At 71.9% G+C, this 45,006-nt stretch carries 43 protein-coding genes and 3 riboswitches; of the genes, 26 read left to right on the top strand and 17 right to left on the bottom strand.

Annotated elements, in window-relative coordinates; genetic code table 11:
* Positions 1-352: TonB family protein (locus CCR97_RS17955; protein WP_201159723.1), on the top strand; the 352-nt coding region annotated here is incomplete at its 5' end.
* 33 nt (positions 353-385) lie between these two features.
* Here the strand turns inward: CCR97_RS17955 and CCR97_RS17950 are convergent.
* Complete coding sequence (locus CCR97_RS17950; RefSeq protein WP_111360761.1) at positions 386-802, bottom strand: DUF3830 family protein; 417 nt, start codon at positions 800-802, stop codon at positions 386-388.
* A gap of 160 nt (positions 803-962) precedes the next feature.
* On the opposite strand from CCR97_RS17950, the gene CCR97_RS17945 reads away from it, so the two are divergent.
* Both CCR97_RS17945 and CCR97_RS17940 read left to right on the top strand, forming a co-directional pair.
* Complete coding sequence (locus CCR97_RS17945) at positions 963-1,670, top strand: Crp/Fnr family transcriptional regulator (RefSeq protein WP_111360641.1); 708 nt, start codon at positions 963-965, stop codon at positions 1,668-1,670.
* A 227-nt stretch (positions 1,671-1,897) separates the two neighbouring features.
* Positions 1,898-2,101: a YgaP family membrane protein gene (locus CCR97_RS17940; protein ID WP_111360640.1), complete on the top strand. Its 204-nt coding sequence runs from the start codon at positions 1,898-1,900 to the stop codon at positions 2,099-2,101.
* A 273-nt stretch (positions 2,102-2,374) separates the two neighbouring features.
* Here the strand turns inward: CCR97_RS17940 and CCR97_RS17935 are convergent, their stop codons facing one another.
* Positions 2,375-2,776, bottom strand: a complete 402-nt coding sequence (locus CCR97_RS17935; RefSeq protein ID WP_201159722.1) for a NifB/NifX family molybdenum-iron cluster-binding protein — start codon at positions 2,774-2,776, stop codon at positions 2,375-2,377.
* Between the two features lies 1 nt (position 2,777).
* Entirely contained in the window at positions 2,778-3,314 is a 537-nt protein-coding gene (gene petA / locus CCR97_RS17930) for a ubiquinol-cytochrome c reductase iron-sulfur subunit (protein WP_201159721.1), read from the bottom strand.
* Positions 3,315-3,416: 102 nt separating this feature from the next.
* On the opposite strand from petA, the gene CCR97_RS17925 reads away from it, so the two are divergent.
* Together CCR97_RS17925 and CCR97_RS17920 are read left to right on the top strand one after the other, a co-directional pair.
* Positions 3,417-4,508, top strand: a complete 1,092-nt coding sequence (locus CCR97_RS17925) for a sulfurtransferase (RefSeq protein WP_111357511.1) — start codon at positions 3,417-3,419, stop codon at positions 4,506-4,508.
* Between the two features lie 72 nt (positions 4,509-4,580).
* On the top strand, positions 4,581-5,771 hold the full coding sequence (locus CCR97_RS17920) for a YbfB/YjiJ family MFS transporter (protein WP_111357510.1): 1,191 nt from the start codon (positions 4,581-4,583) through the stop codon (positions 5,769-5,771).
* 133 nt (positions 5,772-5,904) lie between these two features.
* Here CCR97_RS17920 and CCR97_RS17915 read toward each other — a convergent pair whose 3' ends face one another.
* Positions 5,905-6,255, bottom strand: a complete 351-nt coding sequence (locus CCR97_RS17915; protein ID WP_111357509.1) for a carboxymuconolactone decarboxylase family protein — start codon at positions 6,253-6,255, stop codon at positions 5,905-5,907.
* Positions 6,256-6,319: 64 nt separating this feature from the next.
* Positions 6,320-6,523, bottom strand: a complete 204-nt coding sequence (locus CCR97_RS17910; protein ID WP_111357508.1) for a YgaP family membrane protein — start codon at positions 6,521-6,523, stop codon at positions 6,320-6,322.
* Positions 6,524-6,606: 83 nt separating this feature from the next.
* Between CCR97_RS17910 and CCR97_RS17905 the strand changes: the two genes are divergently transcribed.
* Genes CCR97_RS17905 through CCR97_RS17895 form a run of 3 tightly spaced genes read left to right on the top strand, consistent with a single transcriptional unit; the run spans position 6,607 to position 11,389 of the window.
* A complete protein-coding gene (locus CCR97_RS17905) occupies positions 6,607-6,987 on the top strand; it encodes an ArsR/SmtB family transcription factor (RefSeq protein WP_170145852.1) in 381 nt (126 codons plus the stop codon).
* Positions 6,984-8,117: an efflux RND transporter periplasmic adaptor subunit gene (locus CCR97_RS17900; RefSeq protein ID WP_111357507.1), complete on the top strand. Its 1,134-nt coding sequence runs from the start codon at positions 6,984-6,986 to the stop codon at positions 8,115-8,117. Before CCR97_RS17905 ends, CCR97_RS17900 begins: the two co-directional genes overlap by 4 nt.
* Before the next feature lie 32 nt (positions 8,118-8,149).
* Positions 8,150-11,389, top strand: coding sequence for an efflux RND transporter permease subunit (locus tag CCR97_RS17895; RefSeq protein WP_111357512.1), 3,240 nt, complete (start codon positions 8,150-8,152; stop codon positions 11,387-11,389).
* A gap of 149 nt (positions 11,390-11,538) precedes the next feature.
* Here CCR97_RS17895 and CCR97_RS17890 read toward each other — a convergent pair whose 3' ends face one another.
* From CCR97_RS17890 to cbiE, 4 genes are read right to left on the bottom strand one after another with little or no spacing between them, the layout of a single operon-like run.
* On the bottom strand, positions 11,539-12,858 hold the full coding sequence (locus CCR97_RS17890; RefSeq protein ID WP_111357505.1) for a cobyrinic acid a,c-diamide synthase CobB: 1,320 nt from the start codon (positions 12,856-12,858) through the stop codon (positions 11,539-11,541).
* Complete coding sequence (gene cobM / locus CCR97_RS17885; protein ID WP_111357504.1) at positions 12,855-13,616, bottom strand: precorrin-4 C(11)-methyltransferase; 762 nt, start codon at positions 13,614-13,616, stop codon at positions 12,855-12,857. Before cobM ends, CCR97_RS17890 begins: the two co-directional genes overlap by 4 nt.
* Positions 13,613-14,014 (bottom strand): cobalamin biosynthesis protein, encoded by a 402-nt coding sequence (locus tag CCR97_RS17880; protein WP_244670532.1) that lies wholly within the window; start codon positions 14,012-14,014, stop codon positions 13,613-13,615. Before CCR97_RS17880 ends, cobM begins: the two co-directional genes overlap by 4 nt.
* Positions 13,993-15,240, bottom strand: a complete 1,248-nt coding sequence (gene cbiE / locus CCR97_RS17875) for a precorrin-6y C5,15-methyltransferase (decarboxylating) subunit CbiE (protein ID WP_111357502.1) — start codon at positions 15,238-15,240, stop codon at positions 13,993-13,995. The genes CCR97_RS17880 and cbiE overlap by 22 nt, the downstream gene beginning before the upstream one ends.
* Positions 15,241-15,407: 167 nt before the next feature.
* A riboswitch (cobalamin riboswitch) is annotated at positions 15,408-15,604 on the top strand.
* A 515-nt stretch (positions 15,605-16,119) separates the two neighbouring features.
* On the opposite strand from cbiE, the gene CCR97_RS17870 reads away from it, so the two are divergent.
* Genes CCR97_RS17870 through CCR97_RS17850 form a run of 5 tightly spaced genes read left to right on the top strand, consistent with a single transcriptional unit; the run spans position 16,120 to position 21,692 of the window.
* Positions 16,120-16,842, top strand: a complete 723-nt coding sequence (locus tag CCR97_RS17870; protein WP_201159720.1) for a class I SAM-dependent methyltransferase — start codon at positions 16,120-16,122, stop codon at positions 16,840-16,842.
* Positions 16,839-19,004: a TonB-dependent receptor gene (locus CCR97_RS17865; RefSeq protein WP_111357364.1), complete on the top strand. Its 2,166-nt coding sequence runs from the start codon at positions 16,839-16,841 to the stop codon at positions 19,002-19,004. Before CCR97_RS17870 ends, CCR97_RS17865 begins: the two co-directional genes overlap by 4 nt.
* Positions 19,004-19,954 (top strand): ABC transporter substrate-binding protein, encoded by a 951-nt coding sequence (locus CCR97_RS17860; protein WP_111357365.1) that lies wholly within the window; start codon positions 19,004-19,006, stop codon positions 19,952-19,954. The genes CCR97_RS17865 and CCR97_RS17860 overlap by 1 nt, the downstream gene beginning before the upstream one ends.
* The gene (locus tag CCR97_RS17855; RefSeq protein ID WP_111357366.1) at positions 19,951-20,943 is read left to right on the top strand and encodes a FecCD family ABC transporter permease; all 993 of its coding nucleotides are present in this window, start codon (positions 19,951-19,953) and stop codon (positions 20,941-20,943) included. Before CCR97_RS17860 ends, CCR97_RS17855 begins: the two co-directional genes overlap by 4 nt.
* Positions 20,940-21,692, top strand: a complete 753-nt coding sequence (locus tag CCR97_RS17850) for an ABC transporter ATP-binding protein (RefSeq protein ID WP_111357367.1) — start codon at positions 20,940-20,942, stop codon at positions 21,690-21,692. Before CCR97_RS17855 ends, CCR97_RS17850 begins: the two co-directional genes overlap by 4 nt.
* Positions 21,693-21,694: 2 nt before the next feature.
* On the opposite strand, the gene CCR97_RS17845 is transcribed toward CCR97_RS17850, so the two are convergent.
* The gene (locus tag CCR97_RS17845; RefSeq protein ID WP_111357368.1) at positions 21,695-22,210 is read right to left on the bottom strand and encodes a bifunctional adenosylcobinamide kinase/adenosylcobinamide-phosphate guanylyltransferase; all 516 of its coding nucleotides are present in this window, start codon (positions 22,208-22,210) and stop codon (positions 21,695-21,697) included.
* A 171-nt stretch (positions 22,211-22,381) separates the two neighbouring features.
* Here CCR97_RS17845 and tcuA point away from each other — a divergent pair, with 171 nt between their 5' ends.
* Complete coding sequence (gene tcuA / locus CCR97_RS17840) at positions 22,382-23,719, top strand: FAD-dependent tricarballylate dehydrogenase TcuA (RefSeq protein WP_111357369.1); 1,338 nt, start codon at positions 22,382-22,384, stop codon at positions 23,717-23,719.
* Positions 23,706-24,827 (top strand): tricarballylate utilization 4Fe-4S protein TcuB, encoded by a 1,122-nt coding sequence (gene tcuB / locus CCR97_RS17835; protein WP_245428846.1) that lies wholly within the window; start codon positions 23,706-23,708, stop codon positions 24,825-24,827. Before tcuA ends, tcuB begins: the two co-directional genes overlap by 14 nt.
* On the opposite strand, the gene CCR97_RS17830 is transcribed toward tcuB, so the two are convergent.
* Entirely contained in the window at positions 24,798-25,841 is a 1,044-nt protein-coding gene (locus CCR97_RS17830; protein ID WP_111357370.1) for an aminotransferase class I/II-fold pyridoxal phosphate-dependent enzyme, read from the bottom strand. The two genes, tcuB and CCR97_RS17830, sit on opposite strands and share 30 nt — an antisense overlap.
* A 185-nt stretch (positions 25,842-26,026) precedes the next feature.
* A riboswitch (cobalamin riboswitch) is annotated at positions 26,027-26,270 on the top strand.
* Positions 26,271-26,343: 73 nt separating this feature from the next.
* Between CCR97_RS17830 and CCR97_RS17825 the strand changes: the two genes are divergently transcribed.
* The 4 genes from CCR97_RS17825 to CCR97_RS17810 are packed head-to-tail and all read left to right on the top strand — an operon-like array spanning position 26,344 to position 28,883.
* A complete protein-coding gene (locus CCR97_RS17825; RefSeq protein WP_207199508.1) occupies positions 26,344-27,018 on the top strand; it encodes an energy-coupling factor ABC transporter permease in 675 nt (224 codons plus the stop codon).
* Positions 27,015-27,317, top strand: a complete 303-nt coding sequence (locus CCR97_RS17820) for an energy-coupling factor ABC transporter substrate-binding protein (RefSeq protein ID WP_111357372.1) — start codon at positions 27,015-27,017, stop codon at positions 27,315-27,317. The genes CCR97_RS17825 and CCR97_RS17820 overlap by 4 nt, the downstream gene beginning before the upstream one ends.
* Positions 27,301-28,032: a cobalt ECF transporter T component CbiQ gene (cbiQ, locus tag CCR97_RS17815; protein WP_111357373.1), complete on the top strand. Its 732-nt coding sequence runs from the start codon at positions 27,301-27,303 to the stop codon at positions 28,030-28,032. The genes CCR97_RS17820 and cbiQ overlap by 17 nt, the downstream gene beginning before the upstream one ends.
* Complete coding sequence (locus tag CCR97_RS17810; protein WP_201159719.1) at positions 28,029-28,883, top strand: energy-coupling factor ABC transporter ATP-binding protein; 855 nt, start codon at positions 28,029-28,031, stop codon at positions 28,881-28,883. Before cbiQ ends, CCR97_RS17810 begins: the two co-directional genes overlap by 4 nt.
* A gap of 234 nt (positions 28,884-29,117) precedes the next feature.
* On the opposite strand, the gene CCR97_RS17805 is transcribed toward CCR97_RS17810, so the two are convergent.
* Together CCR97_RS17805 and cobO are read right to left on the bottom strand one after the other, a co-directional pair.
* Positions 29,118-30,623: a cobyric acid synthase gene (locus CCR97_RS17805; RefSeq protein WP_111357637.1), complete on the bottom strand. Its 1,506-nt coding sequence runs from the start codon at positions 30,621-30,623 to the stop codon at positions 29,118-29,120.
* A gap of 160 nt (positions 30,624-30,783) precedes the next feature.
* Positions 30,784-31,401 carry a cob(I)yrinic acid a,c-diamide adenosyltransferase gene (gene cobO / locus CCR97_RS17800; protein ID WP_111357638.1) on the bottom strand — a complete coding sequence of 206 codons (618 nt, stop codon included), beginning with the start codon at positions 31,399-31,401 and terminating at the stop codon, positions 30,784-30,786.
* 120 nt (positions 31,402-31,521) lie between these two features.
* Positions 31,522-31,748, top strand: a riboswitch (cobalamin riboswitch).
* 107 nt (positions 31,749-31,855) lie between these two features.
* Here cobO and CCR97_RS17795 point away from each other — a divergent pair.
* From CCR97_RS17795 to cobJ, 6 genes are all read left to right on the top strand, one after another.
* Entirely contained in the window at positions 31,856-32,269 is a 414-nt protein-coding gene (locus tag CCR97_RS17795; protein WP_111357646.1) for a DUF1636 family protein, read from the top strand.
* A gap of 4 nt (positions 32,270-32,273) precedes the next feature.
* A complete protein-coding gene (cobW, locus tag CCR97_RS17790) occupies positions 32,274-33,314 on the top strand; it encodes a cobalamin biosynthesis protein CobW (RefSeq protein WP_111357639.1) in 1,041 nt (346 codons plus the stop codon).
* Between the two features lie 3 nt (positions 33,315-33,317).
* On the top strand, positions 33,318-36,626 hold the full coding sequence (gene cobN, locus CCR97_RS17785) for a cobaltochelatase subunit CobN (RefSeq protein ID WP_111357640.1): 3,309 nt from the start codon (positions 33,318-33,320) through the stop codon (positions 36,624-36,626).
* Between the two features lie 144 nt (positions 36,627-36,770).
* Positions 36,771-37,397: a precorrin-8X methylmutase gene (locus CCR97_RS17780; RefSeq protein WP_111357641.1), complete on the top strand. Its 627-nt coding sequence runs from the start codon at positions 36,771-36,773 to the stop codon at positions 37,395-37,397.
* Between the two features lie 271 nt (positions 37,398-37,668).
* Positions 37,669-38,394 carry a precorrin-2 C(20)-methyltransferase gene (locus CCR97_RS17775; RefSeq protein WP_111357642.1) on the top strand — a complete coding sequence of 242 codons (726 nt, stop codon included), beginning with the start codon at positions 37,669-37,671 and terminating at the stop codon, positions 38,392-38,394.
* Positions 38,391-39,173, top strand: a complete 783-nt coding sequence (gene cobJ, locus CCR97_RS17770; protein WP_111357643.1) for a precorrin-3B C(17)-methyltransferase — start codon at positions 38,391-38,393, stop codon at positions 39,171-39,173. The genes CCR97_RS17775 and cobJ overlap by 4 nt, the downstream gene beginning before the upstream one ends.
* Here cobJ and CCR97_RS17765 read toward each other — a convergent pair.
* Positions 39,134-39,922: a cobalt-precorrin-6A reductase gene (locus CCR97_RS17765; protein ID WP_201159718.1), complete on the bottom strand. Its 789-nt coding sequence runs from the start codon at positions 39,920-39,922 to the stop codon at positions 39,134-39,136. The two genes, cobJ and CCR97_RS17765, sit on opposite strands and share 40 nt — an antisense overlap.
* On the bottom strand, positions 39,923-41,014 hold the full coding sequence (locus CCR97_RS17760; RefSeq protein WP_111357644.1) for a cobalt-precorrin-5B (C(1))-methyltransferase: 1,092 nt from the start codon (positions 41,012-41,014) through the stop codon (positions 39,923-39,925).
* A gap of 70 nt (positions 41,015-41,084) precedes the next feature.
* Here CCR97_RS17760 and cobA point away from each other — a divergent pair, with 70 nt between their 5' ends.
* Positions 41,085-41,861 carry a uroporphyrinogen-III C-methyltransferase gene (gene cobA, locus CCR97_RS17755; protein WP_111357645.1) on the top strand — a complete coding sequence of 259 codons (777 nt, stop codon included), beginning with the start codon at positions 41,085-41,087 and terminating at the stop codon, positions 41,859-41,861.
* Positions 41,862-42,071: 210 nt separating this feature from the next.
* On the opposite strand, the gene CCR97_RS17750 is transcribed toward cobA, so the two are convergent.
* Together CCR97_RS17750 and CCR97_RS17745 are read right to left on the bottom strand one after the other, a co-directional pair.
* Positions 42,072-43,334, bottom strand: coding sequence for an NAD(P)/FAD-dependent oxidoreductase (locus tag CCR97_RS17750; RefSeq protein ID WP_245429230.1), 1,263 nt, complete (start codon positions 43,332-43,334; stop codon positions 42,072-42,074).
* Positions 43,335-43,565: 231 nt separating this feature from the next.
* The gene (locus tag CCR97_RS17745) at positions 43,566-44,834 is read right to left on the bottom strand and encodes an NAD(P)/FAD-dependent oxidoreductase (protein ID WP_111360184.1); all 1,269 of its coding nucleotides are present in this window, start codon (positions 44,832-44,834) and stop codon (positions 43,566-43,568) included.
* Positions 44,835-45,006: the final 172 nt, after the last annotated feature.

Here is a 45,006-nt window from a genome sequence, read left to right as displayed (position 1 = left end):
CCCGGCGCCGAAGCCGGCGACGGCGGCGCCGGGCGCGGCCGCCCAGGTGCCGCCCGCCGTGGTGGCGCGCTGGCAGACGCTGCTGCTCGCCGAGCTTCACCGCAAGAAGCGCTATCCGGGCGCGGCGCGCGGCCGGATCGGCACGGCCCGCGTCGCCTTCACGATCGACCGTGCAGGCCACGTGCTGAAGCGATCGATCGCCACGACGTCCGGCTCGGCCGTCCTCGACGAGGAGGCCCTCGCGCTGCTCGACCGCGTGTCGCCGCTGCCGGCACCGCCGCCCGAGCTGGCCGAGGCGGCGCTGTCCTTCGTGGTGCCGGTGCGCTTCACCAAGGGCGCCGACACGCGCTGAGCCGCCGCCGTGACGACGCCCGGCGCGGTGGCGTCAGGCCTTCTCGAAGCGGATCGCCTGGGCGCCTTCCCACAGGGCGAGGCGGCCGAGCTCGGGCAGCTTGTCCAGGTTCGACGTGATGGTGATGAAGTGGCTGCCGGCGAGCTGGCCGACCTTGCTGGCGAAGCGCACGCCGCCATAGGCGAGCAGGATCTCGGTCTCGCTGAGGCCGCCCGGATAGAGAATGAACTGCCCCGGCGCCGGGTAGCTCGTGTGGTTCTCGTAGTCGACCCCGAAGGAGTAGTCGCCGAGCGGGATCCACACGCCCTCGCCGCTCCAGCGCACATGCACGACCTTGCTGACATAGGGCATGCGGCTCTCGAAGGCCGCGCAGGTCTTCGGCGCGGCGGCGCGCTCGAAGCGGGCGTCGAACGTGAACGGGCCGGCGGTGATCTTCAGGAGGTCGCTCATCGTTGCTGAATCCGTGGAGGTTCTTTTTGCGGGGCGGGGCCGCGGGCGGCGCCGCGGCCCCGCTTGGTAGCGGACCTTTCGCCCGGTTTCCAGCCCGGCCGGCCGGGCCGGCCGCGGCCGCGCTTGAGGGGGCCCGGGCCACACTGCTAGACCTCGAACCATGACGAACGGAGCCAAGACCGACCGCGCCTCGCGCCGGGACGACGCCGGCTGGATCACCCTGTTTCCGCCGCTCGCCGCTCTGCCGGAGGCGGAGCGCGGCCTCGTCGTCGGCCGCGCCGCCCCGGCGGCGCTGCCGGCCGGCACCACGGTGTTCGAGCCGCATCAGGCCTGCGGCGCCTTCCTGTTCGTCACCGGCGGCAGCGTGCGGGTCTTCCAGCTCGACCAGGACGGCAACGAGATCGTGCTCTATCGGCTCGGCCCGGGCAGCATCTGCATCCTCACCACGATGGCGCTGCTCGCCGCCGAGCGCTACAGCGCCTTCGCCGTCACCGAGACGCCGGTGACCGCGGTGGCGCTGCCCGGCGGCCTCTTCGACGAGCTGATGGGGCGCTCCGGCGGCTTCCGCAGCTTCGTCTTCCTGGCGCATGCCGAGCGGATGGCCGACCTGATGCGGGTCATCCAGAACGTCACCTTCGAGTCGATCCCGTCGCGTCTCGCCGCCCGCCTGCTGGCCCTCGCCGCCGACCGCAAGGCGCTGTCGATCACGCACCAGCAGCTCGCCGCCGAGATCGGCAGCGCCCGCGAGGTGGTGAGCCGGCATCTCAAGAGCTTCGAGAAGCGCGGCTGGGTGTCGCTCGCCCGCAACCGCATCGAGGTGCGCAACGCCGCCTCGCTGCGGTCGGCGGCCGGCAGCGCGAAGGCCTGACCGGCCCGGTCAAGGCCCCGGCCCACCGCGCGGGCGATTTCGTCGCAGGGCCAGAAAAAGCCGCGCCCCTGCGTCGTTCTGCGCTATAATACCATGGTCGGAGAGATCGCCGTCACGGTGCCTCGCAGGGATCCCGACGTCACCGTGACTTCGTCACAGACGACAGGCGTGTTGCACGCCTATGTCTCGGTCATCGAATTGCGTCGAACCGAGCGAGGGACAAGAGCATGACGAAAAACATCGGAATGATGGACCGCGCCGTTCGCGCGATCGTCGGCATCGCCCTGATCTACTGGGCCTGGAAGGGTGGCGGCCCGACCTGGGCGTGGATCGGCGTGCTGCCGCTCGCGACCGCGCTGATCGCCTACTGCCCGGCCTACCCGCTCTTCGGGATCAACACCTGCGATACCAAGGAGCCGGCCAAGCGCTGAGCCATGCGCTGCGACACGGGCTGCCACGACAGCCGCGCCGCAGACAAACGATCGCCGGGCGGGACCATCCCCCGCCCGGCGATTGTCGTTTTGGAGCGAGGCTGGACGGTCGTCCCGGGGCGGCGCAAAGCGCCGAGCCCGGGACCTATAACCCCTGCCTATCTCGAGCCGCCTGCACAGGGCGTATGGATTCCGGGTTCGCGGACCTGACGGTCCGCGCCCCGGAATGACCGGTGTTCAAAGCACACCTCGCACGCGCGCTGCCCGGCCGGTTCACCCGCAGCTGCAGCCGCAGCCGCCGTGACCATCGCCGTGATCGTGATCATGCGCCCCGGCCGGCGCCAGCGCGCCGGATGCCCAGCGCGCGACCGCCGTGGTGGGGTCGCGCTCGGCGGTGAGCACCGCGGCGACGCCGTGCTCGGCGAGCCGCCGCACGAAGCCGGCGCCGGCGCTGCCGGCGATCACGGCCTTGACTTGGAACAACGGATGCGGCCCGTCGCACTGGAACTCGTGCACGGTCAGCTCGGCCGGCAAGTCGAGCCGCGCCACCTCGCGCGGCGGCGCGTCGCCCTGCGTCTCGAACACCAGGAAACGGCGCGCCTTCCCGGCATGGCCCGTCACGGTCGCGTAGTCGTCGCTCGCCACCGCGACACGCGTCGTCGTCACTGCCGTCATCTCACGCCACCTCGCCGATCCGGATCGTCGTGTCGTCCACGAACGCGTAGGGCGGCACCGGGAGATTGAGCTGCGCCGGTCCGTGGCGGACGCGGCCGGAGGCGTCGTATTGCGAGCCGTGGCACGGACAGAACCAGCCGCCCCACTCGCCCTGCTTGCCGAGCGGGATGCAGCCGAGATGCGTGCAGCTCGCGAACACGACGAGCCACTGCTCGCGTCCCGCCTTCACGCGGTCGCCATCGGCCTGCGGATCCATCAGCTCGGAGAGCTTGGTCGCCTGCTCCTTGGCGATCTCGTCGGGGGTGCGGTGGCGGATGAAGATCGGCTTGCCGCGCCAGAAGATGCTGATGATCTGCCCCGGTGCGATGGCGGCGAGGCTGATCTCGATCGGCACGCCGGCCGCGATGGTCGACCGATCCGGATTCATTTGGTCGACGAGCGGCCACACGGCAGCGCCGACGCCGACGGCGGCGACGCCCCCGGTGGCGAGATAGAGGAAATCACGACGACTGGGGTTCGGTGCGGCAATGCTGGTCATGAGGACATCCTCGTCGACGCGCGTTCTTGCGCGCGCGGCAATATGTATTCGATGATAGTTATGTAATAACGTGCATATGTTCCGTCAACCGCAACGATCCTTATGGCCGATAGCGGAGCGTCACAGGCCGGGCTGATCTCGATCAACGACGACGCGCGACGACCGCGCGACAAGCGCGCCGCATCTCCTGTCGCACGGGGGCTCGTCGTGCACGCCGTCATCCGCTCCGCTCTCCTGCTCGCATCGCTCCTCCTCTCCGCGCTGGTCACCGGCGGGGTCGGCGCGACTGCGGTCGCCGGCCCCGTGGTCGTCGACGCGACCGAGGTGGCCGCCGCGATGGCGCGCGGCGCGATCGTGTGGGATGCGCGAGATCTGAGCGCGTTCCGACAGGCCCACCTGCCCGGCGCCGTCCACGTGTCCGAGGCGGAGCGCGCGCTGCGGCTGCCGACCGTGCAGGAGTTTTCCGAGCTCGTGCGGGTCGAGCGCAACTTCTCCGACGCCGGGCTCGACCTGACGCGCGAGATCGTCGTCTACGCGCATCGCGGCAGCCCCCTCGCCTATGCGGGCTTCGCGGCCGCGCAGTATTTCGGCGCCCGCCGCGTCGTCGTCTTCCACGACGGCATCGACGGTTGGCACGAGGCCGGTCGCCCGCTCGAAGCAGGCGACACGCGGCGCCCGCCGGTCACGGTTCGGATCGCGCCCGACCCGCGGCTGTCGGTGACCACCGACGAGCTGAAGGCGCGGCTCGGCCGGGCCGACGTGCAGATCGTCGACGCCCGTACGCCGGCGGAGTTCTCCGGTCGCGATGTTCGCGCGCCGCGCGGCGGCCACGTGCCGGGGGCGGTCAGCATCCCCTACGAATGGAACTGGGTCGATCCCGACACTGCCGTGAAGCTCGCGCGCCGCCAGGCGACGGACACGCGCGGCATGGCGCTCAAGCCGGTCGACGACTTGAAGCGCCTCTATGCCGGGCTCGATCCGACCAAGGAGACGATCGTCTACTGCCAGACCGGCGGCCGCGCCTCGGAGACCTTCGGCGTGCTGAAGGAGCTCGGCTTCGAGAAGGTGCGGCTGTACAAGCTGTCGTGGTCGGCCTGGGCGGCGCGGCCCGACACGCCGGTCGAGACCGGCGCGGGACCGCAGGTCTGCTGCGCCACCGGCCCGGCGACGGCGGACCAGCGCCCGGTGCCCTGAGCCTCGCCGACATTCGGGTTCCCGGCTAGCCGAGTCTCCCCTAAAGTCCCGGCCCCGCCGGCCGGAGACCGCATGACCGAGACGACCCCCGCACCGCCGCCGCGCACCGCGCCGGCGATCCTCGCCGCGCTCGCGGCCCTGTTCGTCGGGGTGGGGCTGGCGCGCTTCGCCTACACGCCGCTCCTGCCCGCCGTGGTGGCCGCCGGCTGGTTCGGGCCCGACCAGGCGGCTTATCTCGGCGCCGCCAATCTCGGCGGCTATCTTCTGGGCGCGATCGCGGGTCGCTATCTGACGCACGCCTCGCGCGCCGCCCCGCTCCTGATGCTCGTCACCGGCGTGACCTTCGTGGCCTGCGCCGCACCCCTGCCCTTCTGGTGGTTCGTCCTGTGGCGGTTCGTGTCGGGCCTCACCGGCGGGGCCCTGATGGTGATCGCCGCGCCCGCGGCGCTGCGCGTCGTTCCGCCGGCCCGGCGCGGGCTCGCCGGCGGGCTGATCTTCGCGGGCGTCGGAATCGGCATCGCCGGCTCCGGATTTCTGGTGCCGCAGCTCCTCAAATTTGGACTCGGCGCGGCCTGGGCGACGATCGGCGGCGTCGCCGTCGCCGTGACGCTCGCCACCTGGCGCGGCTGGCCAGCCGATCTCACGACGTCGCGCGAGGATGGCGCCGCGGCGGCGACCGGGCGTCCGTGGCCGCTCTCGGCGACGGTGCTGATCATCGTCTACGGCGTGGTCGCCGTCGGCCTCGTACCCCACATGGTGTTCCTGGTCGACTTCATCGCCCGCGGGCTCGGTGCCGGCATCACGGTGGGCGCCTCCTGGTGGGTGGTGTTCGGGGCGAGTGCCACGGTCGGCCCGGCGATCTTCGGCGCGCTCGCCGACCGGGTCGGCTTCGGCAACGCGCTCGCCTGCGCGCTGACGCTGCAGATCGGCGCCATCGGGGTACTGCTGGTCTGGTCCGGGCCGCTGGCCCTCGCCGTGACGAGCGTGGTGGTCGGCGCCTATGTGCCGGCCTCGGGGCCGCTGGTGCTCGGGCGGCTGCGCGAGATCTTCCACGATCCGGTGCGCCAGCAGATCGCCTGGAGCCGCGGCACCATCGTGTTCTCGCTCGGCCAGGCGGGCTCCGCCTGGCTCCTGTCGGTCGTGTTCGCCTACTCGGGCGACCATCGCGTGCTGTTCGGCTTCGGCGCCGGCGCCTTCGTGCTGGCGCTGCTGCTCGACCGGGCCGCGGCGGTGATCGAGGCGCGGCGGCGACGGGCGGGTTGAGAAAGGCCCCGGCCGGTCATTCCGGGGCGCTGCGAAGCAGCGAACCCGGAATCCAGCCACACGCACCGAGATCGTCGCTGGAGTCCGGGTTCGCGCGCCTTCGGCCCGCGCCCCGGAATGACACCGACCGCCCTCAATCCTTCTTCGGCGCGATCTGGCCCCAGGCCTCGACGGCGTGCGAGGCGTACATGACGCTCGGGCCGGCGCCCATGTAGACGGCCATGCCGAGCGTCTCCATCAGCTCCTCCTTGGTGGCGCCCTGCTCGATCGCCGCCTTGACGTGGAAGGCGATGCAGTCGTCGCAGCGGATCGCGACCCCGATGGCGAGCGCGATCAGCTCCTTGGTCTTGGTGTCGAGCGCCTTCGGCGCCAGCGCCGCCTGCGCCATCGCGGAAAAGCCCTTCATGACGTCGGGGGCGCCGCCGCGCAGGTCCTTCAGGCTGACGCCCAGCTCCTTCATCAGTTCGGGCCAGTTGGTCTTCACGACTGTTCTCCTCGAGTCTTCTTCGAACGAAATGCGAGCCGGCGCGGGGGCCGACCCGTGGTCCTCACTGGAACGCGCAGCCGGTCCGGATTCCGACCTTCTTGAACAAGATAGCGGCCGGGCAGAAGCCCGTGAACGCCGCCTGCAGCATGTTGGCCCCGACGAAAACGGTGAGCAGCAGCCACCACGGGCTGACCCAGTGCGCCAGCGCGACGCTGACGAGGACCATGAGTCCGGCAAAGGCCAGAACGGCGCGATCGACCGTCATGAGGGAAACTCCTGATCTTGTCCGGCGCCGCGGGTCGCGATCGCCTGTTGCCTTCATATCGTCATTTGCATATATTCGCAACCATGAAACAACACGGCATCGAGTCCCCGACCGATCCCCTGTTCGCCGCGGCCGAGGCGTGCACGCTCCTGCGTGCGCTGGCGAGCCCGCACCGGCTGATGATGGTGTGCGCCATGCTGGAGCGCGAGCGCTCGGTCGGCGAGCTCGCCGAGACGCTCGGCATGCGCATCGCCAACGTCTCGCAGCACCTCACGCTGCTGCGCAAGGATGGGCTCGTGACGGCGCGCCGCGACGGCCAGACCGTCTGGTACGCGATCGCCAGCGAACCGGCCCGCGAGCTCATCGCCGCCCTGCACGGCATCTACTGCACCACGGCCGTCGCCGGCCCCTCGCCGGCCACCGCCGGAAAAACCGTTCGCCCGACCAAGAGGATGCTTCCATGACCGTGTCCGGGACCGCCCCCGACGCCCCCCGCGCCTGCCGGTTCCGTCCGCGTCCGGCCGCGGAGCACGCGACGCCTGACACCGACCGGGCGCCGCTGCGCCTCGCCGACCCCGGCGTCTCCCGCCTCGGCGACAAGGAGCGCGCCGTGGTGCGCGCCTTCGTGCTGGCGTTGCTGCTCGGGGGCGCGGCGACCTCGTCCGAGGCGGGGACGCTCACGGTCGCGTCGGCCGCCGTGGCGGACGAGAAGGCCGTGTTCGCGACCGTCGAGAGCGCCAACGTGGTGCCGGCCCGCGCCCGCATCGGCGGCACCGTCGTGCGGCTCGCGGTGAGGTACGGCGACGAGGTGAAGCAGGGCCAGACCGTCGCGGTGGTCGGCGACGACAAGCTGATGTTGCAGACCCGCTCGCTCGATGCGCAGATCGCCGGGCTCGAAGCCCAGGTGTCGCAGGCGACCATCGATCTCGAGCGCACCCAGAGCCTGTTCGACAAGGGCACGGTGGCGCGCTCGCGGCTCGACGAGGTGCGCACCGCCTTCAACGTCGCCGACAATGCCCTGAAGGCGCGCCGGGCCGAGCGCGCCGTGATCGAGCAGCAGCTCGCCGAGGGCACCGTGCTGGCGCCCACGGCCGGCCGGGTGCTGAAGGTGCCGGTGACGCCCGGCACCGTGATCCTGCCGGGCGAGCCTGTCGCCCAGATCGCCGAGGCCAATTTCGTGCTGCGCCTGCGCGTGCCGGAGCGACACGCCAAGTTCCTCAAGGCCGGCGACCCGGTGCGCATCGACGGCGAGGCGCTCGGCCGCGGCGAGGCGACGTTCGGCAAGGTGCGGCTGGTCTATCCGCAGATCGAGGACGGCCGCGTCGTCGCCGACGCCGCCGTCGACGGGCTCGGCGACTACTTCGTCGGCGAGCGCATCCGGGTCTGGGTGTCGGCCGGCGAGCGCACCGCCGTCACGGTGCCGGCCGCCGCCGTGACAACGCGGTTCGGCATCGACTATGTGAGGCTTTCGCGCAACGGCGGCACCATCGACGTTCCGGTGCAGCGCGGCCGCACCGTCCGGCGCCCCGGCGAGCCGGACGCGGTGGAGATCCTCTCCGGCCTCGTACCCGGCGACCGGCTGGTGACGCCGTGACCGATCGCGTGCCCGCCTCCGAGACCAGCTCCGTGAATCTCGGCATCTCCGGCCGGCTCACCAAGGCGACGATCCGGTCGCCGCTGACGCCCTTGTTCCTGATCGCCTCGCTGGTCGCGGGCCTGATGGCCTTGATCGCGATTCCGCGCGAAGAAGAGCCGCAGATCAGCGTCCCGATGGTCGACATCCGCATCAATGCGGACGGCCTCAAGGCGCCGGACGCGGTCGAGCTGGTGACCAAGCCGCTGGAGACGATCGTCAAGAGCATCGACGGGGTCGAGCACGTCTACAGCCAGACCCAGGACGACCGGGTGATGGTGACGGCGCGTTTCCTGGTCGGCACCAAGTCCGAGGACGCGATTCTGCGCGTCCACGAAAAGATCCGGGCGAACTACGATCGCATGCCGGCCGGCATCCCCGAGCCCTTGATCGTCGGCCGCGGCATCAACGACGTCGCCATCTTGGTGCTGACGCTGGCGCCCAAGCCCGCGGCCGCCGATCGCTTCACCGACAAGGACCTCTACGAGCTCGCCGACAAGCTGCGCGCCGAGCTGGTGAAGGTCGACAATGTCGGGCTCACTTACATCGCCGGCGGCAATCCTCAGCAGATCCGGGTCGAGCCCGATCCCGAAAAGCTCGCGCTCTACGGCGTGACGCTCGCGCAGCTGGTCGGCAAGGTGAAGAACGCCAACCGCTCGTTCCTGGCCGGCAGCGTGCGCGAGGCCGGCGGCATGCGCACCGTCGCGGCCGGGCAGACGCTCGCCGGTGTGCCCGACATCGGCCTGCTGCTGGTGACGACCCGCGACAATCGCCCCGTCTATGTGCGCGACCTCGCCTCCGTCGTCGTCGGTCCGAGCCCGCGCGAGGCGCGGGTGTGGATGGACACCGAGGATCCGACCGTCTCGCACCAGACCCCCGCCGATCGCGGCTTCGTGCGCACGCCGGCCGTCAGCGTCGCCTTCGCCAAGCGGGCCGGCGCCAATGCCGTCACGGTCTCGGCCGAACTCCTCGCGCGGCTCGATGGCGCCAAGGCGCGGCTGATTCCGGAGGACGTGGCCGTCACGGTGACGCGCGACTACGGCGAGACGGCGAGCGACAAGGCCGACGAGCTGTTCTTCCATCTCGGCCTCGCGACCGTGTCGATCGTCGTTCTGATCGCGCTCGCCATCGGCTGGCGCGAGGCGCTGGTGACGGCGGTCGTCATCCCGACCACCATCCTGCTCACGCTCTTCGCCGCCAACCTGATGGGCTACACGATCAACCGCGTGAGCCTGTTCGCCCTCATCTTCGCGATCGGCATCCTGGTCGACGACGCCATCGTGATGGTGGAGAACATCGCCCGCCACTGGGGCATGGGCGACGGACGGCCGCGCGAGCGCGCCGCCGTCGAGGCGGTCGCCGAGGTCGGCAACCCGACCGTGATCGCCACGCTGACCGTGGTCGCGGCCCTCCTGCCCATGCTGTTCGTGTCGGGCCTGATGGGCCCCTACATGGCGCCGATCCCGATCAACGCCTCGGCCGCCATGCTGTTCTCGTTCTTCGTCGCGGTCGTGGTGGCGCCCTGGCTGATGCTGAAGCTGGCGCCGCGCGGGCCCGTGACGGCGCATGCCCACGGCCACGACGGCGGCCGGCTCGGCCGGGTCTACCGGGCCTTCGCGGCGCCGGTGGTGAAGAACCGCAAGACCGCGTGGATCTTTCTCGTCGGCGTCGGGCTCGCGACCGTCGCGGTGTGCGGGCTGTTCGCGACCCGCAGCGTCACCGTGAAGCTGCTGCCGTTCGACGACAAGTCGGAGCTCGCCGTGCAGGTCGACCTGATCGAGGGGGCGAGCCTGGAGGACACCGAGCGCACCCTGTTCGACATCGCTGCGGTCGCCCGCACCATTCCCGAGCTGCGCGACCTGCAGGTCTATGCCGGCACGGCGGCGCCGTTCAACTTCAACGGGCTCGTGCGCCACTCGTATCTTCGCGAGTCTCCCGAGCTCGGCGAGGTGCAGATCAACCTCGCCCCCCGGCACGACCGCAAGCGGCCGAGCCACGCCATCGCGCTCGATCTGCGTGAGAAGCTGAAGGCCGTGACGCTGCCGAAGGGCGCCGTCATGAAGGTCACCGAGGTGCCGCCCGGCCCGCCCGTGCTGGCGACGCTGTTGGCCGAAATCTACGGCCCGGACTCGGCGACGCGGCGCGCCGTCGCGCAGGAGATGAAGCGCCTGTTCGCCGAGGTGCCCTACGTGGTCGACATCGACGACTCGATCGGCATGCCGCGTCCGCGTCTGCGCATCGCGCTCGACCAGGATCGCCTGGAGTTCTTCGGCGTCGAGCAGGGCGACGTCTACGACGCGCTCCAGACGCTGCTCGGCGGCACCACGGTCGGCTACTCGCATCGCGGCGAGGACCGCAACCCGATCGAGATCGCGGTGCGGCTGCCGAAGACCAAGCTCGCCTGGAGCGAGGCCTTGGCGTCGACGCCGATCCCGGCCAACACGGTGCCGGGCAACAAGGCCTGGGTCGAGCTCGGCGACGTCGTGCGCGTCACCGAAGAAGCCGGCTCGCCGCTGATCTTCCGCCGCGACGGCCGCTTCGCCGACATGGTGCAGGCCGAGCTGGCCGGCGCCTTCGAGGCGCCTATCTACGGCATGCTGGACGTCGGCAAGCGCATCGACGCGCACGACTGGAAGGGCCTGCCGAAGCCCGTCGTGCTCCTGCACGGCCAGCCGGCCGACGAGAGCAGGCCGTCGCTCCTGTGGGACGGCGAGTGGGAGATCACCTATGTCACGTTCCGCGACATGGGGGCGGCGTTCGGGGCCGCGCTGGTCGGCATCTACATTCTCGTCGTCGTGCAGTTCGGCAGCTTCCGCCTGCCGCTCGTGATCCTCACGCCGATCCCGCTCACCCTGATCGGCATCGTGATCGGCCATTGGCTCTTGGGCGCGGCCTTCACGGCGACCTCGATGATCGGCTTCATCGCGCTCGCCGGCATCATCGTGCGCAACTCGATTCTTCTCGTCGACTTCATCCGGCACGGCGCCGGTGCGGGTAAGACACTGCGCGAGGTGCTGCTGGAGGCCGGCGCCGTACGGTTCAAGCCGATCCTGCTCACCGCCCTTGCCGCCATGATCGGCGCCGGCACCATCCTGCTCGACCCGATCTTTCAGGGGCTCGCGATCTCGCTCTTGTTCGGCCTCGCCTCCTCGACGCTGCTCACCGTGCTGGTGATCCCGGCCATCTACGTGGTGCTGCGCGACGCGGATGGGGTGCTCGAGCCGGCGGCGTGAGGCATTACACCGTCATTCGCAAACTCAGCACCGTCATGCCCGGCCTTGTGCCGGGCATCCACGTCCTTTCAGCGTGCCGACAAAAAGATCGTGGATGGCCGGGACAAGCCCGGCCATGACGAGCCGGGGATTCGGCCCGCACCGCGATCTCACCCGCGGTCGATGACGTGAAAGAACGTGCCAGTCACGTTGCCACGGCGTGCTCCGCTCTCGGCCACGGCGGCGCCTGTCGCATCGAAGCAGTCGGCGAGCGCCTCGTCCGGGCAGGCGAGCGTCGTAGCATAATGGAACTCGTGGCCGTGGAGCGTTGCGCCGGTGGCGCCGAGGACGCTGTCGCTTTTCAGGATCGCGCGGCGGTAACCGAGGTGGAGTTTTCTCCGCGCGAACGACGTCTCCAGCCCGAGCAGGCCGAGCATCGCGTGGCGGGTGCCGTCGGCGTCGACGAGGCCCTGCCCCAGCATCATGAAGCCCCCGCACTCGCCGTGGATTTTTGCGCCGCGCTCGGCCGCCGCCAACGTGCCGGAGTTGAACCGCGCCGCCGACGCGAGCTTCCCGGCATGCAGCTCGGGATAGCCGCCGGGCAGCCAGACGGAATCCGCGTCGTGATCAGGAGCCTCGTCGGCGAGCGGCGAGAACGGAACGATCTCGGCGCCGGCCTTTCGCCAAGCGCGAATCAGATGCGGGTACATGAACGAGAAGGCCGCATCGCGAGCCAGCGCGACTTTTTGGCCGGGCGGCGGGAGCGACGCCGCGTCGGCGTCGTCCGACGTGATCACGCCGGGCCGCGCCGCCGCGATGATCTTCTCCAGATCGAGCCGGGCCGAGACGGTGTCGGCGATGCGATCGAGATGGACGTCGAGATCGTCACGCTCGACCGCCTGGACGAGCCCGAGATGGCGTTCCGGGAGCGCGAGGCGGTCGTCGCGAAACACCGCGCCGAAGACCGGGATGCCGAGCGCCTCGATCGGCGGGGCGACCAGGGCGAGGTGACGCTCGCTGGCGACCCGGTTGAGGATGACGCCGGCAACGCCCACGTCGGTACGGTAGCGGGCGCAGCCGAGCGCCACGGCCGCCGCCGTCTCGGTCTGGCCGGCGACGTCGAGCACCAGGAGCACGGGCCAGCCGGTCAGCGCCGCGATGTCGGCGGAGGCGCCCCGCCCCGCCTGCCCCGCCGTCGCGACGCCGTCGAACAGGCCCATCACGCCCTCGACGATCGCGAGGTCGGCGCCCGGCCCGGCGGCGCCGACCAGCCCGCGCAGCAGCGCCGGCCGCATCGCCCAGGAGTCGAGATTGAGGCTGTCGCGCCCGGCCGCGGCCTTGTGCCAGGCGGGGTCGATGTAGTCGGGCCCGCACTTGAACGGCTGCACGGCAAACCCGCGCCGGCGCAGCGCCCGCATCAACCCGAGCGCGATGGTCGTCTTGCCCGAGCCCGAGCGCGGCGCCGCGACGAGAAGGCCTCGCATGTTCATTCGCCGCGTCCGCGAAAACGGCGCTGGTAGTCGACGCTGTAGAGGGCGCTTTCCCGCACCAGATCGCCGCCGAGCGCGGCACCGACCAGCACCAGAGCGGTGCGCTCCATCGGGCTCTCGGCCGCCTGCGCCACGATGGTGCGAAGCGTCCCGCGAAGGATGCGCTCGTCCGGCCAGCTCGCCCGGAAGACGATCGCGACCGGGCAGTCCTCGCCGTAGAACGGCGTCAACTCGGCGACGAGCTTGTCCAGCACATGGATCGAGAGGTGGATGGCGAGCGTCGCGCGCGTCGCCGCGAACGCCGCGAGGTTTTCGCTGTCCGGCATCGCCGAGGCGCGGCCGGACGTCCGTGTCAGCACCACCGACTGGGCGACCTCGGGCAGCGTCAGCTCGCGCCCGAGCGCCGCGGCCGCCGCCGCGAAGGACGGCACGCCGGGCGTCACCGTGTAGGGAATCGTCAGGGCATCGAGCCGGCGGAGCTGCTCGCCGAGCGCGCTCCACACCGACAGATCACCCGAGTGCAGCCGCGCCACGTCCTGCCCGGCCTCGGTCGCCCGGACGAACTCCTGCGCGATCTCGTCGAGCGACATCGGCGCCGTGTCGACGATGCGGGCGCCCGGCGGGCAATGGTCGAGGAGCGCCTTCGGCACCAGCGAGCCGGCATAGAGGCACACCGGGCATTTTCCGAGCAGATCACGTCCGCGCACCGTGATCAGATCCGGCGCGCCGGGGCCGGCGCCGATGAAATGGATGGTCACGGGCCGTCTCCGATGGCGAGGGCGCAGGTGGCGTTCTTCACTGCGACGCGGGGAGCGAGCAGTGTCGCGTTTCGCCCAGCCGCCACGAGCGCCGCCGCCTCGGCGACCGACGGCACGCCGACCGCCGCCTCGACGGTCTCGGACCGGGTGAGAACGCGGTCGCTCACTTGGGCGAGCTTTTCACGCACACAGGCGACCAACGGCAGGCCGAGCGTCTGCGCGGCCTCGATCACGCCGGCGTCGGCGGCCTTGAAGTCGGCCGTGGCGAGCGCGTCGGTCTCGTTCACGTCCACGCCCGCCGCCGCGCAGGCGTTTCGCACTACGACGAGAATGTCGGCGGCCGACGTGCCCTTGCGAAATCCCACGCCGGCGACCATCACGGCTTTCTCACCCGCCATTGGGTGACCGGCATGGCCGGTCGCCAGCCCGTCATGGTGCCGACCGGCTCGGCCCGCGACACCTGGAGACGCAGGAGCTCGCCGCCGTGCTGCGCATACAGCGCGAACAGCCGCGCCTCGGTCTCCAGCGCGACGGCGTTGACGACCAGCCGCCCGCCCGGCTTCAGGGCAGACCACACCGCGTCGAACACACCGTCGTCGGAGAAGCCGCCGCCGACGAACACGGCGTCGGGTACCGGGAGCCCGTTCAGCGCCTCCGGCGCGCGGCCTTCGACGATGCGCAGGTCGGGCGTGCCGAGCGCCGCGGCGTTGCGGGCGGCGCGGGCGGCGCGTTCGGCACGCTCCTCGATGCCGATCGCCTTCATGGCGGGATGGCGCAGCAGCCACTCGATCGCGATCGAGCCGGCGCCGAGCCCGACGTCCCACAGAAGCTCGCCCTGGCGCGGGGCCAGCGCCGACAGCGTCACGGCGCGGATGTCGCGCTTGGTGAGCTGGCCGTCGCTCTCGAACAGCGCGTCGTCGAGCCCCGGCGCGAGCGGCAGCACGGTCGCGTCCGCCGCCGCGATCACCTCGATCCCGATCAGGTTGAGCGGATCGATGTCTTCCAGGTCGAAGCCGGAGGCGGGCGCGTGCCGAACCCGCTCGCGTGGGCCGCCGAGCGCCTCCAGCACGTGGATGCGGCTGTCGCCCAGGCCGCGCGCCACCAACAGGTCGGCGAGCTTTCTCGGCGTCGTCTCGTCCCAGGAGAGCGCGAGAATTCTTGCGCCCGGCTGCAGGTGGCGGATGATCGTTTCCAGTGGCCTTCCGTGCAGCGTCACCGGCGTCAGATCGGGCAGCGACCAGGCGAGCCGCGACGCCGCGAGGCTGAAGCTCGACGGCTGCGGCAGGCTCAGAATTTCCGCGGGCGCGACGATCCCGGCCAGCATGCGGCCGACGCCGTAATGGAACGGGTCGCCGCTCGCCAGCACGACGACGGGCCGGCCGCGATGGGCGACGATCTCCGGAAACGCCAGCGTCATCGGCCGCGGCCACGCGAGGCTTTGTCCGTGGATCAGCGCGGCCGCGAGGGCCAGATGCCGGTCGCCGCCGACCACCAGGGCGGCCGAGCGCACCAACGCCTTGGCGGCTTCGGTGAGACCATCGACGCCGTCCTCGCCGATGCCGACCAGCGCCAGCCAGCGGGCGGGCGATTCGGACGACACTGTTTCGAGCGCCTGGAGATCCAACGTCGCGTCCTCGGTCCTTCGGGCACGACGTCTCCAAGAGACGCGGCCCGGTCGGGCGGACTGATACGGGCGCGCCGCGCGGCCCGTCAATGCGGGGGCGCCCCGTGCCGATTCTGCAACACGGGGGAAGAATGCCCCCACCCGAATTGACAGCCGGATTAGCCGGCTTCTACGGTGCCCTCGACGGTTCCCTCACGGGATCAAAAGGGAACACGGTGACGGCGCAGGCCGGATGCCGTGGCTGCCCCCGCAACTGTGAGCGGCGAGTCTTTCGTCATTGGTCCACTGGGGCTCTCGCACCCGGGAAGGCGACGGAGGGCCACGACCCGCGAGCCAGGAGACCTGCCGTCAGCCGTGGTCACACGCGGAGCCGTCGGTCGGGGTGTACCGAGGGTGGCCGAGCCGGACGTGCGTCGCACGGCCGGACCGACCTCGTCGCGGTGACGTGCCACGACCCGCTGCGAGGTGATTCTCGTGCCCGCCCGCCCCGACGCGCCGCATCCCGGCGCGACCCTTGGTCGTTACTCCATCCCCATCCATCGCGCCCCGGCCACCGCGGTGTTGCCGCTGCGCCATCACGTCGCCCGCCGTCCGCGACGCAACCCGTCCGTGATTGACACTCCCCTCTCGTGTAATGTTATTACATTACTCGAAGGACGCGGCCACGCACCGACGCGCAGGGCCGTGGTGGGGACCATCATGACACGGAGCTTCGGATTGTCGCCGGCCTCGCGCGGGGCCGGCCAGCGGCCGCGCACGCGCCTCGGCCACGCCTGCTGTCCGCCGGCGGCGCCGGCCTGCACGGCGGCCGAGACCGACACGGCACCGTCGATCTCCTCCGTCCCCTGCCCGCACCATCGCCCTGCCGACGAGCCCCGCATGCCCATCGATCCCCTCGGCCTCTACGCGGCCGGCATCGACGCCTCCGACTACGTGACGAAAGTCGCCCCGGTCGTCCGCCGTCATGTGCCGGCGGTCGGCGATCTCCTCGACATCGGCGCCGGCGGCGGCCAGCTCGGCGGCGCGCTGCGCGATCCCGCCGCGGCGTGGACGGCGGTCGAGCCCGCGCCGGTGATGCAGGCGCGGCTCGCCGCGCTCGCCGACGGCCCGGTCGTGCACGGCTGCGACTGGCAGGACGCCGCCCTGCCCGCGCGCGGCTTCGACACCGTGCTGGCCGCCAACATCCCGGCGCCCATGTCGGCACCCGCCGACTTCCTGGCGCGCTGCCGCGCCTGGGCGCGACGGACGATCGTGTGGATCGTGCCGGCCCAGCACGGGCCGCGCGGCCTCTGCCTCGCCGCCTGCCTGCCGCCGGAGTGGCACGGCGAGGACACGACGCCGGGCGTCGACAAGGTGCTGGCCGGGCTCGCTCCGGAGGACCGGCCCGACGTGATCGAGCAAGTCGCCTGGACGTTCGCGCTGCCGATCGACGACCTCGGCGCGATCGCGACGCATCTCGCCGATCGGCTCGGCTTTTCGCCCGAGGACCCGCGGCGCCCGGCACTTCGCGACCATCTCGCCGCGCAACTGATCCACGGGCCGGACGGGCCACGCCTCGAAGTGGAAAAAGTGTCGGCCGTGCTGGTGTGGAGGCTCGCATGAACCGGCTCGTCCATCTCGCCGCCTCGGCCGGCCTCGCCACGCTGTCGCTCGTCGTCGCCGACGCCGCGCGCGCCCAGAACGTCGCCCTCGACGAGCTGGTCGTCACCGCGACCGGCCGTCCGGAGCCGCGGGAGCAGATCCCCGAGACCATCCAGGTCATCGACCAGGAGAAGATCAAGAACTCGGCCGCCCGCTCGGTGACCGAGCTGCTGTCCGAGAACGCCGTCGGCTTCTTCAGCGAATGGAGCCCGGCCCAGACCTCGATGAACATCCGCGGCGCGGCGAGCGACGGCCAGGGCCGCGACTTCAAGGGCCAGGTGCTGGTGCTGATCAACGGCCGGCGCGCCGGCACGGCCAATCTCTCGAAGCTCTCGTCCAACGACGTCGAGCGCATCGAGGTGGTGCGCGGGCCCGCCTCGGTGCTCTACGGCAGCCAGAACATCGGCGGCGTCATCAACATCATCATGAAGACCGGTCGCACCGCGCCCGGCACGCTGCTCGAGACGAGCGGCGGCTCGTTCGGCCAGATCCGCGGCAAGGCGCAGAACGGCGGCGTCTATAAGGAGGTCGACTGGTATGTCGGCCTCTCGGGCGGCAAGAGCGACAACTATCGGGTCGGCGGCGGCGCCAAGGAGCTGAACACGTCCTGGAAGCGCGCCGGCGCGTCGGGTGCCTTCGGCCTGCAGATCGATCCGAACCAGCGGCTCGACATCGCGATCCGCAGCGACGGCATCTACGACGCCGGCTTCCGCGGCTCGACCGCCAACATTTTCTCGCAGGACGATCGCTGGAACCGGTCGCTCGACGTCGTCTGGGACGGCAAGGTGCCGGACGGCTGGGCGCGCTGGATGCTGCAGACCTACGCCGTGTCGGACGTCGACGTGTTCAAGTGGGCGTCGCCGACCATCGCCAGCGGCAACACCCCGGTGAAGGGCACGTCGAGCGACCGCAACGAGCGCCATCTCGACATCGTCGGCACCCGCTTCGTGCCGCGCGTCACCCCGTGGAGCGGCAACGAGCTGATTCTCGGTCTCGACTGGGAGAACAGCTGGCTGCGGTCCGACCGCACCCGCGTCTATCTGCCCGGCAGCCCGATCGCCTCGCAGGGCCAGATCGCGCCCTACGACTACAATCAGACCGAGGCCGTCTGGGCGTTCTACACGGAGGACTCCCAAAAACTGTTCGACGACCGCGTGGTGGTGCGCGGCGGCGTGCGCCAGACCTATGGCCAGACCTCGCTCGACCCGACCCCCAACCTCGCCGCGCAGCGGAGCCGCACCGCGGACTATCAGGCGACCACCTACTCGGCCGGCGCGACGTACAAGATGCTGGACTGGTGGTCGTGGCGCGCCGGCACCTCGACCGGCTTCCGGGCGCCGACCGCCTCGGAGCTCGCGGCCGACTTCACGGCGGTCGGCGGCGGCCGCACCTTCGGCAATCCGGATCTGACGCCCGAGACCGCCGCGCAGTACGAGGTCGGCACCACCTTCATGCGCAGCGGCTGGCGCGTCGATCTCGCGCTGTTCCAGAACACCATCTCGAACCGCATAACGACCAAGTCGCGCACCGGCGTTGCCAACACGTCGGACTACATCAACAACCCGGGGGACATCCGGGTGCGCGGCATCGAGCTGCAGGCCGATGCCGACATGTTCAAGGTGCTCGACCGCAATCCCGGGACGTGGCGCTGGAGCCTGTGGGCCAACGGCGCCTACAATTTCGAGATGCGCGACGAGGGTGCGCCGGTCGCGGCCGGGACCGACAAGGCGACCCGCATGTACCAGTACCAGGCGGCGGTGGGCACCCGCTTCGGCCAGACCGGCGGGCCGTGGAAGGACTGGCTGGTCCAGGTCACCGGCGTGCTGCGCGGGCCGATGTGGTACGCCAGCGAGGAGTATCTCCTGATCCCGGGCCAGGTGCGCAACACCACAGTCTACCAGAAGGATCCGTTCTGGGTGTGGAATCTGCGCGGGGAAATCGCCCTCACGGCCAATGTGAAGCTCTTCGCCACCATCAACAATCTGTTCGACGTGAACGAGAACCCGATCTTTTTCGCGCTCGACCAGACGCCCTGCATCGCCAATCCGAAATGGCAGAACGGCGGTTGCGGCACCTCGATGCCGGGCCGCGAGATGCTGGTCGGCCTGCAGGCGAAGTTCTGATGCGGCTGACGACGCGCCGCGGGGCGCTGAAGCTCGGCGTTCTCGCGGCGCTCGTCGGCGCAGTCGGCCCGGTCGGGGCCGCCCCCGCCCCGGCCGGGCCGATCCCGCCGCCGGTGGGCGCGATCGTGCTCGTGGATGCGTTCGGGCGAACCGTGACCCTGCCCGGGCCGGCGCGTCGCATCGTCACGATCTTCGCCTCCAACACCGAGATGGTGGCGGCGCTCGGCCTGTCCGATCGCATCGTCGGAATCGAGGCCTACACGCGCCATCCGCCCGAGGTGCTCGACCGGCCGCTGGTCGGCGGCCGGCTCGGCTTCTCGGTCGACGCCGTGGTGGCGCAGAACCCCGACCTCGTCGTGGTGACGCCGTCGCGCCAGGCGGCGCATCAGCTCGTCGACCCGATGGAGCGGATCGGCGTGCCGATCCTGGTGCTGATGCAGCGCAGCGTCGCCGAGGTGACGGCGAACATCCGTCTGCTCGGCCGCGCCGCCGGCGTGCCAGAGACGGGCGAAGCCGTCGCGACCGGCCTGGAGACGCGCATCGCGACAATGTCGGCGAGGCTGAAGAATCGGCCGCGGCCGCGCGTGATCATGATCACGGGACGGCTCGGCAACGGCCTCGTGCTGGTCGCGCGGCCCGGCACCTACACGGCCGACGCGGTCGCGCTCGCCGGCGGCCGCTTCGGGCTCGACGAGCGGCTGACGCTCTCGCAGGTCTCGCCCGAGGCGGTGCTGCGCGCCGATCCGGACGTCTTGTTGTTCGCCGGCCGCGCCGAAGATCTGGCCGAGCTGACCTCGCGCACCGGCTGGCGCGACATGCGGGCGGTGCGCACGGGCCGCGCCTTCACGGTGCCGCGTGCGGAATTCCTGATCCCGGGGCCGCGCACCGTCGACGGCATCGTCCGCCTCGCCGCCCTGCTCCACCCGAACGCCCAGGAGCAGACCCCGTGAGTGCGCGCGCGGCGCCGTTCGCCAGCCTCATCGGCGCCCTCCTCGTCGTGATCGGTCTCGGCCTGTGCGCCGGGCACGACTGGGCGAGCCCCTCCGATCTGATCACCGCCGTCACCGGGCCGGAGACGCTGCGGGCGAAGCTGCTGATCGACTGGCGGCTGCCGCGGGTGCTCGCCGCGGCGTGCTGCGGCGCGCTGCTCGGGCTCGGTGGCGCCATTTTCCAGGGCGTGTTCCGCAACCCGCTGGCGGAACCTTATCTGCTCGGCTCGGCCGGCGGCGCCGCGCTCGGCGCGAGCGTCGCGCTGCTGGTGCCGCTCGGGCTGCCGCAGGCGCTGGTGCTCGCCGTGCTGGCGTTTCTCGGCGCCTGGGGCGCGACCGTGATCGTGATGGGCATCGCCCGGCTCGCCGGCACGGTCGATGCGGCGGGCCTCCTGCTGGCCGGCGTCGCGGTCGCCGCCGTGCTCGGCGCGCTGCGCTCGTTCCTGATGCTGGCGCTGTCCGACGACACCGTCAACCTGCAGGTGGTGCTGAGCTGGATTCTCGGCGGCGTGCAGACGCCGTCCTGGCCCGTGCTGGCCGGGCTCGCCGCCGCGACCGTGGCGAGCGTCGTGATCACCTCCCCGCTCGCCCGCGGGCTCGATCTCCTGGGGCTCGGAGAGACGATGGCGGCGGGCTTCGGCCAGGACGTGCGGCGCTTCGTCGACGTCGCCGTGCTGGCCGGCGCCGCCGTCGTCGCGCTCGCGGTGGCGTTCAGCGGCCTCGTCGCCTTCGTCGGGCTCGCCGCCCCGCATGTGGCGCGCTGGCTGGTCGGGCCGATGCACCGCGCCCTCTTGCCCGCCTCGGCCCTCACCGGCGCCGCCCTGGTGACGGCGGCCGACGCGCTCGCCCGCGCCGCCCTGCCGCCCGCAGAAATCCCGCTCGGTCTCGTCACGGCGCTCGCCGGCGGGCCGTTCTTCGTCGTCCTGCTGGCCCGGCAGCTCCGCCGATGACGATGCTCTCGCTTCACGACGTCACGGTCGAGCGGCGCGGCGCCCGCCTCCTCGCCGGCGTCAGCCTCGCGCTGCCGAAGACCGGCGCGGTCGCCATCGTCGGCCCGAACGGGGCTGGAAAGTCGACGCTGCTGCGCCTGCTCGCCGGACAGGCCGAGCCGAGCAGCGGCGTGGTGCGGCTCGGCGACACGCCGCTGTCCACTCTTCCGACGCGCGAACGCGCCAAGACAATCGGCTACGTGCCGCAGCACTTCGCGCCGCACTGGGACCTTACCGTCACCGACCTGGTCCGGCTCGGCGTCGAGCGCGGCGGCGGCGTTCCGTCCGGTACGCTCGACGCCGTGATCGAAGCCCACGACTTGGTGACGCTGCGTCGTCGAAAGTGGTCGGCGCTGTCGGGCGGCGAGCGCGCCCGCGTGCTGCTCGCCATGGTGCTGGCCGTCGATCCGCCGATCCTGCTCGCCGACGAGCCGGGCGCCAGCCTCGACATCCGCCATCGCCTCGCGCTGGTCGAGACGCTCGCGGCGCGCGGCGGCGACCGCCTGTGCGTCGTCGTCATGCACGATCTCGACCTCGCCTTCCGGCATTTCGACCGCATCGTGCTGGTCGATAGAGGCCGCATCGTCGCCGACGCGACCGCCGACGCGCTGTTCGAGGACCAGCGGCTGGACGCCGCCTTCGGGGTGCGCTTCGTGCGGCTCGCGACCGCGCACGGCCGCCTGCTGCAAGCGGCCGGAGCGCCGCGCTGAGGCTACTTCAGTCGCACCGGACAGCCGGCGACCATCAGCCAGGCTTCGGTCGCGGCTGCGGCGGTGCGTTGCCCCAGGAACCCGGCGAGGTCGCGGAACCGCCGCAGCGCCGGCTCCATCGGCACCGGGCTCCAGCCGATCTCGTCGCCGATGACGACGACCGGGCACGGCATCGCCCGGAACGCCTCGAGCTCGCGGCTCCACGCGTCGAGCGCCGCCTCGTCCTGGTCGAAGCGGTCGGCGAGCCACAGCACCAGGCTGTCGATCACCACGCCGGAAGGCGGCGGATCGAGCGCCGCCAGCGCCGCGGCGATCGAGGCCGGCGCCTCGAGGGTCCGCCAGGTCGCTGGCCGCTCGGCCTGATGGCGGCGCACCCGCTCGGCCATCTCGGCATCGGCCGGATCGCGCCGGTAGGTGGCGACGAACACCACGGCGTCGCCGAACCCCATCGCGAGGTCGACGGCGCGCCGGCTCTTGCCGCTGCGCACCGGCCCGGTGAGAAAGATCAGATCGCCCACGCGCGCCCCCGGCCCCTCGCCGGCGGACCCGGCCCTGAGCCGGGAACCACCGCCGGCCCGCCGCCCTTGATGCATGCCGTGAGGCGCCACGCAAGACGTCCGCCGGCAGGGCCGCGTTGACAGCCCGGCGAGCCGGTTCCTATGAGGGCGCCCGCGTGCCCTCGGAGAATCATGACCGACCTCACCCCCACCCGGTTCGACGTCCTGGTCGCCGGCGGGGCCGCGGCGGGCCTGTGCGCCGCCATCGCGGCCCGGCTCGCCGGTGCGTCGGTGCGGCTCGTCGAGGCGGCGCCGGAGGCACTCCGCGGCGGCAACACCCGGCACGCGCGGAACTTTCGGATCGCCCATGCCGGACCGGCGCCCTACGTGCCGGACAGCTACCGGCCGGAGGAGTTCCTCGCCGACCTCCTCCGCGTCACCGGCGGCGACACCGACGAACCGCTCGCCCGCACCCTGATCCGCGCCTCGGCCGGCATCGCGCCGTGGCTTCTCGCCGCCGGCGTGCGGCTGCAGGCGCTCGACCGCGGCGTGCTGCCCTACTCGCGCCGCACCGCCTTCCTGCTCGGCGGCGGCAAGGCGATGGTGAACGCCCTCTACGCCACCGCCGAGGCGCTCGGCGTCGTCGTCTCCTACGACACGACGCTCGTGGACCTGCGCCCGGACGACGGCGACTGCGCGGTCGTCCTCGACACGGCGGCGGGCCGCGAGTCGATGCTCTCCCGAGCCGTCGTGGTGGCGACCGGTGGGCATCAAGCGGATCTGGCACAACTCCGCGTCGATCTCGGGCCGGCGGCCGACCGGCTCGTCGTGCGCGGCTCGCAATACTGCACCGGGCACGGTCTCGATCTTCTGCTCGGGCTGGGCGCCGAGCCGGTCGGCGACCGGGCGAGCGCCCATCTGGTCGCGGTCGACGCACGCGGGCCGCGCTTCGACGGCGGCATCGTCACCCGCATGACCGGCATCCCGCACGGCATCGTCGTCGACCGCACGGGCCGGCGCCTCGCCGACGAGCGCGCCGACACGCGCCGCACCCACTACGCCCAGTGGGGACCGCGCATCGCCGCCTGTCCGGACCAGCTCGCCTATCTGATCGTCGACCAGGACGGACTGCGGCGCGTCGGGCCGACCGCGCTCGCCCCGGTCACGGCGCCCTCGGTCGCCGAGCTGGCGCGCCGGCTGGAGATCGATCCGGCATCGCTCGACGCGACGGTGCGGACCTTCAACGCCGAGGCGGCGGAGCGCGAGCCCGCGGTGCGGCCGCTCGCGGCGCTGCCGCTCGCCGCCTGGCCGCTGCTGCCCGGCCTCACCTTCACGCATTTCGGCGTCGCCGTGGACACCGGCATGCGGGTGCGGCTGCGTGGCGGACGGCGCAGCGAGCGGGTGTTCGCGGCCGGCACCACGATGGCGGCCAACGTGCTGCGCCACGGCTATCTGGCCGGGCTCGGGCTCACCCTCGCCGCCGTGTCGGGCCGGATCGCCGGCGAGGAGGCCGCCCGTGCCGCCGCGTGAGGTCGCCGAGGAGGCCGAGCGGGTGCTGCGGCTGTGCAGCGCCTGCATGTATTGCGACGGCGTCTGCGCCGTGTTCCCGGCGATCGCCGGCAAGGCGACCTTCTCGCTCACCGACGTCGCCCATGTCGCCAATCTCTGCCACGCCTGCCGCGGCTGCTGGCACGCCTGCCAATACGCGCCGCCGCACCCCTTCGCCATCAACGTGCCGCAGACGCTCGCGGCCGCCCGTCGCCACACGTACGCGGACTTCGCCCGGCCGCGCTGGCTCGCCGGCGCGTTCGGGCGGCACGCCTGGATGCCCGCGGCCGTGGTGGGCGCCGTCACGGTCGCGGCGCTTCTCCTGGTCGTCCTAACGGTGCCGCGTGAAACGCTGTTCGGGGTGCATCGCGGCGGCGGGGCGTTCTATCGGGTCGTGCCGTGGGGCGTGATGACGACGGCAGCCGGCCTGTCGTTCCTGTGGGCCGTGGCGGCCATGACGGCGTCGACGGTGGCGTTCTGGCGGGCGATCGCGCCGCCGGTCTCCGCCCGGGTCGTCAAGCGGGCGCTCTGGCCGGCCTTCGTCGATGTCGTGACGCTGAGCAATCTCGGCGGCGGCGGCGCCGGCTGCAACGACGTCGACGGCCGTTTTTCACGCGAGCGGCGCATCGCCCATCACGTGATGGTCGGCGGCTTCGCGCTGACGATCCTGTCAACGGTTTCGGCGGCGCTCTGGCATCACGTCGCCGACGCGCCGGCGCCCTACCCGGTCTTCAGCCTTCCGGTGCTCGCCGGCACGCTCGGCGGCGTCGCGATGCTGGTCGGCATCGGCGGGCTCATGTCGGTCGAGGTGCGGACCGACACGACGGCGACCGAGGCCCAGGAGACGCGGCTGAACCTGATCTTCCTGGTGCTGCTCGGGCTCGTCGCGGCGAGCGGCCTCGCCGTGCTGGCGCTACGCGAGACAATGCTGATGGGCGTCACGCTGACGCTCCATCTCGGCCTCGTCACCGGGTTCTTCCTGGTGCTGCCGGCCAGCAAGATGATGCACGCGCCCTACCGAGCGGCGGCGCTGCTGCGCGCCGCCATCGACCGGATCGCCTCACCGCCCCGGCGCAGCGGCGGCGAGTGAGCGGCAGGCGGCGGCGAGCCGCGCGAAGGCCGGCTCGTCGGCCGGCAAGCCGAAGCGATAGCGGTTCGGGGTGTGCGGGAAGCCGCGCACCAGAATGCCGGCATGCGCGAAGGCGTCGACGAGATCGCGGCCCGGCGGGCCTTCGGCGAGGACGAACAGATCGGTGCCGCCGAGGATGCGCAGGCCGCCGCTCACCAGCATTCCCTCGAGCCGGGCGCGGTCGGCGGCGAGCCGCGCCCGCATCGTCGCCGCCCAGGCGGTGTCGAGGAGCGCCGCCGCCGCGATCGCACAGGCCGGGCCCGACACCGGCCAGTCGCCGAGCCGCCGCCGCCACGGCATCGCGGCCCGCTCCGCCACCGCGACGAAACCGACCCGCAGCCCGGCGAGCCCGTAAAACTTGCCGAGCGAGCGCAGCACCAGGACGCCGTCCGGCAGCCGCTCGGCGGCGAGCAGCGACAGCTCGGGCGCGACGTCGGCGAAGGCCTCGTCGACGATCAGCTTGCGGCCGGTCGCCGTCCACGCCTCGGCGAAACCGAGGAGTTCTGCGCGCGAAACACTCGCGCCGTCCGGATTGTTCGGGTTGACCAGCACGACGACGTCCAGGTCGCGGGCCGCCGGGTCCGGCAGCGCCGGCAGCGGCCGCACCGTGGCGCCGGTCTCCTCCCAGGCGGCGGCGTGCGAGGAGTAGGTGCGGCCGACGACCCCGACCCGCGCCCGGGATCCCAGAATCACCGGCAGCAGCCGGATGGCGAGCTCGCTGCCCGGCACCGGCAGCAGCGCCGTGCCGGCCGGGCGGCCGTAGGCCGCCGCGGCGGCGTCGGTCAGCCGGTCGATGTCGCGCCCGAGCGGCAGCCGGCGATACGCTTCCGGATCGACCGCCGGCACCGGATAGGCGTGCGGGTTGATGCCGGTCGACAGGTCGATCCACGGGGTCGGCGCCTCCGGATAGAGTCGCTCCGCCTCGTCGACACGCCCGCCGTGCCCGCGCAGGATCGCCTCGTTCCTCGGCTGCATCGGTCTGCCCAATCGGTCGCCTCAGATCGACATCCCCACCGGCCGCGCGCCTGTGTTCGGCGACGGCCGACGAGGTCCGCGTGGGCTTAGCCCGGCGCCCGGTCCGGCGCAATCGGCCCCCCCGGGGGCTGCCGGTCCGGGCGAAACCGGATGGGGCCGTGCTTGCGCCGGAACCCGCCGTGCGCCTAATGTCGCCGCGATGGTTCTTCGCGCCGTCGGTCCGGCGCGAGGTGAAAAGGGAATGCGGTGCGGCGCCCGCGGGCGCTCAGGCCGCAACTGCCCCCGCAACTGTAAGCGGTGAGGTTTTCGCGCGGGTTCGTCACTGGCCGCAGTCTCCCCCTCCGAATAGGGACTGCACGACGGCCGGGAAGACGGCGCGGAAGCCGCCGAGCCGCGAGTCAGGAGACCTGCCATCAGGTGGCGTGCGCCATGTTCCCGGGCGGGGTGTTCCGGGGCCTGTTCGAGCGCACGCGCAGCCGACGGGAGGGTTCGCGTGCATATCATGGAAGGCTATCTGCCGGTCGGGCACGCGGCCGGCTGGTTCGCGGTGTCCGCGCCCTTCGTGATCGCCGGAGCGGTCCGGATGCGGCGCATCCTGCGGGACGAGCCGCAGACCAAGATGATGCTCGCCGCGGCCGGCGCCTTCACGTTCGTCATGTCGGCCCTGAAGATCCCGAGCGTCACGGGCTCGTGCTCGCATCCGACCGGCACCGGGCTCGGCGCCATCCTGTTCGGCCCCGCCGTCATGGCGGTGCTCGGCACGATCGTTCTCGTCTTCCAGGCGCTGCTGCTCGCTCATGGCGGCCTGACGACGCTCGGCGCCAACGTGTTCTCGATGGCCATCGTCGGGCCGTGGGTGAGCTGGTCGGTGTGGCGGCTGGCGAGCAGGCTCGGCATCGGCGCGAGTGTCGCAGTGTTCTGCGCCGCCATGCTGGGCGACCTCTCCACCTATCTCACGACCTCGGTGCAGCTCGCGCTCGCCTACCCGGACGCGAGCTCGGGCGTGCTCGGCGCCGTGGCGAAGTTCGGCGGCATCTTCGCCGTCACCCAGATCCCGCTGGCGATCGCCGAAGGTCTCCTGACCGTGGTGGTGATCAACGCGCTCGAAGCCTCGCCGAATCTCCTCGGCGGATTGCGCGACGGCGTGCGCGGGCTGGCCGGGGGGACCGAGCGATGATCTCCAAGCGATCCTCGTGGCTCCTCGTCGCCCTCGCGGCCGCCATCGTCGCCGCGCCCCTCCTCCTGCCGGGCATCGAGGGCGAGTTCAAGGGCACGGACGATCAGGCGGTGAGCGCCATCGTCGAGGCGCGCCCCGGCTACGAGCCGTGGTTCAAGCCGCTGTGGACGCCGCCCAACGGCGAGATCCAGAGCCTGCTGTTCGCCCTGCAGGCGGCGCTCGGCGCCGGCGTGCTCGGCTATGTGATCGGCCGAAGGCACGGCCGATCGTCCGCGTCCGACGATGTCACCCGTCGATAGGGCGGCCCACCTCAACCGCTGGCGATCGCGGTCGCTGACCGAAAAATCCGTCCTGGCCTTCGGCATGATGGCGCTCGCCCTCGCCTTTCCGCCGTTTCCGGTCGCCCCGGTGGTCGCCGGCGTGATGACGGCGGCGACGCTGGTCGGCGCGCGGGTGCCGGCCCGGACCTGGCTCGCCTGCGTGGCGGCACCGTTCGGCTTCCTGCTGGTCGGATCGCTGTCGCTCGCGCTGCAGGTGGGCGACGGCGGCCTCGGCCTCGCACCGGACGGGCTGGCGACCGCAGCCGGAGCGACGGCGCGCGCGCTCGCCGGCGTGACGGCGCTTCTGTTCCTCGCCCTGACGACCCCTGCGACAGACCTGGTCGCCGGCGCACGCCGTCTCGGCCTGCCCGGCGAGATCGCCGAGATCGCCCTTCTGATGTACCGCTTCCTGTTTCTCCTCGGAGCGACCGCGCTGGCCATGGACACGGCCCAGGCGGCACGGCTCGGCCATGCCGGCGCCGGGCGGCGGCTGCGCTCGCTCGGCGTGCTGATCGCCAATCTCTTGCCGCGGTCGCTCGACCGCGCGCGCCGGCTGGAGATCGGCCTCGCGGCACGCGGCTGGACCGGCGAGATGCGGGTGCTGTCGCGCGACGCCGCCGTGTCCTGGCCGGCGTTGGCGGTCGTCCTCACCATCGAGGCCGGTGTCGCCGGATTGGGGTTTTGGGCGCGGTGACCCTGCTCGAAGCGCAAGGCCTGACCTACGCCTATCGGGACGGCGGTCCGGCCCTGTCGGACCTTGATCTCGTCGTGCGGCGCGGGCGCCGCCTCGCCATTCTCGGACCCAACGGCGCCGGCAAGACGACGCTGCTCCTCCACCTCAACGGCACGCTGCGGCCGCAGCGCGGCCGGGTGCTGCTCGACGGCGCACCGGCCGGGTACGGGCGCGCCGACCTCAATGCGTGGCGCCGCCGCGTCGGGCTGGTGCTGCAGGACGCCGACGATCAGCTGTTCGCCGCCTCGGTCGAGGAGGACGTGTCGTTCGGGCCGCTCAATCTCGGTCTCGCCGACGACGAGGTGCGCCGCCGCGTCGCCGATGCCCTCCTGGTGATGGGCATCGCCGAGCTCGCCGCGCGGCCGACCCACATGCTCTCGTTCGGCCAGAAGAAGCGCGTCGCGATCGCCGGCGCCGTCGCGATGCGGCCCGAGGTGCTGCTGCTCGACGAGCCGACCGCGGGCCTCGACCGCGCCGGCCTCGACGGCCTCCTGGCCGCGCTGCAGGCGTTGCACGCCGACGGGGCGACGCTGGTGTTCGCGACCCACGACGTCGACCTCGCCTACCGGCTCGCCGACGACGTCGCGCTGTTCGCCGGCGGCAAGGTGCTCCGCCAAGGTCTCGCCGAGGACGTGCTCGCAGATCGCGCCGCCATGGCGGCCGCCGGGATCGAGCCGCCGTTTCTCCTCACCCTCGGACTCGCGGCCCGCGACGCCGGGCATCTCGGCGCGACCGACCCGCTGCCGAAGACCCGCGACGCGGCGCTGTCGCTCGTCGCACGGAGCTGGGGGAAGAGCCGGGCGGGGTCGTGAAAGCCACCTGACCGAGGTCTCGTGTCCCGGGCGCGGCGCGACGCGCCGCGAACCGGGACCCAGGGGCGATCAGGTGCAGCACCCATCGTGCGGCCCCTGGGCCCCGGATCTGCGGCGCATCAGGCCTACGGCCTGCCGCGCCTTGTCCGGGCCACGAGGCCGAGCACCGGGAGAATCGTTTCATCCCTCCGGATGCCTGATGCGCTGTCGCAAGGAAGAGCGGGCGCGGCCGCGTCAGCGCGCGAGGCCGAGTAGAGCCTCGATGTCCACGTGCGCCTCGAGATGCGCCGCGAGCGCATCGAGCGTCTCGTCGACCATCGCCTCGAAGGCGAGGCCGCCCTGCTCCGCCACCGGCGCACCGAGGCGGGCGAGCCAGGCGGCACGCTGGCGGTCGTCGGCGAAGAACCCGTGGACGTAGGTTCCGGCGACGCGGCCGTCCGGCGAGACGCCGCCGTCGTCGCGGCCGCCATCCTGCGCGTCGCCCTGCGGATCGTCGAGCCGCACCAGCGGCCGCGCTATGCCGGGTCCGGTGGTGCGGCCCATGTGCATCTCGTAGCCCTCGAGCGGCACGCCGTCGGCGACGGTGTGGCCCGTCACGGCGACCAGCGACTTGTCGCCCGTCAGCGTCGTGATCACGTCGAGAAGGCCGAGCCCCGGCGCCGTGCCGGGCGGGCCCTCGACGCCGTCCGGATCGGCGATTTCGCGGCCGAGCATCTGATAGCCGCCGCACAGGCCGAGCACCCGGCCGCCGCGACGGACGTGAGCCAGAATGTCGATGTCCCAGCCGACCGCGCGCAGCGCCGCGAGATCCCGGATGGTCGTCTTGGCGCCGGGTAGGATCACGAGGTCGGTGTCGGCCGGCAGCGGCGCGCCGTTCCTCAGCAGCACGAGATCGACGGCGGGCTCCAGCCGCAGCGGGTCGAGGTCGTCGAAGTTGGAGATCGACGGCAGCACCGGCACGGCGATGCGGACCTTTCCTGTTTTCGCGGCAGGCGCGGTCGCGGTCCCGGCGTCGAGCCCGTAAATGTCCTCGGCGGGCAGGCGGTGGGCGTCATAGAAATGCGGCACCAGGCCGAGCGGCGCCCATCCGGTCTTTTTAGCGATGACCGCCATGCCGGCGGCGAACAGCGATGGGTCGCCGCGCATCTTGTTGACGAGAAAGCCGCGGATCAGCGCGGCATCCTCGGGCTCGACGACGGCGGCGGTGCCGACGAGACTCGCGATCACGCCGCCGCGGTCGATATCGCCGATCAGCACCACGGGCACGTCGGCGGCGCGGGCGAAGCCCATGTTGGCGATGTCGTTCGCCCGCAGGTTCACCTCGGAGGCGGAGCCCGCCCCCTCCACCAGCACGATGTCGGCGTCGCCGCGCAGGCGTGAAAAACTGTCCAGAACATGCGGCAGCAGCGCGGCTTTTCGCGACTGGTAGTCCTTTGCCCGGGCGGTCCCGAACACCCGGCCCTGGACGACGATCTGAGCACCGGTCTCGCTCTGCGGCTTCAAAAGCACCGGGTTCATGTGCACCGACGGCGCGACCCGCGCGGCGCGCGCCTGCAGGGCCTGGGCGCGGCCGATCTCGCCGCCGTCGGCCGTCACGGCCGCGTTGTTCGACATGTTCTGCGGCTTGAACGGCCGCACCCGCAGCCCGCGATGGGTCAGCAGCCGGGCGAGCCCGGCGACGATCAACGACTTGCCGACGTCCGAGCCGGTGCCCTGAAACATGAGGGTGCGGGCGGTCATGCTCGTCTCGCCGGTCGCGCGTCCGCCCCGTCATTGCGGGACGGCGCGAAGCGCCGGACCCCGGATCCAGTCCCGAGCATTCCGGTCGCGGCTGGTTTCCGGGTTCGCGCCTTCGGCGCGCCCCGGAATGACCATCGGCATTCCACTCGCCCCGCCACCCTCAATACTCGATCCCGGCCTGGGTCTTCACGCCGGCCTTGAAGTGGTGCTTGACCATCGTCATGTCGGTGACGAGGTCGGCGGCCTCGACCAGGGCCGGCTTGGCGTTGCGGCCCGTGACGGCGACGTGGAGATCGCGGCGGCGCGCCGCGAGCGTCGCCACCACCTCCTCGACCGGCAGGTAGTCGTAACGCAGCGCGATGTTGAGCTCGTCGAGAATCACCAGGCCGAACGCCGGGTCGGTCATCAGCGCCTTGGCGGTGTCCCAGGCGCCCCGGCAGGCGGCCATGTCGCGCGCCTTGTCCTGGGTCTCCCAGGTGAATCCCTCGCCCGCCGTGTGCCAGACGACGCGGTCGCCGAACACCGCCAGCGCCGTCTTCTCGCCGGTCGGCCGGCTCTTGATGAACTGGACGACGCCGACCCGTCCGCCGTGGCCGAGCACCCGCAGCGCCAGCCCGAAGGCGGCCGTCGACTTGCCTTTTCCAGTGCCGGTATGGACGAGCAGGAGCCCCTTCTCGACCGTCTTCGAGGCGATCTCGGCGTCCTGCAGGGCCTTGCGCTTCTCCATTTTTACGCGGTGGCGCGCAGCCTCGTCGGTCTCGGTCTCTGGGGTGGTCATGAGCGTCCTCGTCGGGGGTGGGCGACAGGACCACAGGGCGTCCGCTCGGGCAACCGCCGGATTGACAGGGCGGCACTTCCGCCGCACAGATCCTCGCGCCGACGGTGTCCCGCCCGCCGGGACGTTTTCGCATGTCGCGAAACGTCTTGCGGGTCGGACAAGAGGGAATACCGGGGGCGGCGATCCGGCACACCCGCGAGACGGGCGACCGGGTCGGTGCCGTGCCGGAGCTGCCCCCGCAACTGTGAGCGGCGAGCCTGCACCGAAGCCACTGGGGCGAGCCCTCGGGAAGGCGGTGCCGGCAGCGACCCGCGAGCCAGGAGACCTGCCGTCGCCTGCTACTGACGCCGTTCCGGGCGGGGTGTTCCGGAGCGAATGTCGGCCGAACGGAGTGCAGGTCCGCTCGCCGCACGTCTCGGAGGACACCCGTCCTCCGTCCGTCGACGAGCGATTCATGACCCCCGTGGAGCCTTCGGCCCCGACCCCGAATCCGCCTGCCCCTGTGAACCTGCATGTCTGCGTCACCTGTCGGCTCTCCGCCGACGAGGAGGTGCGGTCGGGCCGCCTCCTCCACGACGCCCTGGTCGCCGCCCAGCAGCGCGTCGGCGCGCCGGACGTGACGATCGTGCCGGCCGAGTGCCTGTCGAACTGCAACCGCGCCTGCACGGTCGCCGTCGCGGGCCCCGGCCGCTGGAGCTACGTCTACGGCGGCCTCGCGCCCGACCAGGCCGACGCCATCCTGGCCAGCGCCGCCCGCTACGCCGCGACCGCCGACGGGCTGGTGCCCTGGCGCGAGCGCCCGGAGATCCTCCGCAAGGGCGTGGTCGCTCGCGTCCCGCCGCTGCCCGCCGTCCCGCAGGAGCGTTGAAAACATGTCGCTCGAAAAAATCCCCGTCACCATCGTCACGGGCTTTTTGGGGGCCGGCAAGACCAGCCTGGTTCGGCACCTGATGGAGAATCCGGGCGGCCGCCGGCTCGCCGTGCTGGTCAACGAGTTCGGCGACGTCGGTATCGACGGCGACATCCTGAAAGGTTGCGCCGACCCGAGCTGCCCGGAGGATGCGATCGTCGAACTCACCAACGGCTGCCTGTGTTGCACCGTGGCCGACGAGTTCGTGCCGACCATCCAGGCCCTGCTGGCGCGGCCGCAGCCGCCCGAGCACATCCTCATCGAGACCTCGGGCCTCGCGCTGCCCAAGCCGCTCCTCAAGGCCTTCGAGTGGCCCGATCTGCGCACCCGCATCACGGTCGACGGGGTGATCGCGGTCGCCGACGCCGAGGCCGTGGCGGACGGCCGCTTCGCGCCCGACCTCGCCGCCGTGACGGCGCAGCGCGCCGCCGACGAGACGATCGACCACGACACGCCGCTCGGCGAGGTGTTCGAGGATCAAGTCGCCTGTGCCGACATCGTCATCCTCAACAAGATCGACCTGGTCGACACGCAGGCGCTGGCCGCCGCGCGGGACACCGTGCAGGCCGAGATGCCGCGCAAAATTCCGGTGATCGAGACGCAGGAGGGCCGCGTCGATCCGCGTGTCGTGCTCGGCCTCGGCGCCGCCGCGGAGGATGATCTCGCCGCCCGCCCGAGCCATCACGAGGAGCACGGCGAGCACGATCACGACGACTTCGAGACCATCGTGGTGACGCTGCCGGATCATGCCGCCATCCCCGAGGTGGTGGCCAAGGTCGAGGCGATCGCCCGCGACCACGGGGTGCTGCGCGCCAAGGGCTATGTCGCGGTGCGCGGCAAGCCGATGCGGCTCCTGGTGCAGGGCGTCGGCACGCGGGTGCGGGCGCAGTTCGACCGGCCATGGGCGGCCGACGAGCCGCGCGTCTCGCGTCTCGTCGTCATCGGCCAGAAGGGCTTCGACCACGCCGCCGTGACGGCGGCCCTGCAGGGCGAGCCGGCTTGACCCATGCACATCCTGTTCCGCGAGACGCACGGGCTCGAGGAGGCGGCGACGGCCGAGGATCTCGGCCACGCGCCGGCCGATCTCGTCGTCCTGTCGTTCGCGGACAGCGACCTCGGCGCCTTCGCGGCCGGCTGGCGGGCCGGACGCGACGATCTGCCGAGCCTGCGACTCGCCAATCTGGCGCGGCTCCAGCATCCGCTCTCGGTCGATCTCTACATCGAGAAGACGCTGTCGCACGCCAAAGGCATCCTGATCAGACTCTTGGGGGGGCTCGACTACTGGCGCTACGGCGTCGAGGAGGTGCGGGCCGCGGCGGCGCGGAACAACATCGCGCTGGCCATCATCCCCGGCGACGGCCGCGCCGACCCGCGGCTCGACGAGGCCTCCAACGTGCCCGTGTCGACGCTGCGCCGCCTGCAGACGCTGTGCGACACCGGTGGGGCGCGCGCCGCGCAGGGCGCGCTGGCCCAGCTCGCGCTCGCCTCGGGCCTGTGGGCCGTGCCGCTCCTCGGCGTGCGCGCCCTGCCCCGCCACGGTTTCTTCCCCGGCGATCTCTCGGCGTGTCCGGTCGACGCGCGGAACGATGTCGACGCGCCGCGCGCGCTCGTCGTGTTCTATCGCGCGATCCTGGCGGCAGCCGACACGGCGCCCGTCGAGGCGCTGATGGCGGCGCTGACCGCGCGCGGCGTGACGCCGGTCGGCGTCTTCGTCGGCAGCCTGAAGGAGCCGGAGACGCGGGCCTGGCTTCGTGATCAGCTCGCCCGCATCAGGCCCGACGTGATCGTCAACGCCACCGCCTTCTCGGCCCGCGACGCCGACGGCGGACCGTTCGACGCGGCCGACGCGCCGGTGCTGCAAGTGGCGCTCGCGGGATCATCTCAGAACGCCTGGGCGACGTCGGAGCGCGGGCTGTCGCCGTCCGACCTCGCCATCCATGTGGTGCTGCCCGAGGTCGACGGCCGCGTCTTCTCCGGCGTCGTCTCGTTCAAGGAGCCCGAGCCGCTCGACCCGGATCTCGGCTTCGCCCGCGTCGTGCATGCGCCGCACGGCGAGCGCGTCGCCGCCGTCGCGGCGCGTGCGCAAGCGTTGGCCCGGCTGCGCCGCACGGCCCGCGGCGACCGCACGCTCACGCTGGTGCTGTCGGCCTATCCGGGCCGCGACGACCAGATCGCCCACGCGGTCGGGCTCGACGCGCCGGAAAGCGCGGTCGCGGCTCTCTCCATGCTGGCCGACGCCGGATACGCGGTGGCGGATGCGCCTCCTGATCACGCGGCGCTGATCACGCGCCTGCTGGCGGAAGAGGTCTCCTGGCCCCTCGCGGACTACGAGGCGGCGCTGGCGGAACTCGATCCCGCGCTTCGCGACGATCTGGTCGCGCAGTGGGGCGCGCCTCACGACGACCCTTCGGTGCGCGACGGCAAGTTTCACTTCAGGGCGATCCGCTGCGGCAACCTCATCGTCGCGGCGCAGCCCGAGCGCGGCAGCCGCGCCGCGCGGGCGGTCGAGTATCACGATGCCCGCCGCGCCCCGCGGCACGGCTTCGTCGCCTTCCATCTGTGGCTCCGGCACGTCTGCCGCATCGATGCGCTGGTCCACATGGGGGCGCACGGCACGCTCGAATGGCTGCCCGGAAAGTCGGTCGCGCTCTCGGGCGCGTGCTGGCCGGACGTGCTGCTCGGGCCGACGCCGGTGGTGTATCCGTTCATCGTCAACGATCCGGGCGAGGCGGCGACGGCGAAGCGCCGGCTCGGCGCCGTCACGATCGGCCACATGACGCCGCCGCAGCGGCAGAGCACCGTGCCGGAGCGCCTGCACACGGTCGAGCGGCTGCTCGACGAGTACTCCAATGCCGACGGTCTCGATCCGCGCCGCCGCGAGCGGCTGGCGAAAGATATCGTCGCGGCCGCCAAGGAGACCGGTCTCGACCACGACACCGGCATCACCGACGACACGAGCCCGCAGGAGGCGGTGACGAAGCTCGACGCCTTCGTGTGCGACGTGAAGGCGACGCAGTTCGCCGACGGCCTGCACGTGTTCGGCCGCGTCCCGGTGGTGCCCGACGACGCTCTGTCGGCCAACGTGCCGTTCGATGTCTGCGCGCGAGCCGAGCAGACGAGCCTGCTCGCGGCGCTCGACGGCTGTGCCGTGGCGCCCGGTCCGGCCGGCTCGCCGTGGCGCGGGCGGCGCGACGTGTTGCCGACCGGCCGCAATCTCTTCACGGTCGACCCGCGCGCGGTGCCGAGCCGCGCCGCCACCGACCAGGGCGCCCGCCTCGCCGACGCGCTGCTGACGCGCCATCTGCAGGATCACGGCGAGTATCCGGGCTCCGTGGTGGTTGATCTGTGGGGCTCGGCGACCATGCGCACGGCCGGCGAGGAGCTCGCCATGGCGCTGCGCTTGATGGGCGTGGTGCCGACCTGGGACACCACCTCCGACCGCGTCTCCGGCTTCGAGGTGCTCACGTTGGCGCAGCTCGGGCGCCCACGCATAAACGTGACGCTGCGCATCTCCGGGCTGTTCCGCGACGTGTTCCCGAGCCTGCCGGTGCTGTTCGAGCAGGCGGTCGCCGCCCTCGCGGCCCGCGACGAGCCGGCCGACGAGAACCCGTTCCGGACCACGGGTGGCCCGAGGGTCTTCGGCCCGGCGCCGGGCGCCTACGGGGTCGGCGTCGCCGAGACCGTCGACGATCTCACGCCCGAGAGCGTGGCGGCCGCGGCCGAGGCTTGGCTCGCCGGCAGCGCCCATGCCTATGGCCGCGGCGACGGCGTCCTCGCGCGTGACGCGCTGGAAGGGCAGGTCGCGGCGGCCGACGCCTTCGTGCACACCCAGGACCTGCCCGAGACCGACCTGCTGATGGCGCCCGACTACGCGGCGCACGAGGCGGGCTTCGCGGCGGCCGCAAAAACGCTCGGCGCGAGTCCCGCCCTCTATCACGCCGATTCGGCGCGCGCCGAGAGCCCACGCATGCGCACGCTGCGGGAAGAGATCGCCCGCGTGGTGCGGGCGCGCGCCACCAACCGGACCTGGATCTGCGGGCAGATGCGGCACGGGTTCCGCGGCGCCGCCGAGATCGCCTGGACGCTCGACCAGATGGCGCTGTTCGCGCATCTCGCCCAGGCAGTGCCGCCGCATCACTTCGACCTCTATTACGACGCGACGCTCGGCGACGAGGAGGTGCGCGACTTCCTCGACAGCGCCAACCCGCGCGCCGCCGAGGCGATGCGCCGGCGCTTCCGCCAGCTCGTCACGGCCGGCCACTGGACCACCCGGCGCAACAGCGTCATCGACGCGATCGCGGACGACGGTCGATGATGCGAGACCTGATCACGACTTCACCAGTCATTCCGGGACGGCCCGGAGGGCCGGACCCGGAATCCAGCCACGACCTCCGACGTCGCGGCTGGATTCCGGGTTCGCACCTTCGGTGCGCCCCGGAATGACGACAAAGGCTTGTGCATGACCCTCGTCTACGAGAAGGACGGAGCGGCGATCTATCGCCGCTCGTTTGCGATCATCCGGGCCGAGGCCGACCTCGCCCGCTTCGCGCCCGAGGAGGAGAAGGTCGCGGTGCGGGTGATCCATGCGAGCGGCATGGTCGAGGTCGCGGCCGATCTCGTCTTCTCGCCGGGCGCCGCGGCGGCAGCGCGGGCCGCGCTGCGGGCCGGCGCGCCGATCTTCTGCGACGCCCAGATGGTGGCGCACGGCGTCACCCGGGCGCGGCTGCCGGCCGACAACGACGTGATCTGCACGCTCTCCGATCCGGCCGTGCCGTTGCTGGCCGACAAGCTCGGCACCACCCGCACGGCCGCCGCCATGGAGCTGTGGCGCGAGCGGCTGGGCGGTTCGGTCGTGGCGATCGGCAACGCGCCGACGGCGCTGTTCCGGCTGCTGGAGATGCTGGACGACGGCGCCGCGATGCCGGCCGCCGTCATCGGCATGCCGGTCGGCTTCGTCGGCGCGGCGGAGTCGAAGGAGGCGCTGCTCGCCGACGGCCGCGTGCCCAGCATGATCGTGCGCGGCCGCAAGGGCGGCAGCGCCATGACGGCCGCCGCCGTCAACGCGCTGGCGAGCGACCGGGAATGACGATGATCGTTATCTCGAGTCACGTCCCTGCCGGACTCCTCTCGATGCACGGCGCCTCAACTCCCTCTCGCTGCTTGCGCGGCGCCTGCGCTCCCTCTCCCCGCGCGCGCGGAGAGGGTCGGGGTGAGGGGGCGCCTCGTGGATACGGAGACGACCCCTCACCCGAATTCCGCGCGTGCCGCGCGAAATTCGACCTCTCCCCGCACGCGGGGAGAGGTGACGGCGCCTCTATCGCCTCCGAAGGGACCACTGTCGCCGGGGAGCGTCGCCGATGACCGCCACCGTCTACGGCGTCGGGCTCGGCCCCGGCAATCCCGAGCTGATCAGCGTCAAGGCCGACCGGCTGGTGCGCGGCGCCGCTGTCGTCGCCTATTTCTGCAAGGCCGGGCGGACCAGCAACGCTCGCACCATTGCGGCGGGGCTCCTGGCCCCCGACGTGACCGAGATCGCGATGGCGTATCCGGTCACGACCGAGATCGCCTTCAAGGACCCGGCCTACAACGCCGCCCTGAAGGACTTTTATCAGGACTGCGTTGCCCGTCTGACCGCGTACACGGATCAGGGCCGTGACGTGATCGTGCTGTGCGAGGGCGACCCGTTCCTCTACGGCTCGTTCATGCATCTGCACACGCGCCTCGCCGGCCGCGTGCCCGTTGTCGTCGTCCCCGGCATCCCCGGCATGGCCGGCTGCTGGACCGCGACGGGTGCGCCGATCACCTGGGGCGACGATATTCTCACGGTGCTGCCCGCGACGCTCGACGAGCCGACGCTCGTCGACCGCATGGGCCGGGCCGACGCGCTCGTGATCATGAAGCTGGGAAAAAACCTCCCAAAAGTGCGGCGGGCGCTGACGACCGCCGGCCTGATCGACCGCGCCGTCTATGTCGAGCGCGGCACCATGGCGGGCGAGACGGTGCTGCGCCTCGCCGACAAGCCGGACGATGCCGCGCCCTACTTCTCGATGGTGCTGGTGCACGGCCAAGGGCGGCGGCCATGAGCGACGCCTCGTCCTCGGGCTCGCTGGTCGTCGTCGGCCTCGGCCCCGGCGACCCACGCCTGACCACGCCGGACGTGACGGACGCGCTCGCCGCCGCGACCGACCTGATCGGCTACGGCCCCTACATCGCCCGCGTGCCCGACCGGCCCGGGCTGACGAAGCACGGCTCCGACAACCGCGAGGAGATCGACCGCGCCCGCCACGCGCTGACGCTCGCGGGCGCCGGGCGGCGCGTCGTCGTCGTCTCGTCGGGCGATCCCGGCGTGTTCGCCATGGCGGCGGCCGTCCTCGAGGCGGTCGAGCACGGCGATCCCGGCTGGCGCGAGCTCGACCTGCGGGTGCTGCCCGGCGTAACGGCGATGACGGCGGCGGCGGCGCGGGCCGGCGCGCCGCTCGGCCACGATTTTTGCGCCATCAACCTCTCGGACAATCTGAAGCCCTGGGCCTTGGTCGAGAAGCGCCTGCGGCTCGCCGCCGAGGCCGACTTCGTCATCGCGCTCTACAATCCGGTGTCGAAGGCGCGGCCGCATCAGCTCGGCCAGGCGCTCGACATCCTGCGCCCGCTGCGCCCGCCGACGACGCCCGTGATCTTCGCCACCGCGGTGAGCGCCGAGGCCGAAAAGATCGACACGGTGCCGCTCGCCGACGCCGTAGCTTCGCGCGCCGACATGCGCACGCTCGTCATCGTCGGCTCGTCGCAGACCCGGCTGATCACGCGGGAACGCGGCCCGGCCCTCGTCTACACGCCGCGCTCGGCGCCGGCGGAGAGCGCGTCGTGAACGCTCCCGCCGGCGAGCCACGCCAGCATGGCCGCGACGGTGTCGACCGCCGGTCGCTTCGGAACGTGCGGCCGCCGCACCATCACGACCGGCAGCCCGAGGCTTCGCGCCGCGATGATTTTCGCGACGGCCGCCGTGCCGCCGGCGTTCTTCGACACCACCAGCTCGCTGCCGTGCTCGACCATCAGCGCGCGGTCGCCGTCGACGTCGAACGGCCCGCGCGCCACCACCACGGTGACGTTCGGCAGCGGCAGTTTTTCACGCGGCGCATCGACCAGGCGGACCAGATAATGGTGCTGCGGCTTCTTCACGAAGGCGTCGAGATGCAGCCGGCCGATGCCGAGGAAGACGCGGCGTGGCACGTCGCCGACCGCGGCGACCGCCTCCTCCAGCGTGTCGACCTCGATCCAGCGGTCGCCCGCCTCCGGCCGCCACGGCGCCCGCTCCAGCGCGACCAGCGGAACACTCGTCGCCGCGCAAGCCGCGACGGCGTTGCCGCTCATCTGCGCCGCGAACGGATGCGTCGCGTCGACCACACGGTCGATCTTTTCGGCGCGCAGATAGTCGATCAGCCCCGGCACGCCGCCGAAGCCGCCGACCCGCCAGGGCACCGGCACGGCGAGCGGGCTCTCGGTGCGCCCCGCATAGGACAGCACGGCATCGATCTCGGGCGCGTTCGCCAGTGCCTCGGCCAGCCGCCGCGCCTCCGTGGTGCCGCCGAGGATCAGAACCTTCTGCCGGGCCGTCATCTATCCCCTCACCACCGGCGTGCGGGCGAGCAGCGCGCCTGTGCGGCCGAACACCACGACGTCGAGGCCGACGTTCGTGCCGCGCAGCAGCGCCGCGCCGGTCGCGACCGCGCGCGCCGCGACCACGGCGGCGATGTCGATGCCCTCGGCCTGCGTTCGCTGCAGGACCTCGAGCGCCGTGTTCGCTTCCGGGATCGCCTCGACCAACGCGCGCGACGCGCCCGCCTCGCCGGCGAGCCGGGCGAGGTGAGAAAGATCGACCTCGCCCGCACGCGAGTGGAGATCGAGGAGCCCCTGCGAAAACTTGGTCATCTTAGCGAAGCCGCCCGCGACGGTGACGCGCTCGACCGGGTGCAGCCGCACGTATTTCAACAGGCCGCCGACGAAGTCGCCCATGTCGATCAGCCCGATCTCGGGCAGGCCGTCGAGCGCCGCGATGGCGGCCTCGGAGGTCGATCCCGTCGCGCCGGCGATGTGCGACAGGCCCGCGGCGCGGGCGACGTCGACGCCGCGATGAATCGCGTGGATCCACGCCGCGCAGGAGAACGGCACCACGATCCCGGTGGTGCCGAGGATCGACAGGCCGCCGACGATGCCGAGCCGCGGGTTGAGCGTCTTCTGCGCGAGGGCTTCGCCGTTCGGGACCGAGATCACGACCTCGATGTCGCCGGCCGCGCCGGTGACGGCGCACACCTCGGCGATCGCGGCGCGGATCATAGCGCGCGGCACCGGATTGATGGCCGGCTCGCCGACCGCGACCGGCAGGCCCGGCCGCGTCACGGTGCCGACCCCCTCGCCTGCCCGGAACGTCACGCCGGTGCCCGGCGCACCCGGCCGGACCGTCGCGACGACGACGGCGCCATGCGTCACGTCGGGATCGTCGCCCGCGTCCTTCACCACGCCGGCCCGGGCGAAACCCTCGCCCGTCTCGCCGAAAGCGAGCGAAAAGCTCGGCCTCTGGCCGCCCGGCAGCGTCACGGTGACGGGGTCCGGCAAATGGCCGGTCACCAGCGCCTCGACGGCGGCGCGCGTCGCCGCGGTCGCGCAGGTGCCCGTGGTCCAGCCGGGCCGCAGCGGCTTCTCTTCGCTCATGCGCGCGACTATAGGCGGGCCGCCGCATCCTGTCAGGACTGCCGCCAGAACTGCCGCCAGGACTGCTTAGATGACTGACGATCCCGATCACCATGCCTCCGCGGGCCACATCGCCCTGGTCGGGGCCGGACCGGGCGACCCGGATCTGCTGACGCTGCGTGCCGTCGATCGCCTGCGCGCCGCCGACGTGGTGCTCTACGACGATCTCGGCAGCGCCGGCGCCCTCGTCCATGCGCGCGAGGACGCCGAGCTGATCTCGGTGGGAAAGCGCGCCGGTCAGCACGCGCCCAAGCAGACCGAGGTGAGCCGGCTGATGGTCGCCTATGCGCGGCTCGGAAAGCGGGTGGTGCGGCTGAAGTCGGGCGACCCAGCGATCTTCTCGCGCGCCGACGAGGAGATCACGGCGGCCCGCGAGGCAGGCCTCGCCATCGAGATGGTGCCGGGCGTCACCTCGGCGACGGCGGCGGCCGCCCATCTCGGCACGGCGCTGACCAAGCGGCTGGTCGCGCGGCGCGTGCAGTTCATCACGGCGCACGAGGTGACGGGCGGCCTGCCCGACGACCTCGACCTCTCGGCGCTTGCAGACCCGGCGGCGACGACCTGCGTGTTCATGGGCAAGGCGACGTTCCCGGCGCTCGCCGACAAGCTTCTTGCCCACGGCCTGTCACCCGACACGCCGGCCGCCGTGGTGGAGAGCCTGGGGAGCGATCCGAAGACCATGACCGGCACGATCGCAACGATCGCGGCGCGCCTGCGCGAAAACCCGCCGACCGGAGCGTGCATGATTCTGTACGGGGCGGCACTGGCGGGGGTGATGGCGAAAGCGGAAACAACCGACCGATCCTGATCAGCTCCGGACGGTAGAGCAATTACAACTTCTCCCGCGAGGAAGCCTCGCAGAATTGCCTGGTCGCCCCGGGGCGGCGCGAAAGCGCCGAGCCCGGGATCCATACCCGCTGTCTTTCGCGAGCCATCTCTTTCGTGAGCCATCATCGCCGGGCGTATGGATCCCGGGCTCGCGGACCTGCAGTCCGCGCCCCGGGATGACCGGAATCTGTCACCCGAACATGTCGGTCGTCATGCCGCGATACCAGCCGACCGCCTCCTTGGCCTGCTTTTCGCGCAACTCTGCGGATTCGTCGCGCTGTGACGTGTAGGGGTCGAGCATCACGATCTTGCCGTCGCGCGGCTCGTAGCGGGCGCCGTTCTTGATCGCGTCGTCGGGCGCGATGGTGCTCCAGCAGTGGTTGGTGAAGCGTACCGGCAAGAGCCGCCCGCCGAGCAGCTCGTGGCGGACGATCATTGCGGTGTTCTTCGCCTCGTTGTTGGCGGCGAAGCCCGACTTCGGAAAGTCGCCGCCGATCGCGGCGTCGCCTATCACATGGATGTTTGCATCGACGAGCGACTTCATGGTCCCGGCATCGACCGGGCACCAGCCGGTCTCGTCGGTGAGGCCGGCGTCGCGGCCGAGGCGGCCCGCCTGCTGGGGCGGGATGACGTTGACCAGCGCCGCCTTGTGGGTCTCGAGGTCGGTCGTCACGGTCATGGACTTGGGATCGACGGACTTGATGCCGCCGTGCATCTTGGGGTCCTGCCACTCGATGACGCCGGGATAGTGCCGCTCCCAGCCGTCCTCGAACAGCGGCTGCATGGTGAAGTGGTCCTTGGCGTCGAGGATGACGATGCGGACGTCCTTGACGCCGCGTCGCTTCAGCGCCAGCGCCATCATCGAGGCGCGCTCGTAGGGCGCCGGCGGGCAACGATAGGGCGTCGGCGGCGCGATGATGACGATCAGGCCGCCGTCCTCGACCGCGTCGAGCCGGCGCTTGAGCAGCAGGAGCTGGTCGCCGCCCCGCCACGCGTGCGGCATGCGCTCCGCCGCCTCGGCCGAATAGCCCGGCACGTCGGCATACCGGAAGTCGATGCCGGGGGAGATGATCAGGCGGTCGTAGGGAATCTCCGACCCGTCGGCGAGGCGCAGGCGCTTCGCCGTGCGCGCGATGCCGGCGACCCGCTCGAACACCAGCTTGACGCCGCGCCCGGCGAGATTGTCGTAGCCGAAGACGAGCTGCTCGTAGGGCTTGAGCCCGGCGAGGAACTGGTTCGACGTGAACGGCGTAACGAACTGGCGATTCTGCTCGACCAGCGTCACGTCGAGCTCGGCGCCGGTCGAGACCAGATACTTGGCCGCCGTCGCGCCGCCCGCGCCGCCGCCGACCACGACGACGTGCGGCTTCACCTGGGCGATGGCGGGCGCGGCGAGCGCCGGTGCCGCCAGGGCGCCCGCCGTCCCGCGCAAAAAGATTCGTCGGTCGATCACGGCCAGTCCTCTCACCTCCCGCTCTCCTCATGGTGAGGAGCGGACCGCAGGTCCGCGTCTCGAACCATGTGGCCACCACGAGCCGGCATCAGCCGACTTGTGCAGGTCCGAACGCCGAAACCGGGCGGGTGCGATTTCGGTGGTGGCCGCCCCCGCCCTTCGAGACGCGACCTGCGGTCGCTCCTCAGGACGAGGGCGGAACGACCGCGACGCCGAAGCGGTGGTTCCGCCTCACCCGAAGATGTCGGCGACGATGCCCTTGTACCAGCCCATGTTCTCCTCGCTGGTCTGGCGGCGCTCGTCCTTGCCCTCGCCGGTCTTGGAGACGAAGCCCTCGACCTCGGCGATGGCGCCGTCCTTGGCCTCGTAACGACCGCCGATCTTGACCGTGTCGTCGGGCGCGATGATCGACCAGCAGGTGTTGGAATAGCGCGCCGGGAAGGTGCGGGAGCCGGCGAGCTCGCCGCGCACCGCCATCGCCACCACCTTGGCCTGGCTGTTGGCCGCGAAGGCCGACTTCGGCATCGCCCCGGCGATCGAGGCGTCGCCGAGCACGAAGATGTTCGGGTCGTTTGCCGACTTCATGTTGGTCGGGTCGATCGGGCAGTAGCCGGTGGCGTTGGCGAGCCCCGCGTCACGGGCGATCTTGCCGGCCATCTGCTTGGGGATCACGTTGACGAGGTCGGCCTTGATGCTCTCGAGATCGGTGACGACCGTCATGGTCTTCGGGTCGACGCTCTTGAGCCCGCCATGCATCTTCGGGTCCATCCACTCGACCATGCCCGGGTAGTGGTTCTGCCATCCCTCCTGGAACAGCGCCATCTTGGAGAAGCGGTCCTTCGGGTCGATCACCACGATGCGCGACTTGGTGTGGCCCTTCTTCTTGAGGACGGCCGCCATGCAGGAGACGCGCTCGTAGGGTCCGGGCGGGCAGCGATACGGGTTCGGCGGCGCGATCATCACGATGGTGGCGCCGTCCTGCAGCGTGTCGAGCTGCTTCTTCAGGAGCTGGGTCTGCGGGCCGGCCTTCCAGGCGTGCGGCATCACCTCGGCGGCCGCCTCGGACCAGCCGGGAACCGAGCCGAAGTCGAGATCGATGCCGGGCGCGACGACGAGGCGGTCGTAGGGCAGCACGTTGCCGTCGGCGAGGCGCACCTCCTTCTTGTCGCGATCGATCGCGGCGGCCGCCTGGTCGACCTTCTTCACGCCGGCGGCGGCGAGATTGTAGTCGTGCGCGATCGAGTCCCACGGCCGGTAGTCGCCGAGATAGAGGTTCGAATGGAAGCAGGTGATGAACTTCTTGGCCGGCTCGACCAGCGTCACGTCGATGGCGCCGTTCGAATCCTTGGCGACATAGCGCGCCACGGTCGCGCCGGCCGGCCCACCGCCGACCACGACGAGGCGCGGCTTCGCCTGCGCGCGCAGCACGGCAGGCATGGCGATCACGCCGGCGCCCGCCAGCAGCGCGGTGGAGAAATGACGTCGCGTCATGGAAATCATGATGTCCTCCCTGGAATTCCGATTCTGGCCCAGACTCCGGGTCTCGTTCCCCCGGCGCCGGGGAGTGTTCGTCGCACTCGGCGGCCGCGTCTCTCTCCCTCTCCCCGCGTGCGGGGAGAGGGTCGGGGTGAGGGGGCGCCTCCGACCAGCAGAGACTCGCGGCGGCGCCCCC

This window comes from Rhodoplanes elegans (genome assembly GCF_016653355.1).
Taxonomy (GTDB): domain Bacteria; phylum Pseudomonadota; class Alphaproteobacteria; order Rhizobiales; family Xanthobacteraceae; genus Rhodoplanes; species Rhodoplanes elegans.
The sequence above is the reverse complement of the archived record's forward strand: the minus strand, read 5'-3'. Positions and strand labels throughout refer to the sequence as shown.

Bases quoted from the DNA above. Each gene is read 5' to 3' on its own strand.
- cobJ (WP_111357643.1), top strand. From the start codon at position 38,391: ATGAGCGACGCCTCGTCCTCGGGCTCGCTGGTCGTCGTCGGCCTCGGC.
- CCR97_RS17795 (WP_111357646.1), top strand. From the start codon at position 31,856: ATGACCCCCGTGGAGCCTTCGGCCCCGACCCCGAATCCGCCTGCCCCT.
- CCR97_RS17860 (WP_111357365.1), top strand. From the start codon at position 19,004: ATGCGGCTGACGACGCGCCGCGGGGCGCTGAAGCTCGGCGTTCTCGCG.
- cobN (WP_111357640.1), top strand. From the start codon at position 33,318: ATGCACATCCTGTTCCGCGAGACGCACGGGCTCGAGGAGGCGGCGACG.
- CCR97_RS17760 (WP_111357644.1), bottom strand. From the start codon at position 41,014: ATGAGCGAAGAGAAGCCGCTGCGGCCCGGCTGGACCACGGGCACCTGC.
- CCR97_RS17825 (WP_207199508.1), top strand. From the start codon at position 26,344: ATGGAAGGCTATCTGCCGGTCGGGCACGCGGCCGGCTGGTTCGCGGTG.
- CCR97_RS17850 (WP_111357367.1), top strand. From the start codon at position 20,940: ATGACGATGCTCTCGCTTCACGACGTCACGGTCGAGCGGCGCGGCGCC.
- CCR97_RS17940 (WP_111360640.1), top strand. From the start codon at position 1,898: ATGACGAAAAACATCGGAATGATGGACCGCGCCGTTCGCGCGATCGTC.
- CCR97_RS17945 (WP_111360641.1), top strand. From the start codon at position 963: ATGACGAACGGAGCCAAGACCGACCGCGCCTCGCGCCGGGACGACGCC.
- CCR97_RS17870 (WP_201159720.1), top strand. From the start codon at position 16,120: ATGCCCATCGATCCCCTCGGCCTCTACGCGGCCGGCATCGACGCCTCC.
- CCR97_RS17950 (WP_111360761.1), bottom strand. From the start codon at position 802: ATGAGCGACCTCCTGAAGATCACCGCCGGCCCGTTCACGTTCGACGCC.
- petA (WP_201159721.1), bottom strand. From the start codon at position 3,314: ATGACCAGCATTGCCGCACCGAACCCCAGTCGTCGTGATTTCCTCTAT.
- CCR97_RS17935 (WP_201159722.1), bottom strand. From the start codon at position 2,776: ATGACGGCAGTGACGACGACGCGTGTCGCGGTGGCGAGCGACGACTAC.
- cobW (WP_111357639.1), top strand. From the start codon at position 32,274: ATGTCGCTCGAAAAAATCCCCGTCACCATCGTCACGGGCTTTTTGGGG.
- CCR97_RS17765 (WP_201159718.1), bottom strand. From the start codon at position 39,922: ATGACGGCCCGGCAGAAGGTTCTGATCCTCGGCGGCACCACGGAGGCG.
- CCR97_RS17920 (WP_111357510.1), top strand. From the start codon at position 4,581: ATGACCGAGACGACCCCCGCACCGCCGCCGCGCACCGCGCCGGCGATC.
- CCR97_RS17865 (WP_111357364.1), top strand. From the start codon at position 16,839: ATGAACCGGCTCGTCCATCTCGCCGCCTCGGCCGGCCTCGCCACGCTG.
- CCR97_RS17905 (WP_170145852.1), top strand. From the start codon at position 6,607: ATGAAACAACACGGCATCGAGTCCCCGACCGATCCCCTGTTCGCCGCG.
- CCR97_RS17780 (WP_111357641.1), top strand. From the start codon at position 36,771: ATGACCCTCGTCTACGAGAAGGACGGAGCGGCGATCTATCGCCGCTCG.
- CCR97_RS17775 (WP_111357642.1), top strand. From the start codon at position 37,669: ATGACCGCCACCGTCTACGGCGTCGGGCTCGGCCCCGGCAATCCCGAG.
- CCR97_RS17805 (WP_111357637.1), bottom strand. From the start codon at position 30,623: ATGACCGCCCGCACCCTCATGTTTCAGGGCACCGGCTCGGACGTCGGC.
- CCR97_RS17880 (WP_244670532.1), bottom strand. From the start codon at position 14,014: ATGGCGGGTGAGAAAGCCGTGATGGTCGCCGGCGTGGGATTTCGCAAG.
- CCR97_RS17745 (WP_111360184.1), bottom strand. From the start codon at position 44,834: ATGATTTCCATGACGCGACGTCATTTCTCCACCGCGCTGCTGGCGGGC.
- CCR97_RS17830 (WP_111357370.1), bottom strand. From the start codon at position 25,841: ATGCAGCCGAGGAACGAGGCGATCCTGCGCGGGCACGGCGGGCGTGTC.
- CCR97_RS17910 (WP_111357508.1), bottom strand. From the start codon at position 6,523: ATGACGGTCGATCGCGCCGTTCTGGCCTTTGCCGGACTCATGGTCCTC.
- CCR97_RS17900 (WP_111357507.1), top strand. From the start codon at position 6,984: ATGACCGTGTCCGGGACCGCCCCCGACGCCCCCCGCGCCTGCCGGTTC.
- CCR97_RS17820 (WP_111357372.1), top strand. From the start codon at position 27,015: ATGATCTCCAAGCGATCCTCGTGGCTCCTCGTCGCCCTCGCGGCCGCC.
- CCR97_RS17890 (WP_111357505.1), bottom strand. From the start codon at position 12,858: ATGAACATGCGAGGCCTTCTCGTCGCGGCGCCGCGCTCGGGCTCGGGC.
- cbiQ (WP_111357373.1), top strand. From the start codon at position 27,301: ATGTCACCCGTCGATAGGGCGGCCCACCTCAACCGCTGGCGATCGCGG.
- tcuA (WP_111357369.1), top strand. From the start codon at position 22,382: ATGACCGACCTCACCCCCACCCGGTTCGACGTCCTGGTCGCCGGCGGG.
- cobO (WP_111357638.1), bottom strand. From the start codon at position 31,401: ATGACCACCCCAGAGACCGAGACCGACGAGGCTGCGCGCCACCGCGTA.
- cobA (WP_111357645.1), top strand. From the start codon at position 41,085: ATGACTGACGATCCCGATCACCATGCCTCCGCGGGCCACATCGCCCTG.
- CCR97_RS17925 (WP_111357511.1), top strand. From the start codon at position 3,417: ATGGCCGATAGCGGAGCGTCACAGGCCGGGCTGATCTCGATCAACGAC.